Origin of the sequence: Acinetobacter sp. B51(2017), assembly GCF_003711395.1 — a bacterium.
Classification (GTDB): Bacteria; Pseudomonadota; Gammaproteobacteria; order Pseudomonadales; family Moraxellaceae; genus Acinetobacter.
Window position 1 is genome coordinate 1 of sequence record NZ_PJRJ01000008.1, and the last position, 57,671, is coordinate 57,671.

A 57,671-nucleotide genomic window follows, 5' to 3' on the forward strand; every position below is an offset into this window, starting at 1 on the left:
TTTTTTCGCAAGAGATGCGATGGATGTCTGGTGATTTATAGTCATAAATTTTAGTCCCCACTTGTTTTTAAGTGGGGACTAAATTAAGGCTTATAGGATGAATTCATAAGGTGTGTTCAGCGGACGCTTACGCAGAAACTTAGGCTATTTAGTGCCTATTTCAGTTATGATAAATTTATTTCACCTTTGGATGCCGCTATGACCACTTTACTCAATCAAACTTTTGCAACAACTCACGGCGAAATTAACTTAAGCCAAGTCGATTCAGCTTGGTTGATTGTGTATTTTTACCCTAAAGATTCAACTCCAGGTTGTACCACCCAAGCAGTGAGCTTTTCCTGTTTAAAAGATCAATTTGATGCGTTAGGTGCCACTATTTTTGGCGTGTCGCGTGATTCTGTTAAAGCGCATCAAAATTTCACTGCTAAACAAGAGTTAACAATTGATTTAATTAGCGATAAAGAAGAAGTGTTATGCAAACACTTTGATGTAATTAAAGAAAAAAATATGTATGGCAAACAAGTCATGGGTATTGAACGCTCTACCTTTATTTTCCATAACGGTACCTTGGTAAAAGAGTATCGCAAAGTCAAAGCTGCTGGTCATGCTGAGCAAGTGCTTGAAGACCTTAAAGCATTACAAAGTGCTTAAATGCGATTTAAGCAGCTTAGGCATTCATATGAATGCCTTTTTTATGTCACTAGTGAATAAGAAATACATCACATGATGAGTGCAATCATGCCATCTAAAATTTGCCATGCACAAGGCCAAATAAAATAGGCTGCAACAAAAAAGCCCATGATTGGGCTTTTTAAAATCGCTCTTTTATAAATTGCTTTTATCTTGTTGCTGATACTTGGCTTGTAGCTTTGGATAAATCTCGCTGCTTTGGAATTTTTGTAAAAACTCGATTGTACCTTGTGGCAAAAATTCAGTTTGAATTTCACCACGATAATAGGCTTCACGTAATGGCGTTGCTGAAATTGAGCCGACTAAACTATCCAATTCCAGCATTTCCCATTCAGGAAACAGCTGTAAATAATAAGAAGATTCATCTTTAAAATGTCCAATTAAACCGACTTTATCGCTTGCTTGGGTCACTGCTGCCACCAAGTCTTTGACCAGTTTGACCCATTTAACATCGTTATATACATCAATGACATGCACAAATTGAATACGCGCTTGATCCGCCGCTGAGAAATTAGACAGAATCATCTGTTCACGCTCTTGGGCTAAAAATGGATTTTTAAGATTGCGTTCGTTTTGTGCCGAACCTAAAGCCAAAATCACCTTTTGACTATGCTGTAATGCAATTTGAATCGTTTGCAAATGTGCCAGATGAAAAGGTTGAAAGCGGCCAATAAACACTAAATAGTCAAACGCGTATGCTGTCATATCTTCACTTTGATGGAGCAAGTTATTGTGTCGGCAGAGAAAATATGCGACATAATGACTTGTGATCCATTTAATAAAATCTAAAGCAAGGATAGTACGATGACATTAAGCTGTATTCAACATGCACAACCACATTTACAAGCAAAATTACACGATGGTGTTTTAACCCTTGCCATTGACCGTAGTGAGGCAAAAAATGCCTTATATGGCGATTTATATTTAAATATTGCCCATGCTTTAGATGAAGCAGACCAAAGCACCTTGGTACGGGTCGTGATTTTACGTGGTATTGATGCAGACTTTACTGCCGGCAATGACATGAAAGATTTTTTAAAATTCACACAAACGCCACTCACAGTCAAAGCTGGTTTTACTCCGCCTTTTGTGCTATTAAAAGCCGCTGCGCGTTTCTCTAAGCCGCTCATTTGTGCTGTTCGTGGGGTTGCCATTGGCATTGGCGTGACGATTTTATTACATGCAGATTTGGTCTATACAGATAATAGCGCATTGTTTCAAATTCCGTTTGTGAGTCTTGGTTTATCACCTGAAGGCGCTTCAAGTAAGCTGTTAGTACAGCAAGCCGGCTATCATAAAGCCGCTGAATATTTGTTAACTGCGAAAAAATTTAACAGTCAAACTGCTTTAGAGATGAACTTGATCAATGGTATTTATGACAATGTCTATGAGCATGCACACCAACAAGCACAGCATTTAGCTGCCTTGCCTTTAGCATCACTCAAACAAACCAAAGCCTTAATGAAACATAATCTGAAAGAGATTATTGAGTGTATTGACCATGAAGCCGAAATTTTTATGAAACGCGTGGCAGCGCCAGAAATGGCTGAAGCAGTCGCGGCTTTTATACAAAAACGCCAACCGGATTTTAGCCAATTTAACTAACCTAAGATTGTAAAATTTATGTCAAATTCATCTGAAAAAAAACGTTATTTTGAAGCAGCGCCGACGGATATTGATGTCGAGAATTTCCGTAAAGTGCTCGAAAGCCGTCGTTCGGTACGTAAATTTACCGACACGCCTATTCCTGCTGAGATTTTGGATGCTTGCTTAGATTTAGCATTACTTGCACCCAATTCCTCTAATTTACAGCCATGGACTTTTTATGTGGTACAAGACCCTACTAAGAAAAAGCAATTGGTGAAAGCCTGCCTAAGTCAATTGGCGGCTAAAACCGCCTCAGAATTAATTGTCTGTGTTGCGCGTACCGACCGTATTGACGAAATGGCGAAACGTAATTTAAGCGAATTTCCATTTCCTGAAGCGCCTAAAGCCGTGCAGAAATATTACAAGTTTATTCCTTATAACTATAAGACAGGCGTTTTAAATAGCTTAGGTCATGCACGTAAAATTGCCTTTGGTGTGGCACGTAAATTTGACAAGCAATTGCCAGTTTCTGCCTTTAATCCAAGTGATGCCAAACTTTGGGCCAGTAAAACCACTGCCCTCGCCTGTGAAAACTTGGTCCTCGCGCTACGTGCCTACGGTTTTGACAGTTGTATGATGGAAGGTTTTGATGAACCTTTAGTACGTAAGATTCTCAATTTAAATAGCCAGCAATATCCCGTGATGGTGATTGGTGCAGGTGAACGTGCAGCGGATGGTGTGTTTTTCCCGCAATACCGTTTTGACCGTGACCTGTTTATTCAAAAGGTTTAAGTCTATAACGCGTCTAGATCTAGAATTTGCATAAACTCAAAGGCAGGTTCTTCATAAGGATGCGCCTGTTGTAAAGCCTGTGCCACGGCACGGGCTTTTGCTTCAGGTACAATAGTTTCTACGCGCCATTCGGGTATTTTTTCTAGCGTATCTAGTTCACCAATAAAAGGATTTGCACCCTTTACAGGTTTAAATTGTCCTGTACCTAAGACTTGCCAAGCGCAATGTTCATAGTTCCCTATCCCACCCGCGCCTGCATTAAAAATTGCGGTTTTAGTGCTTTCTAAATGGCTTTCAGGGACGTAATAAATCAGTTTTAGCATATTTTCAATCAACTATTTTTCGGCATTTAAATATTATATTTCAAACAAATAGCTTATAGCGTATAAAGTATTTATCTATTCTCTAAGCGTGCTCCTTTCATTTTATATGAGTCAAAAACGTATTTTTCCAAGACTTATAATCAGTGGTATCATCTTGTTTTCATTGGGTTTAGCTATGTATATTGCTACGCTTGAATATTTTGAACCTGATGTAAATACTAAAGCTTCTTTGGTTTTTACTGCTTTGGGATTTTGTGCCACTCTTTATGCACCTGTAGCTGCCTTTATTCTTTATGATAGTTGGAAATCACAGACCAAATTCAACCGTGTAACTCATAATATTATTGAATTACAAAAAACGCTTCATGAATATGTTTCTGCTTTGAGATTACTACGACAGCGTATTATTTTTCCTTATTCAAGAAAGAAATTTAATAATGACGAAGAAGAATACAGGGATAATTTAAAAAGACTTTTTGATCAGAAAGTCTGCGAGATCAATGCCGCACACAAATTTAGATATGAAGCATTTAAAATTTTAAATATAACTAAAACAGATACTTATATACAAGCTAATCTTTTAGAGCAACTTTATCATGATCTGAATCAGTTAATTGATGACATTCATCAGGAGCTCGATCAGTTCAATAAGACGTATTGTATTTTTATTAAGTCATATTACAAAGAAGAAAACGATCTTCGAGCTTATTTAAAATCGGAAGACTATAAAAAGCTCACTTATCAACTTTCAATCAATCGTGAATTCGATAACTTGTATAAGACTAAACAGCAATTACCCATTTCATTGAGCACTAATCCGACACAACCAATATTTAGTAGGAATATTGACACATTTATCGAACGCACTGATATTCTGTGCAAAAGACTACTAGAAACCTACGAGAAGATTTCGTAATTTTAATAAAAAGCCACCTTGCGGTGGCTTTTTAACTGACTGTTTTATTGCATAAAATATGCAATGCACATAAAGGAGATCTGTAGAAATAATACTAAATAAAAAAGTTTCCAGCCTTTTTGACGCAGGCTTACTTTATCTAATAATGTGAGCGTTTTTGCCATGTCATCACCTCATACCTGAGAATTGATACTGTTCTTCAATTGTTGTTTTGCCCGTAAAACACGTACCTGTCAGCACGGTGTTTCTTTCACTATAGAAGCAAAATCTAAACCAAGTCCAGTGGGAGAAATAAAAGTTTACTGTGCAAATACCGCACAACAAAAAACCACCCGCAGGTGGTCAAGTGCTTTTATTCTACACAATTTTTAAATTTTTTCCAATTGGTTGATTTCTTCACGCTAATCCATTGAGTCTTAAGCTTGCTATATAAAGGTGTGTAAATGGCTTGATCTTTTCAGCAATTTTTAATAACTGCCCTACTTTACTTATCCTAATAGCAATAAAAAAAGCCCCTCAGTTGAGGAGCTTTTTTTTATGGTTTGAATTAACCAATAAATTTACGTGCATTACGGAACATACGTAACCATGCACCATCTTGATCCCACTCTTCTGGTTTCCAAGAATGTTGTAGCGCACGGAAGTTACGTTCTGGATGCGGCATCATAATCGTTGCACGACCATCAACAGACGTTACACCCGAAATTGCTTCTGGTGAACCATTCGGGTTCATTGGGTAATGCTGCGTTGGGTTGCCATGGCTATCTACATAACGTAGTAACACTTGGTTAGCTGCGTTTAATGCAGCAAAGTTGTCGCTAGATGCAACCGCACGACCTTCACCATGCGCAACTGCGATTGGTAAAATCGAACCTTCCATCCCTTCTAACAATACAGAGTTTGATTTTTCCACACGTACGTTCACTGCACGCGCTTCAAACATCTCAGATGTATTGCGATGGAAACGTGGCCAGTTGTCGGCACCCGGAATCAGTGGCGCAAGTTGTGACAACATTTGGCAACCATTACAAATCCCTAAAGAGAAAGTTTCTTGACGGTTAAAGAATTTCTCAAATTGGTCACGTAGTTTCGGGTTAAACAATACTGATTTTGCCCAACCACCACCTGCGCCGAGTACGTCACCATAAGAGAAGCCACCACATGCCACTAAACCTTCAAATTCATCAAGGCTAATGCGACCTGCAAGTAAATCGCTCATGTGTACGTCAACCGTATTAAAGCCGACTTTATCAAACGCTGCTGCCATTTCGACATGACCGTTTACGCCTTGTTCACGTAAAATCATCATGTTTGGACGACGTAGGTTGATATACGGTGCTTCAATCTCTTCATTTAAATCAAATGTAGGCGCAGCGATTAAACCTTTATGGTTTTTATCAGTAATTAACGCAAACTCTTGATCCGCAGTTTCTACGTTGTCACGTAAACGTTGGATTTGATGCGACACTTCAGTCCAAGCCACTTGTAAGTCAGAACGTTCAAGCACTAAACCATTCACAGTTAATTGGTCAGTGTTGTTCACAGTACCTACAACTGTAATGGCATCTTTTAAGCTTGATGCAGCAACTTCAGCTTGTAGCGCGTCCCAATCTGCTTTGGCAATTTGCAGTACAGCACCAATTTCTTCAGCAAAAAGACTTGCAACTGATTGATCTTCAAGTGCTACACCTAAACGTGAAGCGAACATCATTTCTGCAACAGTTGCCAGTAAACCACCATCACCTAAGTCATGGTAAGCCTTAATAAGACCGCGTTCGTTCCAATCTTGTACTAAAGCAAAGAAGGCTTTGAAATCTTCAAAGTTATCGACATCAGGTGTTACCGAACCAATCGCTTTATATACTTGCGCTAAGATCGAACCGCCTAAACGGAATTGACCTTTAGAAAGATCAATACGAACTAATACAGATTCGATATTTTTCAATTCAGGTGTTAATGTTTTACGAACATCGGTCACAGGTGCAAATGCAGTGATGACACCTGACATTGGCGAAGTTACTGATTTATCAACGCCTTCGTCATTCCAAGTAGTACGCATAGACAATGAGTCTTTACCAACAGGAATCGCGATACCCAGTGCAGGACACATTTCCATACCGATGGCTTTTACACCTTCAAATAAGGCTTGGTCTTCACCAACCTGACCTGCTGCTGCCATCCAGTTAGCTGACAATTTAATGTCGCTGATTTTGGCAATCTTGGCAGACATAATATTAGAAATTGATTCAGCAACCGATAAACGCGCAGAAGCCGCTGGGTTTAACAATGCTACAGGTGGACGTTCACCCATTGCCATGGCTTCACCGGTAAAGCCTTGTAAGCTGGTGGTCGTGACCGCAGCATCCGCTACAGGCACCTGCCAAGGGCCAACAAACTGATCACGCGCTACCATACCAGTAATCGAACGGTCACCAATGGTGATTAAGAACGATTTAGAGGCAACAGTTGGGTTTTTAAGAACACGATAAATCGCATCTTTCAGATCAGTCACTTGATCTGCTGTGAAGTCATCGCCCTTGCGTTCAATCGACGCATAAGAACGGCTCATACGTGGTGTACCACCTAGCATCACTTGCATTGGCATATCCACAGCTTTGTTTTCAAACAGTGGATCTTCAACCGTTAAGTGACGTGCTTCAGTCGCTTCACCCAATACCGCAAACGGACAACGTTCACGCGCACAGATCGATTCAAATAATTCTAAAGAAGATGGACGGATCGCCAATACATAACGCTCTTGCGCTTCGTTTGACCAAATTTCCATTGGCGACATGCCAGGCTCAAGCGACGGAATCTTACGTAAGTTTAGAATCGCACCCAGCTCATGGTCATTTACAAGCTCAGGCATCGCATTTGAGATACCGCCCGCACCTACGTCGTGTACAGACACGATTGGGTTGCTGTCTTCCATGCGCCAGCAGGTATCAATCACTTCTTGGCAACGACGTTCCATTTCAGGGTTTTCACGTTGTACCGAAGCAAAGTCTAAGCTCTCGCCCATGGTACCGCTGTCTACAGAAGACGCAGCACCACCGCCTAAGCCAATCAGCATGGCAGGGCCACCAAGGACAATGAGTAAATCACCTGGAATAATTGGGTCTTTTTCGACATGATCGGCACGGATGTTACCGTAACCACCGGCAATCATAATTGGCTTATGGAAGCCTTTGACTTCGCCATTCACGTTTTGTTCAAAAGTACGGAAGTAACCATTTAACGCAGGACGACCAAATTCGTTGTTAAACGCTGCACCACCCAATGGTCCTTCAATCATAATTTGAAGTGGTGATGCCATACGTGATGGTTTACCGTAGTTTTCTTCCCACGGTTGTTCAAAGCCCGGAATATTTAAGTTAGACACCGTAAAGCCAGTTAAACCTGCTTTTGGCTTACCACCACGACCAGTTGCGCCTTCATCACGGATTTCACCGCCTGAACCAGTTGCTGCACCGGCAAATGGCGCAATCGCAGTTGGGTGGTTATGCGTCTCTACCTTCATTAAGATATGCGCAGCTTGGTTTTTGTATTTATAAACGTGGTGACCGTTTTCTTCTTGCGTTGGATAGAAACGGTGTGTGTCAAAGCCCACAATCACGGAAGCGTTGTCTTTATAGGCAGACAGCACGTCTGTTGGTGATTCTTTATAGGTGTTTTTAATCATTTGGAACAATGATAATGGTTGAACTTCACCATCAATTGTCCACTCAGAACCGAAGATTTTATGACGGCAATGCTCAGAGTTGGCTTGCGCAAACATCATCAATTCGATGTCATTTGGATTACGACCCATTTTGGTAAATGCATCCGTTAAGTAGTCGATTTCTTCCATCGACAAAGCAAAACCAAACTCATTGTTGGCTTGCACTAATGCTTCTTTACCTTGACCTAAAATATCAATTGAATTTAAAGGTTTTGGCGCAGTTTCGACAAACAATGCTGCTGCATCTTCAAGCGCGTTAAATACGCTTTCAGTCATACGGTCATGTAAGGCCTGTTTAACCGCATCCGATACTGAGCTAAGGCCTTTTAAAGTAAATAACACCCCACGTTCTAAACGATGGACTGGCGTATTACAGTTGGCGAAAATATCGGTCGCTTTTGATGACCACGGCGAAATCGTGCCGACACGTGGAGTCACAAGAATTTGAACTTCATCGCTTGCAGCTTGACGTAAAGTAAATGCTTGGCCGTCGTTTAAAAGCTGTAAAGCGGATTGCTGTTGTTGCTCGCTCAGCGCTTGGTCAAATAGGTAGACCCATTGGCTTTCAATTGATTGAACAGAACTAATTGACGATAAACGCGATAATAGTTGAGTTTTCTTAAAAGAAGAGTGTGCAGGTGCACCGGCAACGATAAACATGCTGATTTTGGCTCCACGGGCAGGTCGAAAACCTTGCCACAACGTGACTTGAGAGAGCGCATATTCTACTGTGAAATGAATAAATCAGCTAGAGAAGAAATGGGAAATCTGACAGCTAAACGAGCAGACTTTTTAAAATAATATGTTTATTTTCAGTTAACAAAATTGAACGTAGTCGCGTAGGTTATCACATTTTGTAGCATAAAAAACAAATCTTACAAAGATTTCTCTGTGCTATTAAAATTGTATTATTTTTCAACAACAAACTACCCTAAGCAAAATATGCCTTTATGGCAACACAGCTAAGCCTGTTGCCATTACCACTTTATTGCTTGGCTTGATCTCATTGGCGAATCAGCTATTACACCGCTTCTGCCACAAGTTGCATTGAGTTGATCACATTGAGCTTTTGGACAAATATTTGCTTGCGCCACGTCAAATATTAATCAATATATGTACTTTTAAGCCTGCTGCCTTGAGTGCCCATAGCATGACTAGCGCCTATGCTTGTGGCAATCTTTCCCATGATCTGTCAATGTGCTCTTCACCGCGTAACATCTACAGCTACTGCCATGCAGTGCGTACTATTGGACATAAGCCCTAGGCTATGCATAATCGTAACTCGCCCTTATTTTCCTACTTGTTTGCAAATGAGCTTCGCCTTACTTGCTCATATTTATCGATTTACTTGCTGGTCGCATTCAACATAGTGACTAAACTCAGCGCCGCTTCACCTGCAATCTGCATAGATTTTGGGTCAATTAGATCAAGCGTGTCACAGGCTTTGTGATAACACGGCGCAAATTCGAGTTCATCACCTTTCATTTGTTGATTAAAGAAAATAACCGATGTGACAGGGACTTTGCCTAAAAAAGGTGCACTATCACTTGCGGTCAAAGTCGAGACGTCATCTTTGACCTTAATATTGCGGGCTGTAAAGAAATGACGTAAATGTTGCTCAAGCACAACATCTTGAGGGTGATGAGGAATCTTAGCTAAGCTGTCCGTTATAGGTTTATAATCGTTTTCAGCCATGCCCCGCGCTTTGAGCATATTCTCCATCTCAGCAATCGAAGATCGATCACCGTCAGCAATCTGAATAGTTGAGTCTTTGGTGCCGACCATATCTAAGTTGATATAAGCTTGAATACCCTCAAGTTGCTTGCTTGTCATGGCGTTTACAAAATGCTGTGCACCACCGATACCATCTTCCTCAGAATCCCAAAAAGCAAAGTACAGCGTGTGTTTTGGAGGCTGTGGTTGCTGTTTTAGCTGCCGAATCAATTCGAGTAATACTGCCACACCTGAGCCATTGTCATTTATGCCTGGCCCCATTGGCACAGAATCATGATGGGCGCCAATAATAATTGCAGTGTCTTTCGATTGCCCTTGAATTTCGACAATCACATTTTCGCCAACCAATTGATGACGATTTTTAAATACCATGCCTGCAGGTTCAAGCCCCATATTTTTGATGGTTTGCCGAATATATTGCACCGTTTGCCGTCCACCTTCTGTGCCAATCGCACGGTTATGAGCATGAGTTTGGGCAATCTTTTGTAGCGCGTGTAAATGTTGCAGCATATTGGCGCTGCTTAAAGTCAGTGTCTGAGCTGGTGCAGCAGGCTGAAGCTGTGTAGTACCACAACCCATAAGACTAAAACTCAGCAGCCCACTTAGGGCTAAGGCGACAGGGGTCGGCAGATGCATATATTCAACTCGATATTTTTATATGAGTCATAGTATAGACCCAGCCTCAGCACTGCACGAATAGAGTTGAGTAAGTAGCTACTCAATCGCTTAAGCTGCATCTATACCATAGTGATGTTCAATCGCAGATGCTCTCAGACTTTGCTGTGTAAATATAATCATCGGCTTATATCTTCAATGCCACACCTCTGTCGCAAAGCTCGCATGATGACCATTTTTACCACATCTGCAGTGAGACATTAAGCGCATACAGTGCCACCATCAGCAAGACAAGTTATGTCGCATAGCTCTAGGCGTAGCACGTTTTTTTTGGCATGATCAGACTGATCCAAATTTCATAAGATCGAGATGGCATGACACAAATGCGTTGGTTACAATTACTCTCCACAGTTCGAATGGGCAGTAAGACCCAAAGTTCCGAACAAGCCCGTAGCCCATTTCATAAAGATTATGATCGGATTATTTTTTCGCAAAGTTTCCGTCAGCTTAACCGTAAAACCCAAGTGCATCCCATGGCACAGCATGACGGTATTCATACCCGTCTGACCCATTCTTTAGAAGTATCTTGCATTGGGCGTTCCTTAGGGATGCTCACGGCGGAAAAAATTAAAGACCAACTGCCACCTTGGATCAACGCTGCCGATGTTGGTGCGATTATTCAAGCGGCCTGTTTAGCCCACGATATTGGCAATCCACCATTTGGGCATGCTGGTGAATATGCCATTCGTGAATGGTTTGATGATGCTGCACATAATAATTTTTTAAGCGCGCTCTCGCCTGCCGAACAAGCCGATGTACGCCAGTTTGAAGGCAATGCCCAAGGCTTACGACTGCTCACCAAAATTGATGATCATCCGAATGATGGCGGTATGCGCCTGACTTATGCCACTTTAGGTGCCTATTTAAAATATCCGTGGTTATCTAAAACCATTGAAGAACAAGGAGCTATTAGCGCCAGTCAACGGGCTAAATTTGGTTGCTACCAAGCCGAAAAACAAATTTTGCAGCACATTGCCGAACAACTCGGTTTAATTCAACTCGGTGAGTTGCATTATTGCCGCCATCCGCTGACCTATTTATTAGAAGCTGCCGATGATATTTGCTATGCCTTAATTGATTTAGAAGATGGCATTGTGTTGAACATGCTGTCTTATGAACAAGTTGAGCCGATTTTCCTCAATCTACTCGGTGAATATGCACGTCCGCAAGAATTGGCCATGCCGTTTAGCACATGGCAACAAAAAATTGCCGCGCTGCGTGGTCGTGTTATGAAACGCTTGGTCGAAGAAGTATCTAACGCTTTTGCCCGTCATCACGATCAAATCTTGATGGGTCAATTGCAAGGTTCATTATTACAATATTGCGCGAGTGATATTGCGCCCGGTATTCAGGCGGCTAAAAACTTAGCGCGTGATCAAATTTTTGAGCATCCGCAAAAAGCCGGTCTTGAAATTATCGCCCATCAAAGTCTGCAAAATATTTTAGATGCCTTTGTACCGCTCACCACACCGCATAAAAGCTTAAGTTTTAAAGAGCAGCGTTTAATGGCGATGCTACAACGTTCAGGTGCGCAATTTACTGACCATCATTACAGCAATATTATGCAAGTGTTAGATATTATCTCGAAATTTTCTGATCATCAGGCTTATCAATTGGCGCAGCAACTACAAGGCAATAAAGTTGGCTTAATTTAAGCAATTTTTTGCCTTTTGTGCTTCGCCTCTCTACTATGTGAGCCAGTAAAAATAGAGTGAATCAAAACAAATGATTGGATGTTTAATTGGTGAAGTGTTTGCCTTAGAAGCCCCAACTGTGGTGCTCAATGTCAATGGTGTGGGCTATGAAGTAGATACTTCGCTATCGACCTTTTGCCAACTGCAAAAAGGCCAAAAAGTCACCCTATGGACGCATTTGGTGGTACGTGAAGATGCACAGCAACTCTATGGTTTTTTAACCCAGCAAGATAAAACCATTTTCCGCACTTTACTCAAAGTTAATGGCGTTGGCCCGAAAATGGCGCTTGGGATTTTATCGACCTTAAGTGTAGAGATGCTGATTCACACTGTAGAGCATGAAGATGTCAACACCTTGGTCAAAGTCCCGGGCGTGGGTAAAAAGACCGCTGAACGTCTGATGATTGAATTGCGTGATCGCTTTAAAGCCTTGGCTGCTGCACCAAGCACTACCAATGCCACCACGACACAAATTCAGTTTGATTCGCATTCTGCGGTGGCAGAAGCCGAAGCTGCGTTGCAATCCTTAGGTTATAAACCTGCTGAGGCACAAAAGCTCATTAACGCGGTTAAAGCTGATTACACTGAAGCCAGCGATATTATTCGTGCTGCGCTAAAGTCCTTAAACAAATAAGTTGAGATTATGCAAGATCGTTTAATTAGTGGGTCTGAAAAACCCGAAGATCATTTTGATCGTGCCATTCGTCCCACTTCACTAGAAGACTATATTGGTCAACCGGTGGTACGTGAGCAAATGGAAATCTTTATTGGTGCTGCGCGTGGGCGTGGTGAAGCGCTGGATCACACCTTAATTTTTGGCCCACCGGGATTGGGTAAAACTACCCTTGCCAATATTATCGCGCGTGAAATGGGCGGTAGCTTAAAATCCACTTCTGGCCCTGTACTTGAACGTGCCGGTGATTTGGCTGCTATGCTGACCAATTTAGAAGAAGGCGACGTGTTATTTATCGATGAAATTCATCGTCTTTCACCTGTCATTGAAGAGATTCTCTATCCTGCCATGGAAGATTATCAACTTGATATTATGATTGGTGAAGGCCCTGCCGCACGTTCTATTAAACTCGATTTACCACCGTTTACTTTAGTGGCTGCCACTACGCGAGCAGGTTTACTGACTTCTCCATTACGTGACCGTTTTGGGATTGTGCAGCGTTTAGAATTTTATTCGGTTGAAGACTTAACCCATATTGTCAAACGTTCTGCCAGTTTAATGGACGTACCCATGACGGACGAAGGTGCGGTGGAAATTGCCCGTCGTGCCCGTGGTACACCGCGTATTGCCAACCGTTTATTACGTCGTGTCCGTGATTATGCGCAAGTCAAAGGTACAGGCGAAGTCACTGAAGTGATGGCGCAGCGTGCTTTGGATATGCTCAATGTAGATAAAGCCGGTTTAGATACCCTAGACCGCCGTTATTTAAGTATGTTACTTGAGCGTTTTGATGGTGGCCCTGCCGGTGTTGAAGCTTTAGCTGCGGCAATGGCAGAAGATTCAGGTACTTTAGAAGATGTGATTGAGCCGTATTTGATTCAGCAAGGTTATGTAATGCGAACTGCACGAGGACGTATTGCCACCAATATGGCATATATGCAGTTTGGGATGACACCACCTGAACCGAAAGACAAATGATTTAAAGAAGCAGCTTAGGCTGCTTTTTGTTTAAGCAGATTATGTATTTTATCAATAAAATCCTTAGTTAAACCTATTAAATCTAACAACTCGGTATCTTTTCTTCCCTCATTGTTGAGCATGACTAAAATTTTATCTATTTTATTATGCACAGTTAAACCATCTTGCTTAATATCCGTAACTTTGTATGCTTTCACAAAATGAGTAATATTAATAATATGTAGTCTTAAGCTATTCATTGCTTTCAATGTGTTTTCTCCATCCTCCAGACTTAGACTCTGCAATCCATCACTATCGCTGGCTTTTTTTAACACAATCTGAATATTGGTTATAGAATTTTCTATTGCACACAGTTCATGAATAATTTGTAGATTTCTAGATTCCTCTATTTCCATCAATTTAATTTTCTGCTGACTTGCACACAAATTGTTATTTGATTCAATCTGACTTTGCGTAGATTTTCTAACCACATAAACCGTTAATAAGAAGCCAAAAAAACTTAGTAAAACTGAAGCTGCAACCACCCAATCCGTTGAATGCGCTAAGTCTACATAAATTTTATTTTTTTCAGGATTCTCTACAGTGACAGCTTGTGTCATTGCATCAACTGTCCACGGTAAAAAGACAATATTTTCTGCATTTTCTTGTTCTGCCATTTTCCCCTCTTAAAAATCGCAACAATATAAAGTCGCTATGCTATAAGCAAAAACTCACAACACCAACCCTTTAAAACACACTAAAAAAACACGCTAAAAATTTGGCATCATTTCCTAAAGCCAATCCAACCATTACACCCTCACACTGGACAAACTCGCCATTTAAATTATGGCTAAAACTTTAACCCCATAAACAAACTTGCCAAACACAGCCACCTAGTCAAACCCTTAACTCCACTGCCTACAAAATAGAGCCAACATAAGCCTATGCACCGAAATATTACACTTAGCAAAATTCTTAAAAACCCAGCAAACGTCCTACATAGCTATATAAAAGCAAGGCTTAGAGGATACTTTTTGCCAATACAGCTTTTTTATAATTGGTGACTTCAGCCATAGGCGAGCAAATTCATTCTGCTAAACTGCCCATAATCCTAACGCCTGCTTGATCTGCCACATATAGCAGACAATTATTAGATTTCATACTGGAACGCACTTATGAGCAATAGATTTGAATTCCCTATTCGTATTTATATTGAAGATACTGATGCTGGCGGTATTGTTTATCATGCGAACCATATTCGCTTTATGGAACGTACCCGTACCGAATGGTTACGTGCTTGCGGGATCGAACACTATTGGCACCAACAAGACTATAACTTTGTCGTACACAAAATTAGCCTAAAATATATGCGTCCAATCTTAATGGATGACCTAATTACGGTAACAGCAACTGTTGTTTCTTGTAAATCAACCTCATTTGTATTGCAACAGAATATTTATCGTGGTGAAATCATGCTAGCTTCAGGTGAGGTCGAGTTGGCATGTATTGATGCGAATATGAAACCTCGCCGACTTCCTGATGAAATGCGTGAACTTATACGCACAACCATGGAAGCGGATTAAAAAAAATGAATTGGCACATGTAACTATGGCAACACAAATCGAATCTTCCCTAAATATCTCAGATCTTATTTTACAAGCGAGTCCAGTGGTACAACTGGTGATGCTCATTTTACTATTGGCATCTATCTACAGTTGGTATTTGATTGCTAAGTTACATTTGACCTATAAAAAAGCCAGCCGTGATGATGAACATTTTCAAAAAATGTTCTGGTCTGGCGCAGAACTGTCTACCCTGTATAACAATGCACAGCTCAACACCAAACGTACTGGTCTTGAAGATATTTTCTATCAAGGCCAAGGCGAATTTTTAAAGCTACAAAAACGCCAAGCACCTGTGGCGCAAACGATTGATAGCACAGAACGTATTTTACGCGTAGGTCTAAGCCGCGATCAGGCAAATTTAGAACAAGGTTTAGGTATTTTAGCCAGCATTGGCTCAGTCGCGCCTTATATTGGTTTATTTGGTACGGTATGGGGCATTATGAATGCCTTTATTGGTTTGGCCGATGTCGAACAAGTCAGCCTTGCCACCGTCGCGCCCGGCATTGCCGAAGCCTTAATTGCGACCGCGATTGGTTTATTTGCCGCGATTCCTGCTGTACTTGCCTTTAACCACTTTACCAGCCAAGGCGATAGCATTTATAGCGATCGCGCCTTATTTGCCGAAGAGATGGTGGCATTGCTGCAAGCACAGTCTGTAGGTAAAACACAGGACGATGCCTAATGCGACATTCAGGCCGTTTTAACCGGATTAAAAAACCACTCAATAGTGATATGAACGTGGTGCCTTACATTGACGTCATGTTGGTGCTATTGGTGATTTTTATGGTCACCGCACCCATGATCACCAGTGGCATTCAGGTAGATTTACCTAAAGCCAATGCGACAGCGCTGGAAAATAAATCGCCTCCTGCCATCGTAACTTTGGATCAAAATGGTCAATATTTACTTAAATATAAAGACTATAACAATGATCAAGCCTTAACTTTGGCAGAGCTTGAAAGCATCTTACAAGATGCGCAGAACCAACAACAGCAGCAGAATAACGAGTTGACTGTGGTGATTAATGGTGAACAATCACGCCCTTATGGTGAAGTGATTAGCCTGATGAATCAGTTGCAAAATGCTGGTTTAAATAAAGTTGCCTTGCTGACTGAGCCGGTATCTTAAGCGATGAAGAATTTTCAAAAGCCCCCATTTGCACAAAAGAAAGTCGCGCTGGCCTTTACAGCTGGCGTGCATGTGCTTGCGATTGTGGGTTTGCTGTATTTAGGCGTGAGTAAGCCATTACAGCCACCTAAACCTTTAGAAACTGTGTTGATCCGTCCTGAAGATTTAGTGCCTGAACCACCTGAACCTATACTAACCGAAAAGGCGCCTGCGCTTATAGAAGAAGCCGAAAGCGTAGATACAAACGTAGCGAATCAAATCACCCAAACCGCAGCACCTACTGCTAATGCGCCTGTGATTCCTGTGCCTGTACCAATTCCTAGCCCTAAAGTACAGCCCGATACGACTCAACTGAATGCACAAAAAGCAGTAGAGCAAGCCAAACGCGCTGAACAACAAGCGGCACAAGATGCTGCTAAAGCTCAAGCACAAAATAAAGCCGCAGAAACTGCACGTTTAAAAGCCCAAGCTGAAGCCGATGCGGCTAAACAAGCGGCTGCCAAGGCCAAAGCCGATGCGGCTAAAGCCAGTGCCGCAGAAAAAGCCCGCGCTGAAGCGGCTGCACAAAAGGCAGAAGCCGCGGCAAAAGCTAAAGCAGATGCCGCTGCTAAAGCCAAAGCAGACGCTGCGGCAAAAGCCAAAGCAGACGCTGCGGCAAAAGCTAAAGCGGATGCCGCTGAAAAAGCTAAAGCCGATGCCGCTGCAAAAGCTAAAGCCGATGCCGCTGCAAAAGCTAAAGCAGATGCCGCAGCTAAAGCCAAAGCAGATGCCGCTGCAAAAGCCAAAGCAGATGCCGCAGCTAAAGCCAAAGCTGAGGCAGCTGAAAAAGCTAAAGCGGATGCCGCAGCTAAAGCCAAAGCCGAGGCGGCTGCTAAAGAACGTGCCGAAGCTGCAGAACGTGAAGCGGCTGCTGCTGCCAAAGCCTCTGCTGCTGCCAAAGCCAAAGAAGAAGCTGCCGCTAAAAAAGCAGAAGCGAAAAAAATTGCTTCTACTGCCAAACGCGATTTTGAAAGCAAAATTCGTCGTGCTTGGGATATTCCAAGCGGTGCTACTGGGCAAAGCGCGACAGCGCGTGTCACATTAAGCGATAGTGGTTCAGTATTGTCTGTCGTGGTGAGCTCTAGCAATCCTGACCTCAAAGCCAGTATTGAAGCTGCGGTACGCGCTGCTGCACCGTATCCAATGCCGTCTGACCCAGAAGCACGCAGTCAGGCACGTAGCTTTACTTCGAGTTTTACTGCCCGATAAATCAAAAGCGCTATTTAATCTTTAAATAGCGCTTTTTTTCGACACAAAATTACAAACTTTGTCTAATAAAGCCTAGACCAAGGGCTTTTTTATTACAGAATATCTGTCATGATAACCGACAAAATTGTCACAAAAAATCAAATCTTTTGAGTATTTAAACGGACTAAGGATATGACGCGTAAACATTTACTCGGCTTAGCATTAATGAGCGCCTTAGGCGCAGGGCTCAGCAGCCAAACCTTTGCACAACTACATCTAGAAATTGTAAAAACTGCCGCAGAAAACCCGAAAATTGCCATTGTTCCGTTTAGCAGCGATTCTAGTATTTATCCTATTGTTGAAAATGACTTAAATCGTTCAGGTAAATTTTCGAGTGCCTCAAAAAACTTACCTGCCACAGCAGCCAATGACCAACCCAACGCGGGCGCTTGGAAAGCCGCAGGTATTCCTTATGTCGTCACTGGATCCAGCAGCACCAACCCAGATGGCAGTATTGCCATTCATTATCAGCTTTACGATGTCGAAAAAGCCACTTATCTCCTCAATGAAATGCTGACCGTGCCTGCATCACGCAGTCGGCAAGCAGCACATATGATGAGTGACACCATCTTCCAAGCCTTAACGGGTATTGCGGGTGATTTTAGTGGTCGTATTGCCTATGTATTACGTAATGCAGCCACGCCAGAACAACGCTATACCTTACAAATTGCCGACACCGATGGTGAACAGCCACGCACAATTTTAAGCTCTCGTGATCCAATTTTATCGCCTGCTTGGACACCCGATGCCAAAAGCATTGCCTATGTGTCATTTGAAACTAAACGCCCTGCGATTTACCTCCAAAACCTCGCCACTGGGACACGTGAAAAACTCACCAGCTTCCGTGGTTTAAATGGCGCACCAAGCTTCTCACCAGATGGTAAAAACATGCTATTTACTGCTTCTATGCATGGCAATCCAGAAATCTACCAAATGGATCTCAGCACACGCGCCTTACAACGCATGACCAATAATAGTGCCATTGATACCGAAGCGCGTTATACCCCAGATGGTAAAGGCTTTATCTTTACTTCTGATCGCGGCGGTTCGGCACAAATTTATCGACATGACTTTGACTCAGGTGAAACCAAACGTCTAACTTTCCGCGGTGCCTTTAATGCTCGTGGCACCTTAAGCGCTGATGGTAAAAAAATTGCCCTGGTGCATCGTCCAAGTGGCAGCAACTATAAAGTTGCCATTCAAGACATCAATAGCGGCGTGACCAATGTGCTTACCCCAACCAGCTTAGATGAATCACCAAGTTTTTCACCCAATGGACAAATGGTGGTTTATGCCACACGCGAAGCCAATCGTGGTCTATTGTCGATTATGTCACTTGATGGGCGTTTCCGTATGAACTTGCCAAGTGAAGTGGGTGAAGTACGCGAACCTGCTTGGGCTCCTAAATAAGCATCACACTCAATAAGGATGATTCACATGAAAAAAATGCCACTTCTGCTACCAGTTTTAGCCACTGCCTTAATCATGACTGGTTGTGCCAGCCGCAAACCCGTTAATCCAGTGATTACAGATAATGGTCTAAGTAACACCACCCCAAGTGTGAGCGTTGACACTCAAGGTTTAAGTGAAGATGCTGCCCTGGCCGCTCAAAACTTAGCAGGTGCTTCAGCCAAAGGCGTAACCGAAGCCAACAAAGCCTTTTTGGCCAAACGTGTGGTGCACTTTGATTATGACAGCAGTGAGCTTTCGAGTACGGACGTACAAACCTTGCAAGCTCACGCCCAGTTTTTAATCGCCAATGCCAATTCGCGTGTCGCATTAACTGGCCATACCGATGAACGCGGTACGCGTGAATACAATATGGCACTCGGTGAGCGTCGTGCTAAAGCGGTAGAAAGCTTTTTAGTCAGCAGCGGAGTCAGTGCCACGCAGCTTGAAGCGGTCAGCTATGGTAAAGAAATGCCCGTGGCTACAGGCAATAATGAAGCAGCATGGAAAGAAAATCGCCGCGTAGAAATTAACTACGAAGCTGTGCCACCATTACTCAAATAATCTAATATAAAAAAAGCGCTCATGAGAGCGCTTTTTTTATGACGGCTGTTGCTCGTCTGACTTAGCTTGCAAAGATTCAATTAAATCGTGTTTATTAAACTCTTTATATTCAGGTTTAGCCGCATAATCTTGCCACGCTTGTTTAATGTTGTCGGCAGAAATATCGTCCAAACTAATCCCTTCACTTGGAGTTGGGGTGGCATCAAACTTATGTGTGCTCATTGCGATCCTCCTCGCCTTGTTTTTATCCTTTCAATCAACATAGCAGCTTTTAATCAACTTGCAAGGGTAAAATCATAGCAAAAGGTCGAGTTTAATTTTTCTTTTTGTTGGTTCTCATCTAAAATAGTCGCTATCTTTTCTCATTATCTATGTGTTTATTAGCACTGTGGAGTTTTCCAGCAATGGCATATCTTACGCTTTCCCAATTTTTACAACAACAAAGCGGGAACTTAACACCTGAACTCGCGCAAGTGATTGAAACGATTGCCAACACTTGTAAACGTATTGATGTTTTATTACAAAAAGGCGCGCTTGCTGGCGTTTTAGGTAGTGCTGAGCATGAAAACGTGCAAGGCGAAGAACAAAAGAAACTCGACGTTATCTCTAACGATTATTTAATTGATGCCTTAAAAGTGCATCCACACGTAGGTGGTTTAGCTTCTGAAGAATTAGATGAATTTACCCCTGCCCAAGAAAATGGTGAGTTCTTGGTGTTATTTGATCCATTAGATGGTTCAAGCAACATCGACATTAATATGTGCGTGGGTACAATTTTCTCAATTTTACCCGCTAAAAATGCTGTAACCCAAGCTGCTGACTTTATGCAGGCAGGTAAACACCAAGTTGCTGCAGGTTATGTACTTTACGGCCCATCTACCATGATGGCACTTACTGTAGGTGCGGGTACTGTATTCTTTACTTATGACTTAGACAGCCAAGAATTCTTGTTAACAACACAAGACATCACGGTTGCCGCAGATACCAAAGAATATGCGATTAATGCATCTAACCAACGTCATTGGGAAGAGCCTGTGAAGCGTTATGTAGATGAATTATTGGCAGGTAAAACAGGCCCGCGTGAAAAAGACTTTAACATGCGTTGGGTCGCGTGCATGGTGGGTGATATTCACCGTATTCTGTGCCGTTCTGGTATCTTCATGTATCCATATGACTTAAAAGACCCGACCAAAGCAGGTCGTTTACGTTTAATGTATGAAGCAAACCCAATGAGTATGCTCATGGAACAAGCAGGTGGTGCATCAACCACAGGCCGTGTGCGTATTTTAGATATCGAACCAAACGACTTACACCAACGTGTCCCTGTCATTATTGGTTCAAAAAATGAAGTTGATCTTGTGACCAACTACCACTCTTAATTTTTCATAATGGAAGTAAGGTAAAACCTTACTTCCATGGATAACGCTGCTATGCCTGCTTTTTTTCTCGATTCCAAAGATAATCCTAAGATTAAACATTTACGTGCTTTGATTGAGCAAAACTCATACCGTAAAAAGAATCGTCAAACTGTACTTGAAGGGACGCATTTAAGCCTTGCTTGGTTAGAGCAAAAACGTACCATTACCTCAATTTTTACCACTGAAGCGGCCTATAGCCATCCAGATTTGGAAAAAATCGTTTCTTTATATGACGGTAATATCTTTGTCTTAAGTGAATCTTTATATAAAGATTTAAGTACGCTCGGTACATCTTTGGCATGTCTTGCTGTGGTCGATCTGCCGACCTCTCGTGAAGCATTAAACTTCCAAGAAGACACCTTAATTTTAGAAAACATTCAAGACCCAGGCAATGTAGGCACCCTACTGCGTTCGGCTGCTGCTGCTGGAATTGAACAAATTGTGTGTACCAAAGGTTCAGCTTCTATTTGGTCACCACGGGTGTTACGTGCAGGTATGGGCGCACATTTTTCATTAAATATCTACGAAAATGTAGCCTTAGAAGACATTCTAGACCAATTTAAAATTCCAGTGTATGTGACCAGCTCACATCAATCGGAAAGTCTTTATAGCAAAAATCTCAGAAAACAATGTGTTTGGATTTTAGGTAATGAAGGTCAAGGTGCTTCTGATTATGCATTACAACATGCGCAAGCTGTGACCATCCCTCAACCAGGTGGGCAAGAATCTCTCAATGTTGCCATTGCTGGTTCAGTTTGTTTCTTTGAAATGGTGCGCCAACGTCTGTAATTGTGTGATTTGTTTTAACGCTGACACATGACTTTAAAATTTACAGTACACTAGAAAAATAATTAAAGAATTGTCAACCAAATCATTATTTCCAGCGTTATAGCTCTATGACAATGGAAATAATGGTGGGTATCCAATGACAGGATTTTCCATCTCTATGGATTTAGCACCCAAACAGTCTCAAAGCCAAGATGCCAGTATTCTCAAGAGTACGGCCGAGCAACGCCTTAAGCTTTTTATGCAAGAGGTAACTGGGCGTGCCTTAGTCATGATGGAAAGTGCCACCCAAGGTCAACATGGGATTGCCATGGATTTGGTGCAAGAGGCGTTTATCTCCTTGCATAAATCGTATAGCGACCGTCCCAATGATGAATGGTATCCGCTGTTTTACACCATTTTAAACAATAAATTACAAGATTGGCGCCGCAGAGAAGCGCGTCGTGCCAATCCGTTTTCATTTTTTAAGAAAGTCAGCTTAGATGATGAAGATCTAGAGCTACAGGATATTGTCGACGAAAATGCCCTGAATCCCGCTGATTTTCTTGATCAAGATGTGACGGCTGAAGAAATTCAAAATGCGATTCAACAATTACCACTGCGTCAACAACAAGCCTTTATGTTGCGTGCTTGGGAAGGTTTTGATACACAAACCACCGCACAAATTATGAATTGCTCTGAAGGTAGTGTAAAAACTCATTATCACCGTGCGATTCAGGGGCTTCGCGCCACACTCGCACATTTAAATCCACATCTGGGAGGGTCATCAACATGAAACATGATGATTACTTAAAACAAGTCACTTCCAAACTCGATCACTTGGCTGACCGTCCCCACGACAAAGCCCAAGTGATCAATCATGTCTTTGAACGTATTCAACACAACAAGACATCACGTTACGGTTTATGGAAAATGTCAGGTTTTGCCTTAGCGGCTGCCATTACTGGCATCGCGATTTTACCGCATTCAACTGAAATAACTGAACCACCTGTCAATCAAGCCGTAGTTTCACCCAAACTCTCTCCACAAATGGTGGAGGATCTGGAGATGCTCATGGTATTAGGGGAAGACCGAGGTCCACATGGCAGCTAAAAAACTGGTTTTAGCCTTGTGTGCCATTGGTTTTTTACAAACCAGTTTTGCGGGCTTTGAACGCTTTTGGTTATTTTCTAAAGATGCCAATAGCCAAGTCGATAGTTGGGAAAGCATGTCAGAAGCTGAGCAAATCGCTGCCATTAAACGCTATCAAAGCCTAAAAGAACTACCTCAAGAACAAAGCAGGAGCTTGCAACAGCGCATTGACTGGTTTACGCAATTGCCTGAGCAAGAAAAACAAAAGATGCGTGAGGTGTGGCAAAAAATGAGTAGCACGGAACGTCGTGAATTAGGGCAACGCTTAGAACAAGCCCCTCCTGAACAACGTAGTGCTATTCGTGATGAATATATCGTTAAATATAGTCAAACCCAACTCAATGCAGAATAAAAAAAGCCTCATCAGAGGCTTTTTTTATTCTTGATATTCATCGATCAGGGCAAAAATTTGTCTTAAAGTGGCACCGCTTAACTTGGTTTTTTCACCTTTTAACAATTGAATCAATTGTTCTAAGCTTTGTAATAAAATCGAGGCTTGATGTGGACCATGATTGAGCAAATAGTCAATAATTTGTTGATCGATATGAATACCACGGCGATCTAGGACTGAATTGACCAAAGCATAACGGTCGGCATATAAACTGCCATTGGGTACGCGCACACTCACCGCTTGGGTTAAACGTGACTGTAAATCAGGCAATTCTAGTTTAAGCTCTATCGGTGCCATACGCGATGAAAACACCAATTGCCCACCCTCTTGATTATTATAGTTAATCAAATGAAAGACAGCTTTTTGCCAATGCGGTACGCCACTAATCGCTTCTATATCATCTAGTGCGACGAGATCATAGCGTTCAAGCGAAGTAATCGCTTCTGTAGGCGCATCCAATAACTCTAATAAAGACACTTGAATGGCAGATTTACCTACATCTAAATACGAGTCGCAAATGGCAGACAACAGATGACTTTTGCCTGTTCCTGCCCCGCCATAGACATAAAAACGACTGACTAAACCCGCATGAAGCTGACGGACTGCATCAATCACGTGTCCCCATCCTGGACCCGAAAAATCGCTAATTCGAGCGTCGAGTTGAGGTTCAATGTCTAATTGCAGTTGGCGCATATATGTCGTATAGCCTTTTCACTTACATGTTATTGTCAGGTCAATCCATCTTACTCGATTTTTCATTGAGTTGCTGTGTTTTTAAGTCAGGATTTTTCATTTCTACATGAATATCAACTTGCTCTGTTGCAATATTTACCGAACCATCATCACTGGTATTGATGCTCAGTTGCGGCTGGGCTTGATAGAGCTGACTGGTTTCGTAAAATTCGCGTACATGACGCAGTAATACCACAATCACTGCAGCCACAGGTAAGGCTATTAGCATGCCTAAAAAACCTGCCAACTGTGCACCAGCAAGTACTGCAAAGACCACTGCCACAGGCGACAGACCAATTTTATCACCAAGTAAAAACGGTTGTAAGATATAACCTTCTACCGCTTGACCGACCATAAACACCACAAAGACTAAAACCAGCTGCATCCAGTCCAAGCCAAATTGGAACAGACTGGCAATCACAGCGGCAATAATCCCTACTGCAAAACCTAAATATGGAATGATACTGGCCAAGCCCGCAACCATGCCAATAATCAAACCGACTTCTAAACCAATTAACTGTAGACCTACGGCATAGACCACACCCAACAGCACCATCACCAACAATTGACCTTTTACAAATGCGCCTAATACGCTGTGGCATTCACCTACCACATGCAAAGTATTGGCTTCATAACGACGTGGGATTAAACGACGTAAACCATCCAACATACGATCCCAATCTAACAAGAAGTAAAAGGCAATAATCGGAATTAAAACCACAGTACCGCCAATCTGAATAAAGTTAAGCCCTGATTGCGCCAGCTTTAAGAGCATAGCCTGTACACTGTCGGCACTGTAGTTGGTTTGTACATAATCCATGATGACCGTGGAGAACTGTTGGGTATCAATTTCCATTTGATCGACATTGAATGTTTCAGACACCCACGGCAAAAAGGTATAATTAACCCAATGAATCCCCGCAGGAATACTGTCTCTTGCGTATTTTAACTGCTCCCAAATGAGCGGTACTAAATACCACACAGCAAGGGTCATCACCACCGCTATACCCACAAAAACTAAAGTAATGGATAGCCAACGCGGCAGCCCATAATCATGCAGTTTATCAACCAATGGACTTAACAAATAGGCGATTAAAAACGCACCGACAAAGGGAATGACAACCGGTTTTAATAAATAGAGAATCCAGATAATAAGAGCGATGCCTGCCAATATAAAAATACGACGCAAGGTTTTGTCACCCATAAATTCGCCTTTTTCCTTGTTATTGGTTATGAAAGTTAAAATATTTCAATAAAGATAGCATTTTGCCTCATAAATAACATAAGAGTTTCGTATATTCAGGTTATAATCGCCGCGCGAATGCGGAGACTTCAATTATGAGCAACTCAACTTCTACCCCAAACACCGGTTTAAGCTACAAAGACGCGGGTGTCGACATTGAAGCGGGCGACGCGTTAGTCGATCGTATCAAATCAGTCGCAAAACGCACATCACGTCCAGAAGTGATGGGAGGCCTTGGTGGCTTCGGCGCTCTTTGTAAAATTCCTAAAGGTTATGAAGAACCTGTTCTCGTATCAGGCACAGATGGTGTTGGTACAAAATTACGTTTAGCACTTAATTTAAACCGTCATGACACAATTGGTCAGGACTTGGTTGCAATGTGTGTAAACGACCTTCTTGTCTGCGGTGCTGAGCCGTTATTCTTCCTTGATTATTATGCAACAGGTCACTTAAATGTAGACGTAGCAGCCAATGTTGTTACAGGTATTGGTGCAGGTTGTGAACTTGCAGGCTGTGCATTAGTGGGCGGTGAAACTGCGGAAATGCCAGGCATGTATGAAGGTGAAGACTATGACCTTGCAGGCTTCTGCGTAGGTGTGGTGGAACACAGCAAAATCATTGATGGCTCTAAAGTAAAAGCGGGCGACGTGTTAATTGGCGTGGCATCAAGCGGTGCGCACTCAAACGGTTACTCTTTACTTCGTAAAATTTTAGACGTAAAAAATGTTGATTTAACCCAGCTTGTAGACGGTCGCCCACTCGCAGATGCTGCGATGGAACCAACCCGTATTTACGTCAAACCAATTCTTGAATTACTTAAATCTGTAGATGTACATGCCATGGCACACATCACAGGTGGCGGTTTACCAGGTAACTTACCACGCGTATTACCAAATGGCGCACAGGCAATTGTCAACGAAGGCTCATGGGAGTGGCCTGAATTGTTTAAATTGCTACAACGCGAAGGCGGTGTAGAACAGTTTGAAATGTACCGTACATTTAACTGTGGCGTCGGTATGGTGTTAGTGGTTGACGCAGCCGATGCAGATAAAACTGTTGAACTTTTAAATGGCCTAGGCGAAAAAGCATGGGCAATGGGTTCAATTGTTGACAATGCTGAATCAGTGGCTGGCGCAGACGAAAAAATCCGCGTTGTATTCGCTTAATCAGTTTATTACTTAAACATGATTAAAATTGCAGTATTAGTTTCAGGTAGCGGTTCTAACCTCCAAGCCTTGATTGATGCCAATCTATCGGGGCAAATTGTTGGGGTCATTTCGAATAAACCTGAAGCCTATGCATTACAGCGTGCCCAAAGAGCTGGTATTGCCACGGCTGTGATTGAACATAAACAATATCCAAATCGTGAGAGTTTTGATGCTGTGATGCACCAACAACTCCTCGATTGGGATGTTGATTTAGTGATCTTGGCTGGCTTTATGCGTATTTTAAGCGCAGGCTTTGTACAAAGTTGGCAAGGTAAGATGATTAACATTCATCCCTCACTTTTGCCACATTACAAAGGGATGCATACCCATCAACGCGTACTGCGTACTGGTGATGCCTATCATGGCTGTACGGTACATTATGTAACGGCTGAACTGGATGCAGGTCAGGCCTTAGCACAAGGTTTGTTACGTGTGGCCACACATGATAACGAAAGCAGCCTTGCCGAGCGTGTACATGCACTCGAACACTTGATTTACCCGCAAGTCGCGGAGTGGATTTGTAATGGTACGCTAGTGCATACACCACAAGGTGTGTTGTACCGTGGTCAACCTTTGACAGAACCTGTGCAATTTGCCAAATTATAAGCATTAAAAACGCAGCCTAGGCTGCGTTTTTTTAAATCAATTTCTTTAAATAGTGCACTAGCTCAACTGGATGTTCGAGTGGGAACATATGCCCGCCTTTAAACACGCTATAAGGAATACCGAGTTTTTGCTGAATTAATTTAGGAAAACCTTTTTCATTAAAAATACTGTTTTCTCCTACCACTAAATGCATCGGCACACTTGGCTCAGGTATAGGCTGCCAATACGTTGAGGGATTGGTTCTAAAAATATTCACTTCATCCATTTTAGGAATGGTTAAAGTCACCCCACCACGTATAGGGTCATCCGTTAAAGCATAGTCAAGATAGGCTTGAAAGCAATCTTCATCAAAATCTTGATAAAAACCTTTAGGGCGTAAACTCAGCGCTGCTTGCTCACGACTGTCCCAATGATCACGGCGTTTTTTAGATAAACCTGCTGGACTCAATTGATCCAGCTTTTTCGGCTGTAAACGTTTGATGAAGGCTAAAGCCAAGGCAGTTTTACCCACCAATAACGGTGGGTCGAGCAAAATCACTTGATTAAATAATTCAGGTCGCGCATAGGCTGCTTGTAAAGTTAAGACTGAACCCAATGAATGGCCAATCCCAATCACAGGCCGCCCTGCCGCCTGACGTACAATGCTATCAATCACTTGTTGGGTTAGGCTTTTCCACCCTTCATCAATGGGGTAACGTTTATCCGTACCTAAAGGCTCGGTATATACCACATCATACTCATCGGAGAGTAAATCAAAGAGCTTTTGATAGACTTGGCTTGGTACGCCGTTGGCATGCGCAAAATGAATTAAAGGTTTCATCTGAGTGTTGGGTCTTGTTCTGTTTGCAATTGTTGTTGCACAGATGATGCTATACCTTGACCAATTTCGCTACCCATACGCCCTAAAATCGAATCTAACGGATTATGCTCAATGGTGTAATTAACCGTTTTATCCAATTTAAGTTCACGTTTTAAGCTCTGCATACTACCTAATTGATCGGCAATTCCTAATTTTACTGCTTGATCCCCTGTCCAGAATAAACCTGAGAAAATCGCAGGATCATTAGATTTAAGTTTATCGCCACGTCCATCTTTCACCGCTTGAATGAAGTGACTATGTACGTTGTTTAAAACACCTTGTACATGCGCTTGTTGAGCAGGATCAATCGGTTGGGTCATTGACAATAAGGCTTTGTTATCACCTGCGGTCATGGTGCGATCTTGTACGCCTAACTTTTGCATTAAACCATTAATGCCATAGTTAGGCATAATTACACCAATAGAACCCACCAAGCTCGATGGATTGACAATAATTTTATCGGCAGCAGAAGCAATATAGTAAGCACCTGAAGCACCCGTATCACCAATCACCGCATAGAGTTTTTTCTGTTGATGCTGCTGTTTTAAATAGCGAATTTCTTGCCAAATTTCATCGGATTGCACGGGTGAACCGCCCGGTGAGTTAATATTTAACACCACGGCTTTGGCTTGGCTATTGTTAAAGGCTTTATTTAGGGCTTTGATGGTATTTTCGCTATTGACGCTTTGTTTATCTGCGCCAATGGTGCCAATTACATCCACCACAGCTATATGCGCTGAACTACTGCCTGCGACACTGTCGGTTTTACTGGCACTCGAGCAACCTCTGCCCATCACTAAGACGATAAACAGTAAATACGCAAATGTTAAACATTTAAAGAAAATTCCCCAACGACGCGCACGGCGCTGCTCTTCAACCGAAGCCAATACAGCTTTTTCAAGGATTTTCCATTCCTGCCCTGTGGGTGGTATCGGCTGTGGGGTACTTTGATCTTGTGGTTTTGGTGGCCAATCGGACATAAAAATGACCCAATGTAATTAAAATTGCCCTCATTATATACAATGATTGTGCTTGCACTGTCTAATGCACTTGGTTTTCGCCTATAATAATTTTCTTTTTTGGCGAAATCTTATTCCTCCATGACTCAGCCCATTCAACAGACTTCGACCTATCGTTTGCTCAACTTTGTTAGCCGCCAACCGATACAGTTATCACGCTTTGTTGCCAAAATGTTAGCTGGTTTGGTGAATAACTTTAAGATTTCTAAAACCTCAAAAACCATTCAGCTGAATTTACAAATCGCTTTTCCAGATATGAGCCAACAACAACGCGACCGTATTTGTCGTGCTGCCATTAAAAATGAGCTGTGTTCATATTTTGAGTTTTTTAGTATTTGGGGCTCAAGTAACGAAAAGAATATCAGCCGTATTCACCATATTCATGGTCGTGAAATTTTAGATGCCGCTTTGGCGGAGCAAAAAGGGGTTGTCTTGGTAGTACCCCATTTTGGTACATGGGAGGTCATGAATGCATGGGTCGCGCAGCATACCGCTATGACCATTATGTATAAGCCAGTCAAAAATCCTGCGGCAGATCAATTTGTACGTAATGCACGTAGCCGTGAACAGGCCAATTTAGTGCCGACTGATGAATCTGGGGTACGGCAAATTTTTAAAGCCTTAAAACAAGGCGGTACCACGGTGATTTTACCAGATCACACCCCAAATCAAGGCGGTGATATGGTGCCGTATTTTGGTGTGCCTTTAGCGTCAAGTAACTTAAGTGCCAAATTGATTCAAAAAACCAAGGCCAAGGCGATTTTACTATATGCACTGCGTAACGACAGCGATGGCTTTGATATGCATATCGAAGCCATTGACGAAGCCATTTATCAAGGCACTGCCAATCAAGGCACTGAAATTATTCATCATGCGCTTGAAGATTTAATTCGTCGCTACCCAGAACATTATCACTGGAGCTATAAACGTTTTAAGGCCAATCCTGCTTTAGGCGGTTTATATAATGCACCAACGGCTGAGGCGCTGGATCGTATTGCCCAGCTTCGCGCTGCAACCAAAGCCGAGCGTGACGCTGAGCTTGCAGCAGCAGCTGATCTTGATGATCCACAGTAAAGGTTAAACTGCCCTGCTCAATGGTGCTGAGTAAAGGAATCTGTAGCGCCTTAAGCCGTGCTTGAACTTCTACCGTGGGATGCGCATAACGATTGGCAAATCCCGCGGAAGCAATTGCCACTTGAGGTTGATAATGCTGCAAAAAACCATAAGCAGAACTATGTTTACTGCCATGGTGCCCCAGCAGCAAAACATCAACCTTTAAATGTGGATAATGCAATAACAGTTGATGTTCGGTCGGCCAACCTACATCCCCCATCAATAAAAAATGGGTGTTTGCACTTTTACCATGATAAGTCACATACAGTACACAAGAAGTCTCATTTCTGGCATTTTGAGCCTGTGCCAATGCCGTTTTGGGCGGTGATAATACCTGAAAACTGACCCGCTGCCAGTGCCATTGTTGCCCACTGTAGCAGTATTCAAATGTGGGGGGCGCTTGGGCAAGTGACTCATTACTCATGACTCGCCCCATGTCTATTTTCTGACTCAAGGCAGGATAAGCACCACTATGATCATGGTCTAAATGGCTTAAGATCACTTGATCGAGCTGTTGAATGCCACTGCGCAATAAAAACGGTAAAATTACATTTTCGCCCAAGCTAAAACGGCGTTCATCTGGACTGCCCCCCACATCTACCATGAGTGCTTGCCCTTGATCACGAATCAAAATCGCCTGACCTTGCCCCACATCTAATACATGCAATTCAAAGGGTTGACGGTTATGATCATCAAAAAATATTGGGATTAAACAGACGAGTGCCCAAAATTTAGGGATTAAACCACGCGGTAAAAACACGATCACTAGGGCTAATATCAGCGCTAGCAATTGCCATGTACTCATCGCCCAAGGAATGAGTTGCGGTTGTAAGCCCTGATCTAAAGCGTACAACATCACGAGCAGCAGTCCCAATAGATGATCATTGAGTTGCCATAACACTGCGCCTAACGGTTCAAACAGCAGCCATGCCACGCCTGCTACAATATCTAATGGCACCACCACCAAACCCAAATAAGGAATGGCAATTAAATTACTCATAGGACTAATCCATGCCACTTGCTTAAAAAAGATGAGCATTAAAGGCAACAGCGCTAAAAAGATTTTCCACTGTGATTCGACCAATAAAACTAATGCCTGTTGTAAACGCTGTACTGAAGCAAAGCCACTCTGATCGTTGCGCTGTATCGTTTGATAAATACGTAGCAAAATAAAACATGCGCCATACGACAACCAAAAGGCTGCAGATAACACACTAAAAGGATCAAACAACAACAGTAAGGCCGCGCTATAAGCCAATAATTTTAAAGGTTGTAAGGCTTGACCAAACAGCAACAGCACACAACTTAAACTTACGATCAGTAGCGTGCGTAATGCTGGAATTTCAAACCCCACAAAAGCACAATACAAGGCCACAGCCACTACAAAGGGCCCAATCAAGACATAGGTTTTGGGCAGTTTTAAATAGAGCTTGGGCTGATACCTACGAATGAGTTGCTGCAAGCCCCAACACAACATAGCAGCAAAAATCAGTACATGTGGCCCAGAAATCGCCAATAAATGACTGATACCCAAACGGCGAAAATCGTCTTCCGTCTCGGAGGCTAATAAACTGCGATCCCCAGTCAACAAACCCAGTAATAGCCCTTTGTGCTGAATGGGTTGCTGGATCATAAATTCACGTACAGCCAAACGCTTTTTTTCAATGCTCAGCCGTAGTTTTTGAGCCAAGCCAAGTGGATAACGTTGTTGTAATTGCTGCACTTCACTGGCAGACAAAGGCCGAAGCTGCTCAATACGCAGCGTCGCCATAATATTTTGTTGTACATACCATTTTTCTTGATCAAAAGCCCCACGCGTGGCATAGCCATGTGCAGGTCGCACTTGCCCCTGAATCTGATAATACTGCCCCAGTTGTAAAACGGGCGTTTTGGCTTGCCCTGTTTTTTCATGAATCGCAGTATAACTGAGCCAAGTGACGGGCTCAGGCTTAAAGCCCAACACTTGCACGGCTTGTGCAATGCTGCGCTCACTGGGTTGATTAAGTCGCTCGACATAAACCACCACATCTACCGTTGCAATTTGCGTTTCGCGCAAGGCCAATCTTTGTTCTAATACCGACTGGGCATAGCTATACCCGAGTATAAATGCCACCCACATACCAAACATCACATTGCCAAGACGTAACCACACCTGTTGCAATTGATGCTGTAAATACAGTTGCAGAAGCAAAAGTAGCAGCAACAGTAGCGCCAACGCAAAGCCGATCCGAGGCAGACCCGAAATCTGCTGCCCTATTAATGCAATGCCTGTTAACCATGCCAAAGCTAAACCAATATGCATGCTGCAACCATCCCGTGTCAGCGCTTACAGACATGATAAAGCCCACCGAAGTGGGCTTCAATCAAAACGCGATAACAGGTGTTCTAGTCGACCCAAACCCCATCTTGCATATGCAAAATCGAATCGGCTGATTTTGCCAGTTCTTCATCATGGGTCACAATCAGCATCGCCATATTAAATTCTTGGCGCAAGTCCGTGAGTAGCTCAAAAATTTTCACTGCGGTTTTTCGGTCTAGATTACCGGTCGGTTCATCTGCGAGCATCAGGGCCGGTTTGGCCACCAAGGCGCGTGCCATCGCCACACGCTGACGCTCACCACCTGACAATTCACCCGGTTGATGACTTAAACGATGTGATAGACCAACACGCTCAAGTAAATACTCAGCTTGTTGTTTTACCTGTTTAAAATGGCTGCCTTGACGCAACATTAACGGCATCGCGACATTTTCTAGCGCGGTAAATTCTGGTAATAAATGATGAAATTGATAAACAAAACCTAAATGCTGATTACGTAAAAAACCACGTTCTGCTTCACCTAAAGTATCAAAGCGTTTGCCTTGTAAATACACTTCACCACTGGTCGGGCAATCAAGTCCACCCAAAACATGCAATAACGTACTTTTACCTGAACCACTTGAACCGACAATCGAGACAAATTCACCCGGTTTAACCCCAAGCGATAAATCTTGAATCACTTCTACATGGTTTTTACCATCATTAAAGGTCTTGTTGATGTGACGCGCTTCTAAAACAAAGTTACTCATAGCGTAACGCCTCCGCAGGTTGAATTTTTGCAGCGCGTAAAGCCGGATAAATCGTCGCTAAGAAACTTAATACCAAAGACAAGCTCACAATAATCACGACATCTTGCCACCTTAAATACGATGGTAAGTAGTTAATAAAATAAGCATCAAACAGATTTAGACCTAAGCTGGTGTTTAACCAGCCAATCAGGCTACTAATACTGCTAGCAAAGGCCACGCCAAGAATCGCCCCTGCAACTGTACCAATCACGCCAATAATGGTGCCTTGCACCATAAAGATTTTGGTAATCGTGGCAGGTGAGGCACCCAAAGTACGTAAAATCGCAATATCCGCTTTTTTATCCGTCACTACCATCACGAGACTCGATACAATATTAAAGGCAGCAACTAAGACAATTAAGAACAGCAATAAGCTCACCATGGCCTTCTCCATTTGAATGGCACTAAATAAGTTACCATGGGTATAGGTCCAATCCGACGCGTAGAAATCACCTGGTAAATCACGGACAATTTCATTGGCGACGGTAGGTGCAGCAAAAATATCATCTAACTTCATACGTACACCTTGTGCACCATCGGGTAGACGTAATAAGGTTGAGGCATCATTTAACGCGATATAGCCCATCATCGAATCAACTTCAGCACCAATACTAAAGATTCCGACAATTTTAAAGCGTTTAAAACGCGGGACCACCCCAGCAGGTGAAGGCGTGGCTTCTGGCAGCACCAAAGTAATATTATCACCAATACCCAAGCCAAGTGCATCGGTCATTTGCTTACCTAAAACAATGCCAAACTCACCCTTTTTTAAGTCGTCTAAATTACCCGCCACCATATGATCTTGAATAATGGAGACTTTGCGTTCGTATTTGGGTTCGATGCCCGTGACCATAATGCCAGAGACTTGACCATGTGCGGTCAGCATACCTTGGAGCTGGGTAAATGGCGCTGCCCCAACAACATGTTTATTTTGCTCTACTTTTTTGGCAAGTTCTGGCCAATCTGTTAAAATTTGTGTAGATGAAACTGTGGCTTGTGGCACCATTCCTAGGACACGATTTTTAAGTTCACGGTCAAAACCATTCATGACCGATAGCACTGTAATCAAGACCGCCACCCCAAGGGTGAGTCCGATCATAGAGACCAGCGCAATAAAAGAAATAAAGTGGTTACTCCGCCGTGCGCGAGTATATCTCAACCCTATATACAGCGAGATTGGTTTAAACATACCATCTAGTCCGAGGTAATAATCATGGAAAATATTCAGCCTCAACACGAGCGCACTGAGCGTCGCGTGATGTCTCGTATTGATGCCGCTTTAAGAATAAATTATCAGTTAATTTCTGAAGCTTCTGCCTTAGCTGATCCCTATGCTGCCCATTTCATTTTACCGCGTTACTTTTTGCTGCAAGCTGAATTGGATCAGTTTGATCATGCGTTGACATTTGAGCTGAGTAAATTAACTGAAAAAGATCAACAAATTGCTAAAATATTATCCTTATTCAATCAAAAATTAAACTTATTTACAGGCGCATTATACGATTCTATTGTACAAAGCATGTTACCTAGCCCTGAGCGAGTGAATTTTTCGGAAACTGGCTTAAGCTTTTATAGCCGTGAAGAAATTAGCAAAGGCAGCTATTTGCATGTCACCTTAAGTCATGCTGAGAATTTTTTTCATATTGCCGCCAGCGTGCAAGTGATCTATAGCCAATTGCAAGCCGATGGACAATATCGCAATGGTGCCTATTTTGTTACTATTTCAGCGCAAGATCGGGCTAAACTCGCTGAATGTATTGAAAAAAATTTAGCCGACTTTTCGCTGTAAATTACGACTGATTTTAAAATCACGATAGAAATATACTGCCAAACCAAACAGTAATACCCCAGCACCAACAAACACCATCAAGGAGAGTTTCTCTTGATTCAGCCATGCACCAAAAAAAATAGCCAACATTGGCGTCATGACCGTGGTCAGTGATAAGGTGGTGGCTTTAATATTTTTCACCAATTTAAAGTAGCAAAACATGGCAATTAAAGATGCCATAATCACGGTATATAACAAAGCGCTTATGCTTTTTAAACTTGGCATAGACGTGGGTGCATATTGCCAAATAAACGGCAGCACACACATTGCCATCAAAGTTGAAACTAAAATTGAGCCTGTTGCTTGTGCCACAGGTGCTACATGCGTGGCATTCACTTTTTTCACCCAAAAGATCGAGGCCGCATAGCTCAGTACACTCATCAGCATTAAAGCAATACCAATCGGATTGACATGCTGATTTTCACCGGCAAAGCAAATCAGTCCTAAACCGCATAATGCAATCAGCATACCGAGCCATTGCAAAACATGCAGTTTTTGCTTAAAAAAGCTGAGTCCGATCAGACCTGCCATAATCGGTGCTAAGCCAAACATCAAGGCAATAATCCCTGAGCTTAAATAAGCCGTCGCAATATAAGTAAAAAATTGTGAGCCAATTAAACTAAATGCACCGGCTAAATAGCTATGTAGCGCGACTTTATTGAGGGGAAAATTTTGCCTGAGGAGCAGCATTAATACAGCAGCTAAAGGCAAGGCAATAAAAAAGCGCAGCACCAAAGCCCATAACGGATGCAGATCATCCACACTCCAGACAATCGCTAAAGGCGTGGTGGACCAAATAAAGACCAATAAGGCATAGGTTAAGATTAAATTACTTTTACTTAAACTGGCCATTACTGCGCGGTCTTACGTTTTTGTTTAAAAATCGTTTGATCTAAACTATTGGAAAATTCACGTTTATCACGTTCTGATAAGGGCGGTGGCCCACCGGTTTGTACCCCTGCACCGCGTAAGGTTTCCATAAAATCACGTAAATGCAAGCGTGCTTTAACATTGGCCTCAGTATAAATTTCACCGCGCGGATGGATCGCAATCCCACCCTTTTCAATCACTTGTGCCGCAAGTGGAATATCTTGAGTCATGACAATGTCATGTTGTTTCATGCGCTCAATAATTTCTTTATCGGCTTGGTCGACACCGCTCATCACTTGAATAGAATTAATTCGTAGTGACGGACGAATTCCGACATTTTGGTTGGCCACAAAGGTCACTTCAAGCTGGTGACGATCTGAGGCACGCATAATCACATCACGTAAAATTTTAGGTAATGCATCTGCGTCAACCCACAATTTAAATGGCAGCACGGCCGCATCCTAAACTTAAAAACTCAAAGCTTAGTGTAGCAAAATTGTGGCCGTCGCGCTGAGCCAAGCTGAGCTTAAGCCAGATTTTCAGAGATGATGTTTTAGATTTTTTGTATAGTAATGCGCTAGGCATTTGTATTTATTTGCCTAAATTTGAGGCATGTCCCTTGAAAAAATTAAATCATCCTCGATTAAATAACTAAACCACTCAAAGTTCTATTGTGCATATGAAAAATCAAAATAGACCAGAAATGATCACTATTGAAGATCAAAACTTTGGCAGCCATGTTGAGCATTGGAGTTTACTCACCGAAGATCCAAGCAGCGATGTGCCCAAATGGATGGGGCTTGCGCTTGACGCGCCTGTGATGCCGATGGGTCTATGCACGCAAGAGTGTGATATGGATGCCAATATTTGGTTGATTCAAGGGCCAAAACAATCGCATATCTTGATCAATCAAGTGATTGATGTTGAAAATAATCGTCCTAAAAAAGTGAAAACTGCCTTTCCTAGTTTTTCAAGCCCGTATAAAGTGCATGCACAAGTGGAACGCATTATTAGCTGTAAAACCAATACGCAAGCGGTGCTACGTTTAAACTTGGGCAATAATAATATTGTCTATGCCTTTGATAGTTTATACAGCGTCAATCATCATCGTTATGATGCAAAGCAACAATACATTGCCGAATTGAATGCTTGGGCCTACGAATTAGAAGCTGTCGGTGAGCATGAACAACTGATTGTGGATGATCCTGCATCAATTAAACATCACCGCGCGTTAAATGATATTTTAGCAGCCAATGACGGTGTTGCGCCTGCGGACTTACATCAACAGATTCATGCATGGCAGCCTAAATCTGAAGAAGATAAAGAACCTGTTACGGTTGATTTCTCTAAGATGGTGGCCTATTTATACGGCGAAACCTTAGGCCAAGAAGACGAAGCGTGGTTCCAAGGTCAAGTGGTGGGTAAAACCAGCATGCAATTTATGCAGCAAGATTACACTTTGTATGATGTGACCTTATTACGTGAAGATAATGCTGAAGCGACTTTAATTCGCATTGCCACCCGTGATCCGCAATACAGCAAGTTTAATGTGGGGCAATATATTCGCGGTAATATTTGGCTGCAAGTTAATATTCAACAACCCGCATAAAAAAAGCCCAAGTTAAAACTTGGGCTTTTTGACTTTAAGGCTTAAGCATTGCGTTTAGCAAAGTCATCCATAAAGTTAACTAAAGCTTGTACACCTTCAAGTGGTACAGCGTTATAGATACTTGCGCGCATACCACCCACTGAACGGTGACCAGCAAGATTAAGTAGGTTGTTGGCTTCAGCTTCTGCCAAGAACTGTTTTTCAAGCTCAGGTTTTGCCAAGGTAAATGGTACGTTCATGATTGAACGGTATTCTTTCGCAATTGGGTTAGCATAGAAATCGCTGGCATCAATATAACCATAAAGCAATTCAGCTTTGGCTAAGTTGACCTTATGAATCGCCTCTACACCACCTTGCTCAAGTAACCATTCAAATACCAAGCCTGATAAATACCATGCATAAGTCGATGGTGTATTCACCATGGAATCATTTTTGGCTTGTGCTGAATATTTTAAAATACTTGGAATACTGTCCACTGCTTGATCAAGTAGATCATCACGAATAATGACTAAAGTTAAACCTGCAGGGCCAATATTCTTTTGCGCACCGGCATAAATTAAACCAAATTTAGATACATCAATCGGCGCAGATAAAATGCTTGATGATAAATCTGCAACCAATGGTTTATCAGTTTCAGGAATATGTTTAAACTGCAGACCACCAATGGTTTCGTTGTCAGCATAATGTACATATGCTGCATCAGCAGATAGGTTCCAAGTATCTTGCTCAGAAATGGCTAAGTTGCCAGCGCTATCTTTAATACCGGCTTCAATCACGTTAATGTCGCCATAACGTTTCGCTTCTTTTAAGGCTTTTTCTGACCAAATACCAGTATGGATATAATCCGCTTTGTTATTTTTACCTAACAAGTTTAAAGGAATCGCTGAGAATTGTAGCGAAGCACCACCTTGTAAGAATAAAACTTTATAGTTTTCAGGAATGTTCATCAGCTTACGTAAATCTGCTGCAGCTTTTGCGGCTACAGCCACATAATCTGCGCTACGATGGCTCATTTCCATAATAGATAAACCTTTGCCTTGCCAATCCAGCATTTCAGCTTGGGCTTTTTCTAAAACGGCAGTCGGTAATGCAGCAGGACCAGCACAGAAATTATACGCGCGCATGATTTTTCCTTGTCAATGTGAAACACAATAGAAATGGCATTTAAGCATATCTTGTGGCATCTTGCATAAAATTATTTCAATCTAATTTTTGAAATAGAATTAAAAAATCAATATACATTCAAGAGATAATTTGAATAGAAAAGAGCTGTGTTTATTTGAAGCAATTATCTTGATGTCTTTCAGTGACACTTTTTTCACACTATTGGCGCAACATTTGAGTATAAAACCGCCATGCGCCATACAGTAAAAACAACATGAAGAGTTCAGCAAAAAATAAGTCTGCACATTCTTCGCCTAGATCATACTGTCCTGTGAGGCGACCTCGTGGAAAACTCATGGCGATATCTAATAGACTCAGCGTCAAAGCCCATCGCGCAAAACGAGCATACGAACGCTGTGCATCTTAATGATTTTGATCACCTGTATTTTTATACCACAGTTCACAAAAAAAATGTGCCGTCAGTGCCAATCCTGTAATACTCAATGCCTGATACAGCACATCCGTATGAGGAATCTCCCAGTAACGAATACCTTTGCCTATCAGCCAAGCCCCCACCATGACACAGCTAAAAATTGTGATGCTACTACCGATTAATTTTATCCAAAACAAAGTTTGCCGTTGTGGTCGCGGATTCATATTGATGCGGCTATTTTATAATGACAATAAAAAACGAGATGTATTCATGGCGCAGTAGCATGCTTATTTTTTGTGGATATGATGTAGTATGAAATATCGTAGCCCCCAATATCCTACGCACATGCCTACACTTAAAATGATGGTCGACATATGCCACTGCGCTGACACTTTAGCATCAACAGCATAAGCACTCGTAGATAAATCCGCCACGACAACCAAAAGTGCATAGGGCCAAAGCCTGACAATGGGTTCGGGCAGCTGCCGCATTCGTTTAGCGTATAGGCCAAACCCCAAACTTAAACTGAATAAACTTAAAGCCAATTTACCCAATGCTGTCATCGCAATACCTAGTTGGGCAAGCGCATAAAATCCCAGATAGTTTAGACTGACCATACATAACAATGCCAAACATACGGTGACTGCTTGTCGTACAGGCAACTGAATCTGCATAAAAAAAGGTCAAATCACAAAAGTATTTGACCTTAACATCTTTATAAATGACACGCAAATGCGGCTGGATTTATTCACCAAACACTTGAATATTAATATTGGTAATTTTTGCGCTGCCATTAGGTTTATCAAAACTCACATCGTATTGCACTAAGTTTTTAGGGTACGCGATCTCATAGCTGACCTTATATTCAGTTGCGCTCGGCATCTGTTTGCTCATTAAAGTTTTAGATTTCATGTCATCTTTAGGAATTGAACTGGCGAATTTCTTTAAGAGTTTTGGATTTTCTGCAAAATGTGCTTGTAGTTTAGGGTCCAAATGCTGCACAAATTGCTCAAAATCACGCTGTTTTAAATCTTGATAAGCCACATCTGCCGCTTGTATTTGCGCTGCACTTGGATCGGGTAAATCCTGCTGATTGCCACAACCCACTACACTAAAAACCACAGCACATGCCAATAATTGAGTCTTCATCGGTTTATCCTAAAAAAATTAAAGAAAAAAGGACGCCGAAGCGCCCTTTTTTAATTCAAGTACTTAGTCTTGAACCACATCTTCTGTCACAACTACGCTTTCTGTTGTTTCAACATCAGCAACAATTTCAAAATCGTCTTCTTCTACCGCTTCAATTGCTTCAACGCCCACTAAGGTCTCGTCTTCCGCTAAGCGAATTAAACGTACACCTTGCGCGTTACGACCTGTTTGCGCCACTTCTGAAGCACGAGTACGCACCAGTGTACCGCCATCAGAAATCAGCATTAACTCTTTGCTTTGATCAATGGCAACTGCACCAACCAACTCACCGTTACGTTCTGAAGTTTTAATGGCAATTACGCCTTTACCACCACGTTTTTTGGTTGGGAAGTCATCCACTGGGGTACGTTTACCGTAACCATTGGCAGAAGCACAGAGTACTTCACCAGTTTCTGGCACAACCACAAGCGATACAATACGGCTGATGAATGCACTTTCGCTATCTTCATCATCGTTTTCGGTATCGTCTTCAACGTCTTCTACAGCCGCACCAATGGTCACACGCATACCGCGTACACCTTTAGCCGAACGACCCATGGCACGTACATCAGTTTCTGCAAAACGAATAGCTTTACCTTCGTTAGAGAACAACATAATTTGCTGTTCGCCATCGGTAATCGCAACACCAATTAAGGTGTCTTCTTCGTTCAGTTCAATAGCACGTAAACCATTTGAACGCACGTTACTAAATTGATCGAGCTCAACACGTTTAACTGTACCAGAAGCCGTTGCCATAAACACAAAGTAGTTTTTGCGTAGGCTAATGGTTTCAGCGGCAAATTCAGCTAATAACGCATCGTCAAATTCAGCAACTTCTGCATCAAGTTCAGTGCTGAGTTTTTTCAAGACTAAACGTAAGTCATCTGACAATTCATCGCTGTTGTCATCAAAATCGGTCAGTGCTTGACTTAAATCTGCAAAGTGCGCTGCAACCACAGCATTTTGCTGTAATTTCGCGGCGTTATTGGCCACAAGCGCTTTAAAGTCCGCAACACGTACTTTAAATTTCTTCGGCGCATCAATCACCGGTAAAATTGCGGTGATGCTTTCATCTGCCTCAAGTGGAAGCAAGTTCACCATTGGGCGACCTTTAGCACCACGTGATGCTTGTGGCACTTCAAATACACGTAAACGATAGACTTTACCCACGTTGGTAAAGCACAGCACGGTTGCATGGTTTGAGGTCACAATCAAATGACGGATGTAATCATCTTCTTTCATTGAGGTTGCCGATTTACCACGACCACCACGACGCTGCGCTTGATAGTCAGATAATGGCTGAGTTTTTGCATAACCTGATTGAGAAACTGTGAGTACTACTTGTTCTTCAGGAATTAAATCTTCACGAGAGAAGTCAACACGCGATTCTACAATTTCAGTGCGACGTGCATCGCCATATTGTTGTAAAACAAGTGCTAATTCTTCACGAATCACCGTCATTAAACGACTAAAGTCATTTAAGATGTCGGTTAAATCGGCAATTTGTGCCAAGATTTCAGAATATTCTGCTTGTAACTTGTCTTGCTCAAGACCGGTTAAACGGTGCAAACGTAACTCTAAAATAGCCGCCACTTGCGCTGGTGACAAACGGTAAACTTGTGCATTTAAACCAAATGGACGCTGTGGGTCTTCGCCTTCAATTTCGTCAGGACGAATCGATACAGAACCTGCCGCATCAAGGAGTGCTTGTACACCTCCAGCTTGCCATTCACCCGCTTGTAACAATTCGCGTGCTTCAGCAGGGTTAGCTGAAGAACGAATGGTTTCAATAATGGCATCAATGTTGGCCAGTGCCACGGTTAAACCTTCTAAGATATGCCCACGTTCACGCGCTTTACGCAGTTCGAACATGGTACGGCGGGTCACCACTTCTTGGCGGTGACGGATAAATGCCGCAATAATATCTTTTAAGTTCATCAATTTAGGTTGGCCGTTGTCTAGGCACACCATATTGATACTAAATGAGTTTTCTAACTGGGTATTTAAGAATAAGTTATTGACCACAACTTCAGCATTTTCACCACGCTTTAAGTCAATGGCAATACGCATACCTTCTTTATCTGACTCATCACGTAATTCTGAAATACCTTCCAGTTTTTTCTCTTTAACGAGTTCAGCAATACGCTCGATGGTTTTGGCTTTGTTGACTTGATACGGAATTTCAGTAAAGACGATGGTGGTACGACCCGTTTTAGCATCTTCTTCAAAATGGTATTTACCACGAATATGCAAACGGCCTTTACCAGTACGGTAGGCATCAACAATGCCTGATTTACCATAAATGATACCACCTGTCGGGAAATCTGGGCCTGAAATATGTTCCATTAAACCTTCAATGGAAATATTCGGGTTATCAGCATAAGCAAGACATGCATGAATGACTTCTGTCATGTTATGCGGTGCCATGTTGGTGGCCATACCCACCGCAATACCCGTTACCCCGTTAATGAGTAAGTTAGGTACACGCGTTGGCATAACTTGAGGAATACGCTCAGAGCCATCGTAGTTATCTTCCCACTCCACCGTGTCTTTTTCTAAATCAGACAACAATTCATGGGTGAGCTTTTGCATACGCACTTCGGTATAACGCATTGCCGCAGCAGAGTCGCCATCGACCGAACCGAAGTTACCTTGGCCATCGACCAACTGGTAACGTAAACTAAACTCTTGTGCCATACGAACAATCGTTTCGTATACAGCAGAATCACCATGCGGGTGATATTTACCGATCACATCGCCGACAACACGGGCAGATTTTTTATACGCTTTGTTATAATCATTGCCTAATTCGTGCATAGCGAACAGCACACGACGATGCACAGGCTTTAGACCATCTCGAACGTCTGGTAATGCACGAGATACAATCACACTCATAGCATAATCGAGATATGAACTCTTCAGTTCATCCTCAATGGCAATCGGTCTAATTTCCGATACGCTCATGCATACTCCTTATTCTATAAGCCCAAATTAGACTTATATTCATCTCTTAAATCTTGCAAACTTTTAGCTTAAAAATACTAAGCTAAAATCTAAAAATCAGCCGTAAATTATAGCATAAAAATGCTCTCTTGCGCCGATTGTCATGCGCTTAATTTGAGTTAATTTTCTCTATTTTTTATGACGATTTTAGTGAACTAAGCTTGTATTTTTAGCCTGCTTAATCGTATTGATTGAAGGATGCAGACAAGCAGAGCGGCATTAAAAAAGCCCCTGTAGAGACAGAGGCTTTTTTTACGCTGGGTACGAATTAGATTTTAGATACTAATTCAGGTACTACAGTGTTTAAGTCACCCACTAACCAGTAGTCAGCCACTGCGTTAATTGGCGCTTCTTCGTCTTTATTGATCGCAACGATCACTTTAGAGTCTTTCATACCTGCCAAGTGCTGAATCGCACCCGAGATACCTACAGCGATATAAAGATCAGGCGCAACGATTTTACCTGTTTGACCGACTTGCATATCATTTGGTACGAAGCCTGCATCTACAGCCGCACGAGATGCACCTTGCGCTGCACCTAATTTGTCTGCTAACGGATCTAAAATCGTGTGGTAGTTCTCACCAGAACCCACACCGCGACCACCTGATACTACAATACGTGCAGCAGCAAGTTCAGGACGCTCAGATTTCACGATTTCTTCGTTGATAAAGGTAGAAACACCTGCATCACCTTGCGATGCAACCGCTTCAACTGCTGCAGAACCACCTGTTGCCGCTACTGGATCAAACGCTGTACCACGTACCGTACCCACAACGATAGATTCAGAAGATTCTACAGTTGCAATCGCGTTACCTGCGTAAATTGGACGCTTGAAGGTATTTGCAGATTCAACAGCAATGATGTCTGTGATCATGCTCACGTCAAGTAAAGCCGCTGCGCGTGGCAATACGTTTTTACCTGTAGTTGTAGATGCTGCTAAAACATGTGAATAACCTTGTGCCACTTGAGCCACAAGTTTCGCTACGTTTTCAGCCAATTGGTTTGCATACGCTGCGTCGTCAGCAAGTAGTACTTTGCTTACGCCTGCCACTTGTGCTGCTTGGTCTGCAACCGCTTGCGCGCCTGAACCTGCAACCAATACTGTGATATCACCACCGATTTTTTGTGCTGCAGCAACAACGTTTAAAGTCGCAGCGTTTAACGCTTTGTTGTCGTGTTCAGCAATAACTAAAATAGCCATGAGTTCAGTCCTGCCTTAGATCACTTTCGCTTCGTTTTTAAGTTTTTCTACAAGCTCATCTACAGACTTCACTTGTACGCCCGCTTTACGTTCTGCTGGTGCTTCAACTTTCACTGTTTTCAGTTTAGTGGTTGCAGTTACGCCATAATCTGCAGGTGACTTAGTTTCAAGCGGCTTTTTACGCGCTTTCATGATGTTTGGTAGGGCTGCATAACGCGGCTCATTCAAACGTAAGTCAGTCGTGATAATTGCAGGTAAGCTTAATTCAACAGTTTGTAAACCACCGTCGATTTCACGCGTCACTTGCACTTTAGCGCCGTCTACTTTTACTTCTGAAGCAAAAGTACCTTGACCTGCGTTAAGTAATGCGCCAAGCATCTGACCGACTTGGTTTGAGTCATCATCAATGGCTTGTTTACCTAAAAGGATCAATTCTGGTTGTTCAGCTGCAACCACACCTTTTAAGATTTTTGCCACTTCTAATGCACCAATGTCATCAGCAGTTTCAACTAAAATACCACGGTCTGCACCAAGCGCCATTGCTGAACGAAGTTGTTCTTGCGCTTCTTTAGGACCCACTGAAACCACGATGATTTCAGAAACTGTTCCCTTTTCTTTTAGACGAACCGCTTCTTCCACTGCGATTTCACAGAACGGGTTAATGGACATTTTAACGTTAGTAAGGTCAACCCCACTGTTGTCCGGTTTAACACGAACTTTAACGTTGGCATCTACCACACGTTTTACTGCAACAAGAGCCTTCATGTAATCCTCGGCTGTTTTAGCAAATTAAATATTGAAAAAAGTTAAAAACTTTTCACTTAAAATTTTTTAGGTACCCTATCTTGCAATGCGCACGGCATTTCGGTCAAGCACCATTTAAGTAAAGCTGACTAAAAAGATGCTTTTTTTACTGAACGATGCGTTCATGTTTTTTTTAACTGGATAAATTGACAGCATCTTGTGCAATTTTTGTTATTTTTTAATATTTGATTTATATTATTTTTTTCTCTGATTTTAAAAATCAGCTTCGCTGATTAAAAAAAACATAGGCTTTAAAAGCCTAGAACAAAGACTGAGTTTTAGACAAAAAATATAAAACTGATGCGTAAAAATCGCATGCTTTTTAGTCAATTTACAGGCTTTTTATCTTATCAAGTCCTCAGACTTTGCCATAAAAAAGCATGCCCTATACAGCATGCTTTTTAAAGCTGTTAATTGATAATCAACCATGTTGCAGCCAGTGCCAACAAACCACCCGAACCCGCATCAATCCATTTTTGTTTACGTGCATCGATTTGCGCGTTTTGACTGATCTTGGCAAAAACTAAACTTAAACTGCAATACACCACAAAAATTAAGCCAATAAAGATCAAAGATAAAATTAGACCTTGCGTTACAGTGTTAGCAGATTGATCGATAAACTGCGGTAAAATTGCAAAATAAATCAGCATGCCTTTCGGATTTAACAGCGCGGTAAAAAAGCCTTTTTTAATAGGGCTGGCAACCGCTTGTTTTTCAATGCTTAAATCTTTGTTTTTGAACACAGACTTTAATAAGCTGAAGGATAAATACAACAAATACGCAATCCCTAACCAGCGAATGCTTTCAAATAAAATCGGGAAAGATACGATAATCGCGGCAAGCCCCAAGGCCACTAAAATAGAATGCACCAAATAACCACAACATACGCCAAGGGTTGCCATCATGCCCGCTTTTGCATCTTTACCTAGCACTTGCGACAAGATAAACAGCATATCTGGTCCAGGTGTAAAAATTAGAGGAATTACCGTTAAGGCAAATAACGCAAATACAGACATGTCCTTCTTCCTATCTGTGTTTAAAAAACAAAAATAGTATCTGCGAATTACTACAAAATAGGCTTGCAATTATTCTATAATAGGACTTATTTTTCGAATTTTCTTCTACTTTATGAAGCTTTCTCCTAAACATATTTCAGTAAAGCTAGATAGGATCGACAAAACCATCATTCAAGCTTTACAAAACAATGGTCGTATTCAAAACAACGATTTAGCCCGTGAAATTGGACTGTCACCTTCGTCTTGCCTACGTCGTGTTAAACTCTTAGAAGAAGCCGGCGTGATTCAAAGCTATACCACAGTCGTCGATCCACAAAAGGTCGGTTTACAACTGATTTTGTTTTCACGAATTTGGTTGGTCGGTCAAGATGCCGAAACCATTGATACTTTTATTGAAGCGATGCGTGAATTACCGCAAGTGATGGAATGTTATATTATTTTGGGTGAATGTGATGCCATGCTCAAAGTGGTAGTGCCCGATTTAGAAAGTTACCGTAAATTCCAATCGACCCATTTGACCAAGAAAAATGGCATTACCAGTGTGAAGACGGATTTACCAAGTCAAATTATTAAACAAAGTTTCCAATTGCCTTTGGATTAAGTACTTATATGAATATGCCCTCGAACCTGAGGGCATTTTTTTAAGCTTGCTGGGCATTTAAAAAATCACGATGGATTTGACTTAAATCAATAAGATCATAGCTGCTTAAGTTAAAAATTTGCCACACTGCCAAAAAATCTTCTTTTAAATCAATTTCACCTTTGACCACAGGACGTGCTTGCCATTGCTGATCAGAAATCCATAAAAAGGTTTGACCAGTAACATCAATCGCCTGAGCCTTACCTTCAACATTGACGCCTTGCACTTGGGCAGACTCAGGTAGTGCCGCCTCAAGCTTTGGAAGACTAATTTCAACAAAATGTTTGATTTGACGTAAACCATAGCCAGCAAAAATTTCTTTTTGTCTTGGGCTAAGTTGTTGATATTTTTGTTCAATGTCCGCAATCATACTGCTTGCCTATACACACTTTAAATAATCTTAAATTCTACTGCCCTTTATAGCTTAAATTGTGCTGTTTTATTATTCGACAATAGTTTAAAAAATAATCTTGACTTTAATGCAACGACACCCAAGTACGGTTTAGTTTTTATGTTGCTGGGCGCGCGGATGTGCCTGATCATACACTTGCGCTAAACGATCAAAATCAACATGGGTATAAATTTGTGTGGTGCTTAAATTGCTGTGGCCTAGCATCTCTTGTACTGCGCGTAAATCACCACTATTAGAGAGTAAATGACTGGCAAAACAATGTCTTAATAAATGTGGATGTAAATCAATATTCACACCAGCTCTTTGTGCTTGATATTTAACACGGTTTTCAATTTGTCGCGCACTTAGACGACCACCGCGCTGACTCACAAAGACTGGAGCATCTGGGGTTAATGTGGTTTGAAACAACGGATAAATCTTTAACCATGCATATAAACTGTCTTTGGCTTTTGCACCAAAGGGTACAATACGGGTTTTATTGCCTTTACCAGTAATTCTTAATAATTGGCGTTTAAAATCGAGATCTTTAATATTGAGATATTGAATTTCTGCCAACCGTAAACCGCTGGAATACAACAGCTCTAATAAGGCTTTGTCGCGTAGCCACAATTGGGCTTGCTTGGTATCGGCAGGTGGCGCTTGATCTAAAATTAAGTTGACACTTTCAATATCCAACATACCAGGTAGTGCGCGCGGCTGGCGTTTGATTTGAAAATCTGCCGCTGGATTGTGCTGTAAATGATTCCCCTCAACCGCCCATTTCATAAATTGACGAATCGCAGAGAGTAGACGTTGGATACTGTTACTACTTAAGTGCTTTTGTTCAATGTTATTCGCAACATATTCACGTAAGTCACTGCTTTCTAAATCGACGAGGCTTAAGTTTTTTTGCTGACAAAACGCTAAAAAATCACTGACATCACGCTGATAGGCCAATAAGGTATGCGCAGATTGTTGTTGTACTTCACGGGTGGTGAGCCATAGACTCAGCAATTGGGTATGATCCAAAATAATACCTCAAAAAAGTGAAGCCGGTAAACTTACCGGCCTGACACAATTAACCTTGAAAATAACTAAGATCAAGCCGACCTTCATAGACATTAGCGGTTGGGCCTGTCATCCAAACCACATCACCCTCTTGCCATTCAATCAGTAGCTTGCCGCCAGCCAATTCAATTTCTACTGAATTGGCAAGTAAGCCACGGCGCATGCCAGAAACTGCGGCGGCACATGCGCCTGTACCACACGCCAAAGTTTCCCCAACACCACGCTCAAAGACGCGTAAGCGTGCGGTTTTTTCATTCATAATCTGCATAAAACCCGCATTTACGCGTTGCGGGAAGCGTGCATGTGCTTCCACTTGCGGCCCCAAACGTGCAACATCCGCTTTAAGCACATCAGGCACAATGGTCACAGCATGCGGGTTACCCATATTGACTACATCAATGCTAAGTTGCTCATTGTTAGCCAGTTGAATGTCATACAAGCTATCTGGTTCATCTGCAAGGAATGGAATTTCTTGCGGTAGGAATTTTGGATAGCCCATATTGACGCGTACCCAACCATTGGCACCAAGCTCTGGCTCAACAATACCCGCTTTGGTTTGCACTTTGATTTTGGTTTTGTTGGTGAGCTGACGTTCATGCACAAAACGTGCAAAGCAGCGCACGCCATTACCACATTGTTCGACTTCTGAACCATCGGCATTAAAAATCCGATATTTAAAATCAACATTCGGTAAATCAGGTGGTTCAACTACCAAGAGCTGATCAAAACCAATGCCAAAGTGACGATCAGCAAGACGCTGAATGGTGAGCGTATCTAAATAAGCGCGCTGGCTAATCAGATCCACCACCATAAAGTCATTGCCTAGACCATGCATTTTGGTAAATTCTAATAACATCTTGTTTTATCCTTTAAGGCAACAGACGTTCACGTTCCCAAAGCGATTCAATCGTTTCACGCTCACGAATCACATAGGCTTGCTCGCCATCGACCATGACTTCGGCAGCACGGCCACGGCTGTTATAGTTTGAGCTCATCACAAAACCATAGGCACCTGCACCCATCACCGCAAGTACATCATTTTCTTGAATGGCAAGCTCACGCTGTTTACCCAAGAAATCACCAGTTTCACAAATTGCACCTACAACATCCCACTCTTTGCTTGGTACATCTGTACGTGGTGTCACGGCTTGAATATCCATCCATGCTTCATATAAAGCTGGACGAATTAAGTCATTCATCGCTGCATCAATAATGGCAAAGTTACGATGTTGGGTCGGTTTAAGTAAATCAACTTGAGTCAGTAAGACACCCGCATTAGCAGAAATACTGCGGCCTGGTTCCATATACACTTTAAGACCTAGCTTTTCTAAAGCTGGGCGTAAGGCATTGGCATATTCTGTGACAGTTGGCGGTGTTTCGTCTTTATAGGTCACGCCTAAACCACCACCAATATCAATGTGTTTTAATTCAATACCCATCTCTTTAAGCTTATCGATCATGACGATGACACGATCTAAGGCATCTACAAAAGGCTGAGTTTCGGTGAGCTGTGAGCCAATATGACAGTCAATCCCCACAATTTCTAAATGTGGCAAAGATGCAGCATAAGCATAGGTTTCAAATACGCTATCCGATGGAATACCAAATTTATTTTCTTTTAAGCCTGTTGAGATATAGGGATGAGTTTTCGCATCTACATCTGGATTGACACGTAATGAGATCGGCGCTTTTTTACCAACACGCGCAGCAACTTTTTCAATTCGGTCTAGCTCTGCATAGGATTCAACGTTAAAGCAAGCAATCCCCACTTCTAGGGCTTTTTGAATATCTGCTTCTGATTTACCCAAACCAGAGAAGACTATTTTACTTGGCTCACCGCCTGCTTTAAGTACACGCGCCAATTCGCCACCTGTCACAATGTCAAAACCAGCACCTTGCTTGGCCAATACATTGAGTACGGCAAGATTCGAGTTTGATTTTACCGCAAAACAGATCTGATGATCGATAAACTCAAAGGCACGATCCATATCTGCATAATGCTTTTCAAAGGTTGCCTTTGAATATACATATAACGGTGTACCATGTTGTTCAGCCAATGCTTGTAATGAACATTGCTCGGCGTGCAACACCCCATCAATACGGGTAAAACTCATGAATCTATCCTTTTTCAATATACGCTAAGATGTAGCTACAACAATTTATGGTGCAGTTACAGGTTGTGACTGGCTCGCGGCTGGTGCTGGGTAAAGCAAATATTTGGCACGGTGGTCATAGTCAGGATCACTTGGCAATTGCAAAGCACCCGTTTGACCACAGGCAGATAAAGCAAGACTTAAGCAACAGACACTTAAGACACAAAAGGCTTTTAACATCACGATTATCTCTGGATAATTTTGATGCAGTATAACGCGATCATTTCGCTGACCCAAGAGATTACCCATAGATAAAAAAAAACGCCAGCACTCGCTGACGTTTTTTTAATTCAAATTAATTATTTGTTTTTGGGCTTATAAAAACCAAAATAACCTAAAGCTAAGATCACCAACCAAATTGGGCTGACCATTAACGCTTGACGGGTATCTTCTTCTAAAGCCAAAACCATAATCATACTCAAGAAGAATACAATCACCACCGCACAAGTGAACAAACCACCTGGCAATTTAAAGCTAGATTTGGCATGTAGCTCAGGACGAGTTTTGTAATACACGATATAGCTCCACATGATAATAATCCACACGCAGATAAATAAAATCGTAGAGAGTGTCGTCGCTAAGGTAAAGGCACGTACCGTATCTGGCACAAAGTATTGTAATGCTGCACCAAGTAATAAACATACCGCAGAGAAATACAACGCATTGGCAGGAACAGCGCGTTTATTTAGTTTGGCAAACGATTGTGGGGCTTGTTGTTCACGCGACAAACCAAACAACATACGTGAAGTCGAGAATACACCACTGTTCATTGATGACATCACCGAGGACAACACCACCAAGTTCATAATGATGGCTGCTGCGGCAATCCCTGCTTGGCTAAACAAGTTTACAAATGGTGAGATATTCGGATCAATGGCGTTCCATGGCGTCACTGACATCACTACAAATAAAGCCAATACGTAGAAAATAATGATACGAATTGGAATAGAGTTGACTGCTTTGGGTAAGTTCTTCTCTGGATCTTTGGTTTCTGCCGCAGTCGTACCTACAAGTTCTACCCCAACAAAGGCAAAAATAGCAATTTGGAAGCCGGCTAAGAAACCCATTGCACCCGTTGGGAATAAACCACCATGTGACCAAATATGGCTAAAAGATGCCACATGACCTGTGTCGGATGTGAAACCCGTAAAGACCATCCACAGACCCACACCAATTAACACCACAATGGCAATAATCTTAATTAAGGCAAACCAAAATTCGAGCTCACCAAACAGTTTGACCGTGACTAAGTTAAGTCCCATGATAAAAATAATCGCGGCTACACTAATCATCACCCCTTCAAATGGGCTAAACGGCAGACCATGATTAAAGAATTGCAGATAATAAATAATTGCCGATAAATCAGCGATACCGATGGTAATCCAGCATAGCCAGTAAGTCCAACCAACAAAATACCCCGCCCAAGGCCCAATTAAGTCAGTGGAAAAGTCAATAAATGATTTATAGTTGAGGTTAGACAGCAATAACTCGCCCAAGGCGCGCATCACTAAAAACACCATAAAACCAATAATCATATAAATGACTAAAATCGAAGGACCAGCCAAACTAATAGTTTTACCCGATCCCATAAATAAACCTGTGCCAATGGCACCGCCAATTGCAATTAACTGTAAATGACGATTGGACAAGCTGCGCTGTAGTTCCCCCTGAACTGAGGGATTGTGTTGTTGCTTTGACATTATTTTCAATTCATCTTCGATGTCCATCGCGACAAATTAGCCTAAAAGTTCGAAAAATCAAAAAAAAATATTACATCATCTATATTTTCTACAGGTTTTATTAACTTTATTTATTTTTCTTATGCTCAAAATCAATAAGTTAATCTTAATCAGAAAAATGTACGCCACAGTCAATGCTGCTTGAAAAATGTTCAGTTTTATGTGAACAATGCTTTCTACAGTAAAAATTAAAATATAAAACACGCATGGCATATCACTTGCATGCTGTGCTGATCCTAAACACAACAAGAAGAGAATTTATGCAGTTACAGAGTTTAATGGAAACCCTTAGCGGCTGGGTTTGGGGTCCGTATATGTTAGTCCTGATTGTAGGGACTGGCATATTTTTGACCTTCCGCTTATTGTTTTGGCAATTTCGTATGTTGCCTTTGGCTTTCAAACAAGTCTTTGGCAAACATCCACAGCATAAAGATGGTGATATTTCCCAATTTGCCTCACTCATGACAGCCCTATCTGCCACCATTGGTACGGGTAATATTGCGGGTGTGGCTACCGCCTGTGTCTTAGGTGGCCCGGGCGCCGTGTTTTGGATGTGGATGACCGCACTCTTTGGCATGGCGACCAAGTATGGCGAAGGGGTCTTGGCAGTCAAATACCGGATTAAAAATGAAAATGGCGAAATGTCCGGTGGCCCGATGTATTACATCGAACGTGGCTTAAAGTGGAAATGGTTGGCATTGATTTTTGCCCTCTTTGGCACTTTGGCTTCGTTTGGTATCGGTAGCTCAGTGCAGTCTAATACCGTGGCACTTGCCGTCGAAAATAGTTTAGGCATCAACACATGGATGACCGCAATCATCATTACTGTATTTTCAGCCTTGGTGATTTTAGGCGGGATTAAAACCATCTCCAAGGCTGCCTCTGTGATTGTACCCATCATGGCGGTCGCGTATATCATCGGTGGGCTAGCCATTATTCTCAGCAATTTAGCGTTAGTGCTTCCTGCCTTAAAGATGATTGTAAGCTATGCTTTTACTGGTGAAGCGGCACTCGGCGGTGCAGTAGGTGCTGCTATTCGTTATGGTGTGGCGCGCGGGGTATTTTCCAATGAAGCGGGTATGGGTTCTGCGCCGATTGCAGCCGCTGCAGCAAAAACCGATCATCCTGCACGTCAAGGTCTTGTCTCAATGACCGGTACTTTTATTGATACCATTATTGTCTGCTCTATTACCGGTATTGTTTTGGTGATGGGCTTTATTATGGCGGGTAATAGCTTTGGCGAGCAAACTGGTGCAGTCCTCACCATTAGCGTGTTTGATCAATTGTTGCCGGGTGTTGGCGGTTGGGTGGTCACTTTCGGCATTATCTTCTTTGCCTATTCAACCATTTTAGGTTGGAGCTATTATGGTGAAAAATGTGCCACTTATTTATTGGGTGAAAAATTCGTGTTGCCTTACCGACTGATCTACATTGCTTCGGTGTTTATTGGCTGTGTCGCAACACTTGATTTAGTCTGGTTATTTGCCGATACCTTTAACGGATTAATGGCTGTGCCTAACTTAATTGCCCTATTGCTGTTGTCTGGGGTCATTGCCAAAGAATCCAAAGATTTTATTGCACGGCGTAAATCAGGTGAACTGTATTAAACCCACAAATTAATTAAAAAAAGCCACGTTAAATGTGGCTTTTTTTATTGGGGCTTTAAAGGAATTATTGTAAGCGTGTGGTCATGGCAACCGCACGATCTGCCACAAGTTCTAACGCAGTTTCTAAAGACAAGACAAAGAATAAAACCCCTTCGAGTTTCATATTGCCCTCGTCGTCCTCTAAATACTCACACAATTCACGATATAGCGCATCTTCTTCATCAACAGCGAGGTCAATGTAAGTATGCTGTAGTTCATGATCGTTGAGGCTTTCTTCTTCTAAACCTAAACAATCAGCGTATGCAATTTCGTGATCTTCGAGCCATGCCAAAACGATTTCATTAATCGGACTGTCTGGATCTTCAAAATGAAGAAACAGCACATCACGGTTTTTTTCACGCGCAATGGCATCAATATGAGGAATTGGTTGTGACATGCACGATTTCACTTTTATAAATACAATATCGCATTATACGAAGCAAATGCTGACGGTTGTATTTTTTTAGATAAATAAAGCGACAAAGTATGGCGTAAAAATTTGGGATTTTAAGCTTGCATCGCTATGCTTGAGCAGTCTATGGAGTGTTGGGCAACATTATGGCCAAAGCAAAAAGTGTGTATCGCTGTGAACAATGTGGCGCAGATCATCCGAAATGGTCAGGTCAATGCAGTGAATGTGGAGAATGGAATAGTTTAGTTGAAGTGAGTGTCGCCCCTGTGGTAACGCACCGTGCTGCGAGTAAAAGCAGTGGTGGGGGGTATGCAGGTCAAGCTGCCACCATTACTACACTCAATCAAGTTTGTGTATCACGCGAAACGCGTTTACATACTGGCATTGGTGAATTTGACCGCGTTTTAGGCGGCGGTTTAGTCACAGGTTCTGTGGTGTTAATTGGCGGTGATCCGGGGATTGGTAAATCGACGATTTTGCTGCAAACGGCAACCCATATGGCTTCACAAGACAGTGCAGCGCTCTATGTCACAGGTGAGGAGTCTTTATCACAAGTCGCTCTACGCGCACAGCGTTTAGAACTCCCCACTGAACATTTAAAAGTCATGGCCGAAACTTGTGTGGAACGCATTTGTGAAGTGCTGGCGCAGCAGCGCCCAGCCGTCGCCATTTTAGATTCGATTCAAACCTTGTATACCGAAAGTTTACAATCGGCACCGGGTGGCGTGTCACAAATTCGTGAATCAGCCGCCATCTTAACCCGTTATGCCAAAAACAGCGGTACAGCGTTATTTATTGTCGGCCATGTCACCAAAGAAGGTTCTTTAGCAGGCCCACGAGTTTTAGAACATATGGTCGATTGCGTCCTCTATTTTGAAGGTCAATCCGATTCACGTTACCGCATGATTCGCGCGGTTAAAAACCGTTTTGGTGCAGTCAATGAGCTGGGCGTATTTGGCATGACCGATAAAGGTTTACGCGAAGTGGCTAATCCTTCAGCAATTTTCTTAAGCCGTTATGATGAAGCCATTCCCGGTTCAATTGTGATGATCAGCCGTGAAGGCACACGTCCTCTACTGGTTGAAGTACAAGCCCTTGTAGATGATGCGCATGGTCAACCGCGCCGTGTGGCACTCGGTTTAGAGCAAAATCGCTTAAATATGCTGCTGGCAGTGATGCATCGTCATGGTGGAGTGCAAACCTCGGGTCAAGACGTTTATGTTAATGTGGTGGGCGGCTTAAAAATCACCGAAACAGGTTCAGATTTGGCCGTGCTACTGGCCTGTGCCTCTAGCTTACGCGGTAAAGCCTTACCCCAGCAATTGGCCGTATTTGGTGAAGTTGGTTTATCGGGGGAAATCCGCCCTGTCCCAAATGGGCAAGAACGTTTAAAAGAAGCCATCAAACATGGTTTTAAATATATTATTTTGCCTCGCGGTAACGCACCCCAAAAAGACATCAATGGCGTCACCATTGTTAGTGTGGCGCGTTTACATGAGGCATTATCAGAAGCCATGCGTTTAAGTGAAGAATTAACCTAAACGCTTTGCATGTAAATCCTGCAAGATGCAAAAAAATATATTTTTATTGTTGAAATTGTCTAGAAATGACGGCATAAATACAGGGTAAAATTTTATTTTTTAAGGATACTTTAATGGAAGTTCGACAGCGTAGTTTGATTACAGGTATTTTAGCTGCTGCTCTTTTGGTTGCACCAATGGCAGAAGCGAAACGTGCTGGTAGTGGTAAAAGTCATGGTATGAGCCGTCAAGCTGCACCAACTCAATCTTATCAACAGCCGCGTCAAGCCACCCCTGCTCAACAACCTGTCGCACCTGCTACTGCTCCAGTACAACAAAAATCTGGGCCAGGTGTTGGTGGTATGGTTGCAGCCGGTGTTGCCGGTGCAGCGATTGGTGCAGTAGCAGCTAATGCTTTAGCAGACGATAAACCAGCATCACAAGCACAAGCAGCCTCTGAAGTTGCGCCAGTTGAAGAAGAAAAAGGCGGTATTCCAAGTTGGATTTGGATCTTACTTGCTGCTGCCGTTGCTTTCTTCTTGTTCCGTAAAATGGGCGCAAAAAAAAAAGTAGCTTCTAATCCATACGCACCAAATAATGGCGCCAATCATGCGCCATTTGGTCAAGTGCCACCTACTGCATCAAATGATAACTCAAATATCTTTGGTCAAAATGTAGGTGGTTCTACACCAAGCAATAATGCCCCATTTGGTCAAGCACCGCAACAAGCGCCAGCTTTTGGCACAGCCTATACCAACAGTGGTAATCAATTACCAGATGGTACAGAACCTGCTGCCTTCTTACGTATTGCACGTCAACGTTTTAATCATATTCAATCAATGAATACTGCTAGCAATATTGGCGAAATCCAGCGTTACTTAACGCCTGATCTTTACCAATCTATGTATCAAGACATTATGGCTAATCAGGATCAAGACGTTGCTGAGTTCTCGAACTTAAATGCCATGGTGGTTGAATCAACCACTGAAAATGGTCAATACATTGTGAGCGTACGTTTTACAGGTACTGTCAGCGAAGATTTAAACAGCTTGCCACAACCCTTTACCGAAATTTGGCACTTTGTTAAACCTGCTGGCTCTAATCAAGATTGGTTAGTGGCAGGTATTCAGCAAGAAAGCTAAGTTTTAAACTCAAAAAAAAGCCTGTGCCTGTCACAGGCTTTTTTTATGGCCGTTGTTTGGTTTTTTGATCCTATCCGCAGATTAAGTTAAATCTTAAAAGAACAGCAATAAAAAAGCCCCTATTCAGGGGCTTTTCATTTAACGACTTTGCGGTAAAGGAATATATTGATTATTTGGATTTTGCTGAGCCACTGCTGGTCGTTCAACTACCATCACCTCAGCTTCTAGGGCTTGATCTTTACGTAGCAAGCTAATTTTCACTTTGCTATTTGGCACTTGCAAACCTACATAATTGACCAAGAAACTCGCTGAGTTGATTTCCTCACCATTGACTTTCATTAACACGTCACCGTTTTGGATACCCGCTTTAGCTGCTGGGCCATTTGGTTCAACCTCTGCCACTACAACGCCTTGCGTTTTTGTAGCTAACACATCGGTTTGTTCCACAGGCAATAGTTTTAACCCAACATAACCACGA

The 57,671-nt window shown here is 42.3% G+C and carries 59 protein-coding genes and 1 pseudogene (1 of these 60 running past the window's edge); 27 read left to right on the top strand and 33 right to left on the bottom strand.

The window, feature by feature from the left end; all coding sequences use genetic code 11:
* Positions 1-198: 198 nt before the first annotated feature.
* A complete protein-coding gene (locus CYK47_RS05270; protein ID WP_122899607.1) occupies positions 199-651 on the top strand; it encodes a peroxiredoxin in 453 nt (150 codons plus the stop codon).
* A gap of 174 nt (positions 652-825) precedes the next feature.
* On the opposite strand, the gene CYK47_RS05275 is transcribed toward CYK47_RS05270, so the two are convergent.
* Positions 826-1,395, bottom strand: coding sequence for a nicotinate-nicotinamide nucleotide adenylyltransferase (locus CYK47_RS05275; RefSeq protein WP_122899609.1), 570 nt, complete (start codon positions 1,393-1,395; stop codon positions 826-828).
* A 99-nt stretch (positions 1,396-1,494) separates the two neighbouring features.
* Here CYK47_RS05275 and CYK47_RS05280 point away from each other — a divergent pair, with 99 nt between their 5' ends.
* Positions 1,495-2,295: an enoyl-CoA hydratase-related protein gene (locus CYK47_RS05280; protein WP_122899611.1), complete on the top strand. Its 801-nt coding sequence runs from the start codon at positions 1,495-1,497 to the stop codon at positions 2,293-2,295.
* Positions 2,296-2,313: 18 nt separating this feature from the next.
* Positions 2,314-3,069 carry a nitroreductase family protein gene (locus tag CYK47_RS05285; RefSeq protein WP_122899613.1) on the top strand — a complete coding sequence of 252 codons (756 nt, stop codon included), beginning with the start codon at positions 2,314-2,316 and terminating at the stop codon, positions 3,067-3,069.
* A gap of 2 nt (positions 3,070-3,071) precedes the next feature.
* Here the strand turns inward: CYK47_RS05285 and CYK47_RS05290 are convergent, their stop codons facing one another.
* Entirely contained in the window at positions 3,072-3,392 is a 321-nt protein-coding gene (locus CYK47_RS05290; protein ID WP_122899806.1) for a YqfO family protein, read from the bottom strand.
* Positions 3,393-3,498: 106 nt separating this feature from the next.
* Here CYK47_RS05290 and CYK47_RS05295 point away from each other — a divergent pair, with 106 nt between their 5' ends.
* Positions 3,499-4,308, top strand: coding sequence for a hypothetical protein (locus tag CYK47_RS05295; protein ID WP_122899615.1), 810 nt, complete (start codon positions 3,499-3,501; stop codon positions 4,306-4,308).
* Between the two features lie 44 nt (positions 4,309-4,352).
* Here the strand turns inward: CYK47_RS05295 and CYK47_RS15820 are convergent, their stop codons facing one another.
* The 3 genes from CYK47_RS15820 to CYK47_RS05305 all read right to left on the bottom strand — a co-directional run bounded on the left by CYK47_RS15820 (position 4,353) and on the right by CYK47_RS05305 (position 10,399).
* A complete protein-coding gene (locus CYK47_RS15820) occupies positions 4,353-4,472 on the bottom strand; it encodes a KGW motif small protein (protein WP_353653406.1) in 120 nt (39 codons plus the stop codon).
* Positions 4,473-4,855: 383 nt separating this feature from the next.
* On the bottom strand, positions 4,856-8,689 hold the full coding sequence (gene purL / locus CYK47_RS05300; RefSeq protein WP_122899807.1) for a phosphoribosylformylglycinamidine synthase: 3,834 nt from the start codon (positions 8,687-8,689) through the stop codon (positions 4,856-4,858).
* 684 nt (positions 8,690-9,373) lie between these two features.
* Positions 9,374-10,399 (bottom strand): M28 family metallopeptidase, encoded by a 1,026-nt coding sequence (locus CYK47_RS05305; protein ID WP_122899617.1) that lies wholly within the window; start codon positions 10,397-10,399, stop codon positions 9,374-9,376.
* A gap of 353 nt (positions 10,400-10,752) precedes the next feature.
* Between CYK47_RS05305 and CYK47_RS05310 the strand changes: the two genes are divergently transcribed.
* From CYK47_RS05310 to ruvB, 3 genes are all read left to right on the top strand, one after another.
* Entirely contained in the window at positions 10,753-12,093 is a 1,341-nt protein-coding gene (locus CYK47_RS05310) for a deoxyguanosinetriphosphate triphosphohydrolase (protein ID WP_122899620.1), read from the top strand.
* A gap of 70 nt (positions 12,094-12,163) precedes the next feature.
* Positions 12,164-12,766: a Holliday junction branch migration protein RuvA gene (gene ruvA, locus CYK47_RS05315; protein ID WP_122899621.1), complete on the top strand. Its 603-nt coding sequence runs from the start codon at positions 12,164-12,166 to the stop codon at positions 12,764-12,766.
* Between the two features lie 9 nt (positions 12,767-12,775).
* The gene (ruvB, locus tag CYK47_RS05320) at positions 12,776-13,783 is read left to right on the top strand and encodes a Holliday junction branch migration DNA helicase RuvB (RefSeq protein ID WP_122899623.1); all 1,008 of its coding nucleotides are present in this window, start codon (positions 12,776-12,778) and stop codon (positions 13,781-13,783) included.
* Positions 13,784-13,797: 14 nt separating this feature from the next.
* Here the strand turns inward: ruvB and CYK47_RS05325 are convergent, their stop codons facing one another.
* The gene (locus CYK47_RS05325) at positions 13,798-14,439 is read right to left on the bottom strand and encodes a hypothetical protein (RefSeq protein ID WP_122899625.1); all 642 of its coding nucleotides are present in this window, start codon (positions 14,437-14,439) and stop codon (positions 13,798-13,800) included.
* 498 nt (positions 14,440-14,937) lie between these two features.
* Here CYK47_RS05325 and ybgC point away from each other — a divergent pair, with 498 nt between their 5' ends.
* From ybgC to pal, 6 genes are all read left to right on the top strand, one after another.
* Positions 14,938-15,345 (top strand): tol-pal system-associated acyl-CoA thioesterase, encoded by a 408-nt coding sequence (ybgC, locus tag CYK47_RS05330; RefSeq protein ID WP_122899627.1) that lies wholly within the window; start codon positions 14,938-14,940, stop codon positions 15,343-15,345.
* Positions 15,346-15,370: 25 nt separating this feature from the next.
* Positions 15,371-16,069, top strand: a complete 699-nt coding sequence (tolQ, locus tag CYK47_RS05335) for a protein TolQ (protein WP_122899629.1) — start codon at positions 15,371-15,373, stop codon at positions 16,067-16,069.
* A complete protein-coding gene (gene tolR, locus CYK47_RS05340) occupies positions 16,069-16,515 on the top strand; it encodes a protein TolR (RefSeq protein ID WP_122899631.1) in 447 nt (148 codons plus the stop codon). Before tolQ ends, tolR begins: the two co-directional genes overlap by 1 nt.
* Positions 16,516-16,518: 3 nt before the next feature.
* Positions 16,519-17,763: a cell envelope integrity protein TolA gene (gene tolA / locus CYK47_RS05345; RefSeq protein WP_122899633.1), complete on the top strand. Its 1,245-nt coding sequence runs from the start codon at positions 16,519-16,521 to the stop codon at positions 17,761-17,763.
* 171 nt (positions 17,764-17,934) lie between these two features.
* A complete protein-coding gene (gene tolB, locus CYK47_RS05350; protein WP_122899637.1) occupies positions 17,935-19,212 on the top strand; it encodes a Tol-Pal system beta propeller repeat protein TolB in 1,278 nt (425 codons plus the stop codon).
* Positions 19,213-19,239: 27 nt separating this feature from the next.
* Complete coding sequence (pal, locus tag CYK47_RS05355; protein WP_122899638.1) at positions 19,240-19,815, top strand: peptidoglycan-associated lipoprotein Pal; 576 nt, start codon at positions 19,240-19,242, stop codon at positions 19,813-19,815.
* 36 nt (positions 19,816-19,851) lie between these two features.
* Here pal and CYK47_RS05360 read toward each other — a convergent pair whose 3' ends face one another.
* A complete protein-coding gene (locus CYK47_RS05360) occupies positions 19,852-20,037 on the bottom strand; it encodes an NF038105 family protein (protein WP_122899640.1) in 186 nt (61 codons plus the stop codon).
* 182 nt (positions 20,038-20,219) lie between these two features.
* Between CYK47_RS05360 and CYK47_RS05365 the strand changes: the two genes are divergently transcribed.
* The 5 genes from CYK47_RS05365 to CYK47_RS05385 all read left to right on the top strand — a co-directional run bounded on the left by CYK47_RS05365 (position 20,220) and on the right by CYK47_RS05385 (position 23,502).
* Positions 20,220-21,194, top strand: a complete 975-nt coding sequence (locus tag CYK47_RS05365; RefSeq protein ID WP_122899642.1) for a class 1 fructose-bisphosphatase — start codon at positions 20,220-20,222, stop codon at positions 21,192-21,194.
* Positions 21,195-21,245: 51 nt separating this feature from the next.
* A complete protein-coding gene (locus tag CYK47_RS05370; RefSeq protein ID WP_122899809.1) occupies positions 21,246-22,022 on the top strand; it encodes a TrmH family RNA methyltransferase in 777 nt (258 codons plus the stop codon).
* A gap of 157 nt (positions 22,023-22,179) precedes the next feature.
* The gene (locus tag CYK47_RS05375; protein ID WP_122899644.1) at positions 22,180-22,794 is read left to right on the top strand and encodes an RNA polymerase sigma factor; all 615 of its coding nucleotides are present in this window, start codon (positions 22,180-22,182) and stop codon (positions 22,792-22,794) included.
* A complete protein-coding gene (locus tag CYK47_RS05380) occupies positions 22,791-23,111 on the top strand; it encodes a hypothetical protein (protein WP_122899646.1) in 321 nt (106 codons plus the stop codon). Before CYK47_RS05375 ends, CYK47_RS05380 begins: the two co-directional genes overlap by 4 nt.
* A complete protein-coding gene (locus CYK47_RS05385) occupies positions 23,101-23,502 on the top strand; it encodes a DUF3106 domain-containing protein (RefSeq protein WP_122899648.1) in 402 nt (133 codons plus the stop codon). The genes CYK47_RS05380 and CYK47_RS05385 overlap by 11 nt, the downstream gene beginning before the upstream one ends.
* 24 nt (positions 23,503-23,526) lie before the next feature.
* Here the strand turns inward: CYK47_RS05385 and hda are convergent, their stop codons facing one another.
* Together hda and cxpE are read right to left on the bottom strand one after the other, a co-directional pair.
* Entirely contained in the window at positions 23,527-24,234 is a 708-nt protein-coding gene (gene hda, locus CYK47_RS05390; RefSeq protein ID WP_122899650.1) for a DnaA regulatory inactivator Hda, read from the bottom strand.
* 40 nt (positions 24,235-24,274) lie between these two features.
* Entirely contained in the window at positions 24,275-25,477 is a 1,203-nt protein-coding gene (gene cxpE / locus CYK47_RS05395; protein WP_122899652.1) for a chloramphenicol efflux transporter CxpE, read from the bottom strand.
* A gap of 134 nt (positions 25,478-25,611) precedes the next feature.
* Here cxpE and purM point away from each other — a divergent pair, with 134 nt between their 5' ends.
* A complete protein-coding gene (gene purM / locus CYK47_RS05400; RefSeq protein WP_122899654.1) occupies positions 25,612-26,682 on the top strand; it encodes a phosphoribosylformylglycinamidine cyclo-ligase in 1,071 nt (356 codons plus the stop codon).
* An 18-nt stretch (positions 26,683-26,700) separates the two neighbouring features.
* The gene (gene purN / locus CYK47_RS05405) at positions 26,701-27,330 is read left to right on the top strand and encodes a phosphoribosylglycinamide formyltransferase (protein WP_122899656.1); all 630 of its coding nucleotides are present in this window, start codon (positions 26,701-26,703) and stop codon (positions 27,328-27,330) included.
* Between the two features lie 31 nt (positions 27,331-27,361).
* Here purN and CYK47_RS05410 read toward each other — a convergent pair whose 3' ends face one another.
* Together CYK47_RS05410 and sppA are read right to left on the bottom strand one after the other, a co-directional pair.
* Positions 27,362-28,150, bottom strand: a complete 789-nt coding sequence (locus CYK47_RS05410; protein ID WP_122899658.1) for an alpha/beta fold hydrolase — start codon at positions 28,148-28,150, stop codon at positions 27,362-27,364.
* Positions 28,147-29,169 carry a signal peptide peptidase SppA gene (gene sppA / locus CYK47_RS05415; RefSeq protein WP_122899660.1) on the bottom strand — a complete coding sequence of 341 codons (1,023 nt, stop codon included), beginning with the start codon at positions 29,167-29,169 and terminating at the stop codon, positions 28,147-28,149. Before sppA ends, CYK47_RS05410 begins: the two co-directional genes overlap by 4 nt.
* Before the next feature lie 120 nt (positions 29,170-29,289).
* On the opposite strand from sppA, the gene CYK47_RS05420 reads away from it, so the two are divergent.
* The gene (locus tag CYK47_RS05420; protein WP_252150250.1) at positions 29,290-30,282 is read left to right on the top strand and encodes a lysophospholipid acyltransferase family protein; all 993 of its coding nucleotides are present in this window, start codon (positions 29,290-29,292) and stop codon (positions 30,280-30,282) included.
* On the opposite strand, the pseudogene CYK47_RS05425 reads toward CYK47_RS05420, so the two are convergent.
* The 3 genes and pseudogenes from CYK47_RS05425 to CYK47_RS05435 form a co-directional block, all read right to left on the bottom strand.
* Positions 30,212-32,623: pseudogene (locus CYK47_RS05425) on the bottom strand (DNA internalization-related competence protein ComEC/Rec2); the annotation flags it as partial. The gene CYK47_RS05420 and the pseudogene CYK47_RS05425 overlap by 71 nt on opposite strands.
* Positions 32,624-32,706: 83 nt before the next feature.
* Positions 32,707-33,387 (bottom strand): lipoprotein-releasing ABC transporter ATP-binding protein LolD, encoded by a 681-nt coding sequence (lolD, locus tag CYK47_RS05430; protein ID WP_122899664.1) that lies wholly within the window; start codon positions 33,385-33,387, stop codon positions 32,707-32,709.
* Positions 33,380-34,615 (bottom strand): lipoprotein-releasing ABC transporter permease subunit, encoded by a 1,236-nt coding sequence (locus tag CYK47_RS05435; protein WP_122899666.1) that lies wholly within the window; start codon positions 34,613-34,615, stop codon positions 33,380-33,382. The genes lolD and CYK47_RS05435 overlap by 8 nt, the downstream gene beginning before the upstream one ends.
* Before the next feature lie 24 nt (positions 34,616-34,639).
* Here CYK47_RS05435 and CYK47_RS05440 point away from each other — a divergent pair, with 24 nt between their 5' ends.
* The gene (locus CYK47_RS05440; RefSeq protein ID WP_122899668.1) at positions 34,640-35,215 is read left to right on the top strand and encodes a PilZ domain-containing protein; all 576 of its coding nucleotides are present in this window, start codon (positions 34,640-34,642) and stop codon (positions 35,213-35,215) included.
* Here CYK47_RS05440 and CYK47_RS05445 read toward each other — a convergent pair.
* Entirely contained in the window at positions 35,195-36,106 is a 912-nt protein-coding gene (locus CYK47_RS05445; protein ID WP_122899670.1) for a DMT family transporter, read from the bottom strand. The two genes, CYK47_RS05440 and CYK47_RS05445, sit on opposite strands and share 21 nt — an antisense overlap.
* Positions 36,106-36,576 (bottom strand): YaiI/YqxD family protein, encoded by a 471-nt coding sequence (locus tag CYK47_RS05450; protein WP_122899672.1) that lies wholly within the window; start codon positions 36,574-36,576, stop codon positions 36,106-36,108. The genes CYK47_RS05445 and CYK47_RS05450 overlap by 1 nt, the downstream gene beginning before the upstream one ends.
* Positions 36,577-36,803: 227 nt before the next feature.
* Here CYK47_RS05450 and CYK47_RS05455 point away from each other — a divergent pair, with 227 nt between their 5' ends.
* Complete coding sequence (locus CYK47_RS05455; RefSeq protein WP_122899674.1) at positions 36,804-37,733, top strand: hypothetical protein; 930 nt, start codon at positions 36,804-36,806, stop codon at positions 37,731-37,733.
* A gap of 41 nt (positions 37,734-37,774) precedes the next feature.
* Here CYK47_RS05455 and serC read toward each other — a convergent pair whose 3' ends face one another.
* From serC to CYK47_RS05495, 9 genes are all read right to left on the bottom strand, one after another.
* Positions 37,775-38,857, bottom strand: a complete 1,083-nt coding sequence (gene serC, locus CYK47_RS05460) for a 3-phosphoserine/phosphohydroxythreonine transaminase (protein WP_122899676.1) — start codon at positions 38,855-38,857, stop codon at positions 37,775-37,777.
* A 199-nt stretch (positions 38,858-39,056) separates the two neighbouring features.
* Positions 39,057-39,194, bottom strand: coding sequence for a hypothetical protein (locus CYK47_RS15445; protein ID WP_164709150.1), 138 nt, complete (start codon positions 39,192-39,194; stop codon positions 39,057-39,059).
* Positions 39,195-39,260: 66 nt separating this feature from the next.
* Positions 39,261-39,494: an SH2 domain-containing protein gene (locus tag CYK47_RS05465; protein ID WP_122899678.1), complete on the bottom strand. Its 234-nt coding sequence runs from the start codon at positions 39,492-39,494 to the stop codon at positions 39,261-39,263.
* A 63-nt stretch (positions 39,495-39,557) separates the two neighbouring features.
* Positions 39,558-39,944 (bottom strand): hypothetical protein, encoded by a 387-nt coding sequence (locus tag CYK47_RS05470; protein WP_164709151.1) that lies wholly within the window; start codon positions 39,942-39,944, stop codon positions 39,558-39,560.
* A 70-nt stretch (positions 39,945-40,014) separates the two neighbouring features.
* The gene (locus CYK47_RS05475; protein ID WP_122899682.1) at positions 40,015-40,419 is read right to left on the bottom strand and encodes a DUF3887 domain-containing protein; all 405 of its coding nucleotides are present in this window, start codon (positions 40,417-40,419) and stop codon (positions 40,015-40,017) included.
* A 63-nt stretch (positions 40,420-40,482) separates the two neighbouring features.
* A complete protein-coding gene (gene gyrA, locus CYK47_RS05480; protein WP_122899684.1) occupies positions 40,483-43,422 on the bottom strand; it encodes a DNA gyrase subunit A in 2,940 nt (979 codons plus the stop codon).
* A 307-nt stretch (positions 43,423-43,729) separates the two neighbouring features.
* Positions 43,730-44,662 (bottom strand): FAD-binding protein, encoded by a 933-nt coding sequence (locus tag CYK47_RS05485; protein ID WP_122899686.1) that lies wholly within the window; start codon positions 44,660-44,662, stop codon positions 43,730-43,732.
* A gap of 15 nt (positions 44,663-44,677) precedes the next feature.
* A complete protein-coding gene (locus CYK47_RS05490; protein WP_122899688.1) occupies positions 44,678-45,427 on the bottom strand; it encodes an electron transfer flavoprotein subunit beta/FixA family protein in 750 nt (249 codons plus the stop codon).
* A 449-nt stretch (positions 45,428-45,876) separates the two neighbouring features.
* Positions 45,877-46,482 (bottom strand): LysE family translocator, encoded by a 606-nt coding sequence (locus CYK47_RS05495; RefSeq protein ID WP_122899690.1) that lies wholly within the window; start codon positions 46,480-46,482, stop codon positions 45,877-45,879.
* A 112-nt stretch (positions 46,483-46,594) separates the two neighbouring features.
* On the opposite strand from CYK47_RS05495, the gene CYK47_RS05500 reads away from it, so the two are divergent.
* Entirely contained in the window at positions 46,595-47,083 is a 489-nt protein-coding gene (locus CYK47_RS05500; protein ID WP_122899692.1) for an Lrp/AsnC family transcriptional regulator, read from the top strand.
* Between the two features lie 40 nt (positions 47,084-47,123).
* On the opposite strand, the gene CYK47_RS05505 is transcribed toward CYK47_RS05500, so the two are convergent.
* The 6 genes from CYK47_RS05505 to CYK47_RS05530 all read right to left on the bottom strand — a co-directional run bounded on the left by CYK47_RS05505 (position 47,124) and on the right by CYK47_RS05530 (position 52,434).
* Positions 47,124-47,492 (bottom strand): hypothetical protein, encoded by a 369-nt coding sequence (locus CYK47_RS05505; protein ID WP_122899694.1) that lies wholly within the window; start codon positions 47,490-47,492, stop codon positions 47,124-47,126.
* 132 nt (positions 47,493-47,624) lie between these two features.
* Positions 47,625-48,548: a tyrosine recombinase XerC gene (locus tag CYK47_RS05510; RefSeq protein WP_122899696.1), complete on the bottom strand. Its 924-nt coding sequence runs from the start codon at positions 48,546-48,548 to the stop codon at positions 47,625-47,627.
* Between the two features lie 43 nt (positions 48,549-48,591).
* A complete protein-coding gene (gene dapF / locus CYK47_RS05515; protein WP_122899698.1) occupies positions 48,592-49,437 on the bottom strand; it encodes a diaminopimelate epimerase in 846 nt (281 codons plus the stop codon).
* A 13-nt stretch (positions 49,438-49,450) separates the two neighbouring features.
* Positions 49,451-50,695 (bottom strand): diaminopimelate decarboxylase, encoded by a 1,245-nt coding sequence (gene lysA / locus CYK47_RS05520; protein ID WP_122899700.1) that lies wholly within the window; start codon positions 50,693-50,695, stop codon positions 49,451-49,453.
* A 45-nt stretch (positions 50,696-50,740) separates the two neighbouring features.
* Positions 50,741-50,914 carry an LPS translocon maturation chaperone LptM gene (gene lptM / locus CYK47_RS05525; RefSeq protein ID WP_164709152.1) on the bottom strand — a complete coding sequence of 58 codons (174 nt, stop codon included), beginning with the start codon at positions 50,912-50,914 and terminating at the stop codon, positions 50,741-50,743.
* Positions 50,915-51,033: 119 nt separating this feature from the next.
* Positions 51,034-52,434 (bottom strand): amino acid permease, encoded by a 1,401-nt coding sequence (locus CYK47_RS05530; protein WP_122899811.1) that lies wholly within the window; start codon positions 52,432-52,434, stop codon positions 51,034-51,036.
* A 299-nt stretch (positions 52,435-52,733) separates the two neighbouring features.
* Here CYK47_RS05530 and CYK47_RS05535 point away from each other — a divergent pair, with 299 nt between their 5' ends.
* Positions 52,734-54,080, top strand: coding sequence for an alanine/glycine:cation symporter family protein (locus tag CYK47_RS05535; protein WP_122899704.1), 1,347 nt, complete (start codon positions 52,734-52,736; stop codon positions 54,078-54,080).
* A gap of 64 nt (positions 54,081-54,144) precedes the next feature.
* Here CYK47_RS05535 and CYK47_RS05540 read toward each other — a convergent pair whose 3' ends face one another.
* On the bottom strand, positions 54,145-54,516 hold the full coding sequence (locus CYK47_RS05540) for a hypothetical protein (protein ID WP_122899706.1): 372 nt from the start codon (positions 54,514-54,516) through the stop codon (positions 54,145-54,147).
* A 161-nt stretch (positions 54,517-54,677) separates the two neighbouring features.
* Here CYK47_RS05540 and radA point away from each other — a divergent pair, with 161 nt between their 5' ends.
* On the top strand, positions 54,678-56,072 hold the full coding sequence (radA, locus tag CYK47_RS05545; protein ID WP_122899813.1) for a DNA repair protein RadA: 1,395 nt from the start codon (positions 54,678-54,680) through the stop codon (positions 56,070-56,072).
* Between the two features lie 113 nt (positions 56,073-56,185).
* Positions 56,186-57,193, top strand: a complete 1,008-nt coding sequence (locus CYK47_RS05550; protein ID WP_122899708.1) for a Tim44 domain-containing protein — start codon at positions 56,186-56,188, stop codon at positions 57,191-57,193.
* A 138-nt stretch (positions 57,194-57,331) separates the two neighbouring features.
* Here CYK47_RS05550 and CYK47_RS05555 read toward each other — a convergent pair whose 3' ends face one another.
* A protein-coding gene (locus CYK47_RS05555; RefSeq protein WP_122899710.1) for a trypsin-like peptidase domain-containing protein crosses the window boundary here: on the bottom strand, positions 57,332-57,671 show its end. 854 nt of this gene lie beyond the right edge of the window; the window shows 340 of its 1,194 coding nt (coding positions 855-1,194); its start codon lies off the right edge, out of view; the stop codon is at positions 57,332-57,334.

Coding starts and splice junctions, on each gene's coding strand:
- CYK47_RS05375 (WP_122899644.1), top strand. CDS start 22,180: ATGGATTTAGCACCCAAACAGTCTCAAAGCCAAGATGCCAGTATTCTC.
- CYK47_RS05285 (WP_122899613.1), top strand. CDS start 2,314: ATGTCAAATTCATCTGAAAAAAAACGTTATTTTGAAGCAGCGCCGACG.
- CYK47_RS05365 (WP_122899642.1), top strand. CDS start 20,220: ATGGCATATCTTACGCTTTCCCAATTTTTACAACAACAAAGCGGGAAC.
- tolB (WP_122899637.1), top strand. CDS start 17,935: ATGACGCGTAAACATTTACTCGGCTTAGCATTAATGAGCGCCTTAGGC.
- CYK47_RS05270 (WP_122899607.1), top strand. CDS start 199: ATGACCACTTTACTCAATCAAACTTTTGCAACAACTCACGGCGAAATT.
- pal (WP_122899638.1), top strand. CDS start 19,240: ATGAAAAAAATGCCACTTCTGCTACCAGTTTTAGCCACTGCCTTAATC.
- CYK47_RS05540 (WP_122899706.1), bottom strand. CDS start 54,516: ATGTCACAACCAATTCCTCATATTGATGCCATTGCGCGTGAAAAAAAC.
- CYK47_RS05435 (WP_122899666.1), bottom strand. CDS start 34,615: ATGTTTAAACCAATCTCGCTGTATATAGGGTTGAGATATACTCGCGCA.
- CYK47_RS05445 (WP_122899670.1), bottom strand. CDS start 36,106: ATGGCCAGTTTAAGTAAAAGTAATTTAATCTTAACCTATGCCTTATTG.
- CYK47_RS05530 (WP_122899811.1), bottom strand. CDS start 52,434: ATGTCAAAGCAACAACACAATCCCTCAGTTCAGGGGGAACTACAGCGC.
- CYK47_RS15445 (WP_164709150.1), bottom strand. CDS start 39,194: ATGAGTTTTCCACGAGGTCGCCTCACAGGACAGTATGATCTAGGCGAA.
- ybgC (WP_122899627.1), top strand. CDS start 14,938: ATGAGCAATAGATTTGAATTCCCTATTCGTATTTATATTGAAGATACT.
- lolD (WP_122899664.1), bottom strand. CDS start 33,387: ATGAGTAACTTTGTTTTAGAAGCGCGTCACATCAACAAGACCTTTAAT.
- CYK47_RS05465 (WP_122899678.1), bottom strand. CDS start 39,494: ATGAATCCGCGACCACAACGGCAAACTTTGTTTTGGATAAAATTAATC.
- CYK47_RS05485 (WP_122899686.1), bottom strand. CDS start 44,662: ATGGCTATTTTAGTTATTGCTGAACACGACAACAAAGCGTTAAACGCT.
- cxpE (WP_122899652.1), bottom strand. CDS start 25,477: ATGGGTGACAAAACCTTGCGTCGTATTTTTATATTGGCAGGCATCGCT.
- CYK47_RS05295 (WP_122899615.1), top strand. CDS start 3,499: ATGAGTCAAAAACGTATTTTTCCAAGACTTATAATCAGTGGTATCATC.
- purN (WP_122899656.1), top strand. CDS start 26,701: ATGATTAAAATTGCAGTATTAGTTTCAGGTAGCGGTTCTAACCTCCAA.
- CYK47_RS05475 (WP_122899682.1), bottom strand. CDS start 40,419: ATGAAGACTCAATTATTGGCATGTGCTGTGGTTTTTAGTGTAGTGGGT.
- radA (WP_122899813.1), top strand. CDS start 54,678: ATGGCCAAAGCAAAAAGTGTGTATCGCTGTGAACAATGTGGCGCAGAT.
- purL (WP_122899807.1), bottom strand. CDS start 8,689: ATGTTTATCGTTGCCGGTGCACCTGCACACTCTTCTTTTAAGAAAACT.
- CYK47_RS05410 (WP_122899658.1), bottom strand. CDS start 28,150: ATGAAACCTTTAATTCATTTTGCGCATGCCAACGGCGTACCAAGCCAA.
- CYK47_RS05490 (WP_122899688.1), bottom strand. CDS start 45,427: ATGAAGGCTCTTGTTGCAGTAAAACGTGTGGTAGATGCCAACGTTAAA.
- CYK47_RS05550 (WP_122899708.1), top strand. CDS start 56,186: ATGGAAGTTCGACAGCGTAGTTTGATTACAGGTATTTTAGCTGCTGCT.
- serC (WP_122899676.1), bottom strand. CDS start 38,857: ATGCGCGCGTATAATTTCTGTGCTGGTCCTGCTGCATTACCGACTGCC.
- hda (WP_122899650.1), bottom strand. CDS start 24,234: ATGCGCCAACTGCAATTAGACATTGAACCTCAACTCGACGCTCGAATT.
- CYK47_RS05290 (WP_122899806.1), bottom strand. CDS start 3,392: ATGCTAAAACTGATTTATTACGTCCCTGAAAGCCATTTAGAAAGCACT.
- CYK47_RS05275 (WP_122899609.1), bottom strand. CDS start 1,395: ATGACAGCATACGCGTTTGACTATTTAGTGTTTATTGGCCGCTTTCAA.
- CYK47_RS05535 (WP_122899704.1), top strand. CDS start 52,734: ATGCAGTTACAGAGTTTAATGGAAACCCTTAGCGGCTGGGTTTGGGGT.
- CYK47_RS05500 (WP_122899692.1), top strand. CDS start 46,595: ATGAAGCTTTCTCCTAAACATATTTCAGTAAAGCTAGATAGGATCGAC.
- dapF (WP_122899698.1), bottom strand. CDS start 49,437: ATGTTATTAGAATTTACCAAAATGCATGGTCTAGGCAATGACTTTATG.
- CYK47_RS05455 (WP_122899674.1), top strand. CDS start 36,804: ATGAAAAATCAAAATAGACCAGAAATGATCACTATTGAAGATCAAAAC.
- ruvA (WP_122899621.1), top strand. CDS start 12,164: ATGATTGGATGTTTAATTGGTGAAGTGTTTGCCTTAGAAGCCCCAACT.
- CYK47_RS15820 (WP_353653406.1), bottom strand. CDS start 4,472: ATGGCAAAAACGCTCACATTATTAGATAAAGTAAGCCTGCGTCAAAAA.
- lptM (WP_164709152.1), bottom strand. CDS start 50,914: ATGTTAAAAGCCTTTTGTGTCTTAAGTGTCTGTTGCTTAAGTCTTGCT.
- CYK47_RS05495 (WP_122899690.1), bottom strand. CDS start 46,482: ATGTCTGTATTTGCGTTATTTGCCTTAACGGTAATTCCTCTAATTTTT.
- sppA (WP_122899660.1), bottom strand. CDS start 29,169: ATGTCCGATTGGCCACCAAAACCACAAGATCAAAGTACCCCACAGCCG.
- CYK47_RS05360 (WP_122899640.1), bottom strand. CDS start 20,037: ATGAGCACACATAAGTTTGATGCCACCCCAACTCCAAGTGAAGGGATT.
- CYK47_RS05470 (WP_164709151.1), bottom strand. CDS start 39,944: ATGCAGATTCAGTTGCCTGTACGACAAGCAGTCACCGTATGTTTGGCA.
- purM (WP_122899654.1), top strand. CDS start 25,612: ATGAGCAACTCAACTTCTACCCCAAACACCGGTTTAAGCTACAAAGAC.
- CYK47_RS05420 (WP_252150250.1), top strand. CDS start 29,290: ATGACTCAGCCCATTCAACAGACTTCGACCTATCGTTTGCTCAACTTT.
- gyrA (WP_122899684.1), bottom strand. CDS start 43,422: ATGAGCGTATCGGAAATTAGACCGATTGCCATTGAGGATGAACTGAAG.
- tolA (WP_122899633.1), top strand. CDS start 16,519: ATGAAGAATTTTCAAAAGCCCCCATTTGCACAAAAGAAAGTCGCGCTG.
- CYK47_RS05305 (WP_122899617.1), bottom strand. CDS start 10,399: ATGCATCTGCCGACCCCTGTCGCCTTAGCCCTAAGTGGGCTGCTGAGT.
- ruvB (WP_122899623.1), top strand. CDS start 12,776: ATGCAAGATCGTTTAATTAGTGGGTCTGAAAAACCCGAAGATCATTTT.
- CYK47_RS05325 (WP_122899625.1), bottom strand. CDS start 14,439: ATGGCAGAACAAGAAAATGCAGAAAATATTGTCTTTTTACCGTGGACA.
- CYK47_RS05440 (WP_122899668.1), top strand. CDS start 34,640: ATGGAAAATATTCAGCCTCAACACGAGCGCACTGAGCGTCGCGTGATG.
- CYK47_RS05310 (WP_122899620.1), top strand. CDS start 10,753: ATGACACAAATGCGTTGGTTACAATTACTCTCCACAGTTCGAATGGGC.
- CYK47_RS05380 (WP_122899646.1), top strand. CDS start 22,791: ATGAAACATGATGATTACTTAAAACAAGTCACTTCCAAACTCGATCAC.
- tolR (WP_122899631.1), top strand. CDS start 16,069: ATGCGACATTCAGGCCGTTTTAACCGGATTAAAAAACCACTCAATAGT.
- CYK47_RS05505 (WP_122899694.1), bottom strand. CDS start 47,492: ATGATTGCGGACATTGAACAAAAATATCAACAACTTAGCCCAAGACAA.
- CYK47_RS05385 (WP_122899648.1), top strand. CDS start 23,101: ATGGCAGCTAAAAAACTGGTTTTAGCCTTGTGTGCCATTGGTTTTTTA.
- tolQ (WP_122899629.1), top strand. CDS start 15,371: ATGGCAACACAAATCGAATCTTCCCTAAATATCTCAGATCTTATTTTA.
- CYK47_RS05370 (WP_122899809.1), top strand. CDS start 21,246: ATGCCTGCTTTTTTTCTCGATTCCAAAGATAATCCTAAGATTAAACAT.
- lysA (WP_122899700.1), bottom strand. CDS start 50,695: ATGAGTTTTACCCGTATTGATGGGGTGTTGCACGCCGAGCAATGTTCA.
- CYK47_RS05280 (WP_122899611.1), top strand. CDS start 1,495: ATGACATTAAGCTGTATTCAACATGCACAACCACATTTACAAGCAAAA.